The following is a 57671-nucleotide window of genomic DNA, read 5'->3' as shown; positions in this document are numbered from 1 at the left end:
AGCCTGGATTCCCGCTTCTTTCATCAATTTAATATCTTCTGGATACCGATGGTACTGGTCACAAGCCACATCCCCGTTATCGCCTGCAAAAACCTTGCCCGGCATTCTGCAAAACCGGTCCCAAATGCTTTCGCCTCGGCCATCCTCATAGGCAGCCCCTTCCACCTGGAAACTGGCAGTTGCGGTTCCCCATATAAAATCCTCAGGAAAATCAAATTTCGGCATCCCCTGTGCCTCCCTCGTATTTGTTGTCGTTAATACCTTGTGCAAGGCTTTACTTTGATTGTAATTTTTCAACTAATATCTGTCAAGAGGCTGTCAAGAAGCGAAACATCAGGACTGCTTAAACTTATTCAATAACTGGAGAGCTACCCTGCCTGTCAAAAGCATAAGGGAAGGCGGGCAAGTACAGGAGGGGGCTTTCTATCCGCAGGTCCCCATGGAAACGATATTGCACCGATTTTAGTGCAATAACCTGGTCCAGCAAATCCCGTTTCATATTGATGAAATTCATTAGGAGGTAAATATCTTTCTCGAGACTTTCGTTACCCTGGACGGTAAAGAGGTCAGCAAAACTGCCGTCAGCCCAGAAACGACCGTTTCCATAGAGCTCATAGGAAAAACGGGATAGAGTCAGGGGAAAATTATTGTGGTTTTCTATAAGAAGCCGAACCTTAAGCCTCGTATTGATAAGCTCAGCCCGCTTAACTGCGATGCTCAGCACCCTGACCACTGGCCAAAAGATCTGGGGCATGGGTATTGCTGTCTTGGTTTCCAGGTTCAAAACCTTGCCCCGCGGATCGAAGAGCATCGCCATGGCAGAAACATCGAACACTTTAGACGCATTATTAGCTCCATCTGGATGAGAAGAAGCCGAAGCAGGCTCAGTAAAATGGGAAAGTACCTGCTCAAGGGGTACGGAAACAGCAAGGAACCAGGTAAAACTCCCGTGAGGATTAATCGTGGTGCCCTGAACTGGTTCTTGTTCAGCGCTGACAAGCTGGGTTTTTAGTTCTAGGTCCTGATCCGCCAGGTGCAAAATCGCCTGTGCTTCCAGCTTTTGCAGAGTATAGGCATCTTTTCCCGGATTTTCAATCTTAAGGGGAACCTTAAACAGAACTGCAAGCTCCCCACCCGATTCCGGCATGGGAAGCCCCACAGAAAACTGCGGTACAGGTTCCAGAACAGGGGGTGGCGGTACCGGAGCTTCGATCTTTTTTACTGAAACGCAGGACAAGACACTGCCTACCAGAATCATCAGTAAAAGGTTTCTCACCTTTTGCATTAAGCCCCCCGTTCACCACAGATCATTAAGCTTATTGTAATGATATAACCACATTCTGTACAAGAGCATCTGCAGCAGCCTGCAGGTCAGCTGGGAGTTTGCTCCAGATGAGGGATCCCCGCTGGGCAAGTTCCTGCCGCCAGGGGAAGCGGGCAAGGACCGGCATTTGTAGCTTGTCAAATCCTTCCCGTGCCTGGCCCTGGGCAAAGAGGGTAAATTCGGTGCCACAATGGGGGCAAATCATGGACCCCATATTTTCCACCATACCGAGGATCTTAACATCAGTTTTTACGGCCATTTTTACCGACTTGGCTACTATCATGGACACAAAGTCTTGCGGGGTTACCACCACGACAATACCGTCCAAAGGAAGCTGCTGGAAACCGCTTAAGACCACGTCGCTTGTTCCAGGGGGAAAATCTACCACAAGGTAATCGAGTTCACCCCAGGCAACCTCTTCATAAAACTGCTTAAGGGCACCTGAAAGCAGCGGTCCTCGCCAAATAACCGGCTCATCTTCTTCGGGTAAGAACATATTTACCGAAATAACCTTGATGCCCTGATCAGACTCAAGAGGATAGATTTTTTCGCCGTCGCTTTCACCCTTAAGCCCCTCAAGACCAAAAAGCCGGGGTATGCTGGGACCGGTCATATCCGCATCTAAAAGGCCCGTCTTGTAGCCCCGTGCTGCTAAAGCCTGGGCTAGAAGTACGCTGGTGGTCGATTTTCCAACCCCGCCTTTTCCGCTTACCACACCAATAAGGTGCTTAATTCCCATTTTGGAAAATTTCTCTATAGCTGCGCTCATAATGCATTAATTATGAGCATATGACCATTTTTGTCAAGGCAAAGAAAAACCCCCAAACATCAATCATTTGGGGGTTATCGAGAACAAAGAAACTCTTAGCAGGTAAAACACTTTCAAAACTGGGTTAATCTTGAAAGGACCTAACCTTTTAAGCAAATTTTGTAATCATCTGGGCAATAGTTTTTTCCAAATTGCTCAAATCGGTTATATTTTCCAATATCTTGCCATCTTTCATAAAAATAATAGAGGGTGTTTTAGTATAATCGAGACGACAGGCGATACGGTCAGACTTATAGACATCAATACGTCTCAATTGGACCTGATCCTTGTATTCACGCTGAACCTGTTCTACCCGAGCAAGAAATTCCCGATCCAGGGCTTCTACCGCGTTATATACAAATGCCATGATAAGGCCCTTGGCTTCAAAAATTTCTCGCTGAACGTATTCTAATTCCTCAACGTATTTTTCTGCCATAAAGCCCGCAATGGCCCCGTCTCCTACCGCTGTAGCAACCTGGCGCAGGGTCTTGTCACGGCAATCCCCTACAGCGAAAAAGCCTTCTCGGCTGGTTTCCATGTTTTCGTTGGTCTTTATATACCCACGTTGGGTCATATCGATAAAGCCTTCGAATATTTTTGTATTCGGAACATAGCCGATAAACAGGAAACAGGTATCCACATCCACAGGAATAAGTTCGCCGGTCTTAATGTTTTTAAGGACAACCTGTTTAAGCATGTCATCCCCTTCGAACGAATCGACCACCGTATTCCACATGAACTTCATTTTGGGATTTGCAAGGGCCTTTTCTTGGGCGACCTTATTGGCATCCATAATACCTTCGTCATGGATAACCGACACAATAACTTCCCGTGCAAATTTTGTCAGGAACATGCCCTCTTCTATAGCAGCATCGCCTGAACCAATGACCATAATACGTTTTCCCGTATTACGGGCCGCATCACAGGTGGCGCAAAAAGAAATTCCCTTGTCATTCAGGAATTTTTCTTCATTCTTTGCACCAGTCAGACGGGGTTTATTTCCCGTAGAAATAATGACCGCCTTGGCATAATAATCGGTTCTAAAAGTGGATACGATCTTTTGGTTACATTCCACTGACACGGACTTAACGTCGGTTAGTTTTACATCCACACCAAAGCGCCGGAATTGTTTATCAAAAAGCTTCATCAGCTCAATCCCATCAATCGGCTCCGGGAAACCGGGATAATTTTCGATCTCGCTGGTATAGGTAGCCATACCGCCGATAAGGGATTTTTCTATAAGCAAAGTCTTTAGCCTCGCACGGCCTGCGTAGAGAGCGGCAGTCATGCCTGCAGGGCCACCGCCGATCACTACAACATCATAATGTTCTATTTTTTTTTTGTCCATATTTTAAAGTTCTCCGGCTTTTTTCTTGCCATACCAGTCAGCAAATACATACAGTACAAATAAGAGTCCAAACTGAACTATGATTGCCGGGACCCATCCGCCAAGTAATTGAGGCAAATAGATTGGATTATTCTGATAAAGGATTGGGTTAGCCTGGACATAGGGCAAAATGACCATACCAATGACTGAACCAGCAATAAAGAAAATTATGGCTATCCACTGCTGTACAAAGCCTTCGCCCATACGCATAAAAGTACCCGATGCACAACCTCCAGCGATTACAGCGCCGATTCCGAATATAAAGCCACCGATAATGGTATGCACACCGACAGCCCGCACATGTCCGGGCAGTTTGGTAGCGTCCTTCAGAGCATCGGTACCGAGATTCTTAAGATCCACACCGGTTAGCTTCATCTGCAAGGCCATATAACCAACAGAAGCAAGCGCGAGGGCAATAATGACCGCTTTTGTAAGTTCGGTAGATCCGGTCAACACAGGATCACGCATAGAGGCGGTAAAACAGAAACGCGAACGCTGGAGTGTATAACCAAAACCAAGACCGATAAGCCAAATATAGGCACCTTTCGGATTCTGCGTCTGAATATACAAACCTAGCAACACCAAAATAACGACGAGAATGATTCCAGCAGTTAGCTGTATTTTTTGCTTACGGGCTCGCTGTTCGGGAGTTTCTTTGACACGGGTTGTCGTTCGCCGGATAGCGGAAGTATTAGTATCACTCATCATCATCCTCCTACATAAAATATTTTTTAAGCAGCTGACTACCTACCGCTGCGCCGGCAAATATGGAAATCCAGAACACCCATCCATGGAGAGAAAAAGCCGGCAAGGCGGTAAAGAATGCACCGATATTACATCCAAGGGAGAGCCGTGCGCCAATACCCATTAAAAGGCCACCCAACACTGCTGCCCAAACATTTTTCATGCTCTTTATTTTTTTAATCTTAAATTGAGTTGCCAGAAGAACTGAAAGGAGAGCACCTAACACAATCCCCAGGTTGGTCAGTGAGGGTTGATCCATCCAGAAATTATATTTGGCAAGACTACCGTTGTAACCTTTCCATGCATCAGCATTGATACCAATAAGCTGCAGCAACTTTCCACCCCACATACCGAGGGGGCCAGTTACACCCCAGGAAGCTCCAGTTACAATAACCAAAGCCAAGGCTAGTATTGCTAGCAGAACAGAACCGGTAGTATAGCTCCACTCTTTTTTAAAATATTTTTCGTGGAACGGGTATTTCTTTTTTTCGTCCATGGGATACTCCTTATTTTACCTTTTCTATAATGATGTTCCATTCGCCTTCGGCAACTTCTTCAATTTCCACATTATGACCGACTGAACGAGCCCAATCAGGAACGTTTTTCATAGCACAGCTGTGATCAATATTGACGATAAGTACATCCCCAACAGCCATTTTTTCCATAGCCTTTTGAGTCTTAATAAGAGGTACCGGACAAGCTTCTCCGAGACAATCAAGTGTGTGTTCTGCCATACTATGCTCCTTGCTAATAAAAATAGTTTCCGAATCAATTCGGTTATTTATTAATAGCAAAGAGCGTGCCAAAACATATTCAGCAACACCCAAAATAATTAAATAAAATAATTCTTTATAGATAATATAATAGAGATAAAAGCTACGTTCTTATTAATTAATTAACGTTATTAGTTGGGTTATATGCTGTCCGCTTTCAGGCTTAATGCCCGAAAATGGACGACCGAAAACGGACATTTAAAATCGTGCCCTGGAGCCAATGACAACATTCAGTCATTTTGATTAAGGCCGCAGTTGATATTTCTTTAGTCGCCGATCCAGAGCTTGACGGGTAATGCCAAGCAATTGGGCTGCAGTAGATTGTACTCCCTGGGCTTGTTCCATGGCACGCATAATGAGGGCCTTTTCGATCGTTTCCAAATTAAGCACCGGGGGCAGCCCAGATAAGAGGTCTGCAGTTTGAGACTGACTATCCCTGGTACACCCACAGTGTTCCGGATCTAGCCAGGCATTCAGGTCCTTTTCTTGTGGTTCCCTGCCAAGTATAACTATCCGTTCTACGAGGTTTTTTAATTCCCTGATATTGCCAGGGAAATCGTAGCGTAATAACTGATCAATGATATTTGCGCTAAGAGACCGAAATGGACGCCCCGATCGGAGACAGCTTTGTCTATAAAAATAATCAATTAGATCCGGTATGTCTTCTCTGCGTTCTCGAAGAGGAGGTACATGAATATCCATGACTGCAATCCGGTAATATAGATCCTTACGGAAACGGCCTTGCCTCACCTCTTCCAAAAGATCTCGGTTTGTAGCACCGATAATTCGCACATCCGCAGAAAGTTCTTTGTCCATACCTAGGGGCCGGACTTTCTTTTCTTCAAGAGCCCTCAGAAGTTTACTCTGAAGCTCGAAAGGGATTTCTCCTATTTCATCGAGGAATAGGGTCCCTCCATCAGCGGTTCGGAATAACCCATTGCGCTTTACTTGAGCATCAGTGAAAGCCCCTTTCTCATGGCCAAAGAATTCGCTTTCAAACATATCACGAGGTATGGCAGCACAATTTACTGGTACAAAAGATCCGCTGGCACGACTGCTCAGCCTGTGTATTTGCCGGGCCACTAATTCTTTTCCCGTACCGCTTTCTCCGCGTATTAGTACCGCTGTATCCGAGAACTGCGCTGCGCGCTGAATCATTTCCCGTATCTGTTCCATAATCGAAGAATGACCAATAAGTTCGTTTTCCGAAAAAAGTTCGTCCTGTAATTCCATACACCTTTGAGATGAACGACGGTAACTTTGCTGCACTTCGAGGAAACGGCTAATTCGGCTAATGGCAGCCTGCAATTCAAGACTTGAAAAAGGTTTACGCAGATAATCAAAGGCTCCGAGTCTCAGGGCTTCTATCACGCTTTCCATATCTCCATGACCGCTCATAATAATAATTTCAGTATCCGATTGTTCAGCACGGAGCTTTCGCAAGAAAGTTAGCCCATCGTATTCTGGGAGCTTTATATCTACCATGGCAATGTGAATTGGCTTTGAATGTAGAATCTGAAATGCCTTTGAAGGCCTGTCAGCAATAAACACAGAAAAACCCTTAGATTCAAGATATTCACCTATTTCATCAGCTAAACGAGTTTCATCATCCAATACAAGTACTGCTATAGATTCTGAGTTTTTCATACATTATCTCCAACTATATCTTTATGAAACGGAATTTCTACCAAAACCCTGGTCCCCCCCAGGGACAATGTTTCAAAGATTATACTGCCGCCCATCTGACGGATAATACCATAGGAAATAGAAAGTCCCAGTCCTGTTCCCTTGCCAAGAGGTTTTGTTGTAAAGAAGGGATCAAATATACGCTTTTCCAATCCCTGGGGTAAACCGATTCCATTATCTTCAATCTCCAGGATGAGACAGCTTCCGTTCATTTTGGTAGTAATCCTAATCTGTCCAGGTGCCGGATCGAACAAATCGTGGTCCGACTCTCTCAACAGCCGCTCTTCTACCGCATCCCTGGCATTCGATAACAGATTGATAACTACCTGTTCATACTGGAATGGATTTCCTTGAATATCTGGCAAATTAGGCTCAAAATTGAGAGCCACATCTATTCCATGGGTTGCCAGCTGAGTTCCCATTAAAGACAGGGCGTTTTCTACGCAGCGATTCACAGAAAAACTTGTCTGATAATCCGATGGGCCTCCCCGAGAAAAGAGCCTAACATGTTCAATGACCCGACGAACCCGCTCAATATCAGAAACAATGGCAGCGGTTTTTTTATCCAGATAGGTATCATCCAAGGATCCTTGATAGTAACGATTCTTGATATTTTCCACAGAAAAAGCAATCGCATTAAGCGGTTGGGTAATTTCGTGGGCCATACCAGTAGCAAGCTCCCCAATGGCAGCAAGCCGGGACTGCTGTTCCGCAATCCGTTCGCCTTCCTGCCGCCGCTTTATCTCCTCTTCGACCCTATGCTCCAAGGTTTCATTCAGTTCTCTCAATTCTAACTCGGCCTTACGCTTATCCGATATGTCTTGTGAAATCCGAATCACATGCGTAACATGTCCATCCGAATCTGCTACCGGTACAGCCACATGCTCCCAGCATTCCTGACCCGATAAAGCTGAGGGCACAACATAACAAGCATCGATTGTTTCAATAGAGCCAGAATTGAATGCACGAAGTAAGAGTTGACGTTCCTGTTCAAAAAAGCCTGTGGTGTATGTTCTAAGATATTCTTTATGAAGCCCAGGGAAGCGGCTCATCGCAAGCTTATTGGCCCAAATGATACGACAGTTTACATCAACATAGTAGACAATACCCGGAATACCCTCCACGATAGCCTGCAGAAGGCTTTCCCGCTCTCGAAGTGCATCGATGATTGTATTAACCGCCCTAATAATCTCCTGATACTCCGCCGCCCCGTGGCTAATAGAGCCCCGATAACTTACATCACCTGAAATGATTTTTTCCGATATAAGTTGTGTTTTTGCGACCACCTCGCTAAGGGGAATTAAAAAACTATTCAGGGCATATAGACTTGCTGCTATTAGTGATGCTATAAGAACTAAACCAATTATAAACAAACGCCCCTGAATAGACTTAAGGGCATCTGAGAGAGGTATACGCTGTAATTCTGCTTTTATAAAACCAATAACTTTTCCAGAATAATCCCTGAATGGATAAAGCCCCACAGCCCTTGCATGGGAACAATCAAGAGAAAGCTCCGCATTTCCATTCCTGAGACTTTCGAGCAGACGGTCTGCAGTAGAACAGCGGGGATTATCCTGGGTACCTGCCAACATTTTATATGTTTCCGGCCCGTTAAAAAGAAAAATATAATAATCACCGCCGTATTTTTTTTTCATTTTTTGAACATAGGCAGTACCGAAATCCATACCGAATTCAATCGATCCAATGTACTGCTCAGATTTCCACAGCGGCAATAATATACGCAGCCCAATTCCATCCCGTCCAAGTTCTATACCCTGAACCTTTTGCCGTAAATTAATAGCGTCACGGACCATGGGACGTAATTCTAAAAGATTGTCACCATAACTTTCTGGATTGTGCATCCGTAAAAATGAAGTGCCATCGGGTAAATGAAAATGGAATCGTATAACCCGATCTTGAATAGCTGTATACTTGGGCTTAAGGTATTGGTACAGACCCATTCTGTCACGGTCTGCAAAAAGCTCAACAATGGCAGGATCCTGTATCAAATAATTCAAAGTAAGTTCTGCACTGGCAAGCTCATCATCGACTGACCAGTGCAGGGCATCTCCCAAAAGACGGAATGTATCTAATTCGCTAGCCTTAACAGCTTCGGTACTACTTTCTAGTACCAATAGAGAAAAAAGCGAATAAAGCAGCAACTGGGAGCCTACAATGATGAGAATAACCTTGAGAGATAGGGGTACAATCCTTCGGCCTATATGATACATAACGATACACAGTATGCCCTATGATAGCATGGCTTTCTAGACTAAGATTGATGAACTTGCTATAATTTTGCTACCACTGCATATCGTATTCTAATAAGAGAGGAACATTATGATTCGAGGCGGAGATATCGCCAAAGGCACCTGTCTTCTGCAAAAAGGCCAGCCCTTTATTGTGGTTGAACGAGAATTTGTTAATCCCGGCAAGGGAGGAGCATTTGCACGGGTAAAAATGAAGAGTCTCAAGGACGGTTCGGTCCTAACCCAAACCATACCAACCCAGTTGGAGGTTGAAGACGCCCAGGTAGATACCCATTCCTGCCAGTATCAATACGCTGATACGGACTACTATCACTTCATGGATAACAACACCTATGACCAGTTTGAAGTCCCCATATCCGGCATGGAAGACAAAAAATATTACCTTAAAGAAGGCGAAACCTACGACCTGCTCCTCTGGGAAGGCCAGGTGATCGATATTAAGATACCCTACAAGGTTGTCTTTACCGTTGCAGAAAGCGAAAACTACGTTAAAGGAGACACCGTATCTGGGGCAACCAAACCGGTCGTAACTGAAACGGGTCTTACCGTCCGGGTACCCCTCTTCATCAAACAGGGTGAAAAAATTCTTGTAAATACGGAAACCAACGAGTACGTCGAACGGGTGAATGACTAAACACACCTGCCCGGTTATGGAAGCCTATGGGTCAAAAACCACAGCTATGCGGTTTAAGGGAACGGAAATTACCCTTACCCTTTCCCATGGGCTTTTCAGTTCCTACGATGTCGATTCCGGGACCCGGCTTCTTTTACGGGTCATTTCCAATCATATTGATAAACTTAAAAGTGCTTCATTATCTATGCCCCACCGCGTTCTCGATGCCGGTTCCGGCACAGGAGTTATTGGCATAGCCCTGGGATCTTACTTCCAGAAAGAGGGCCATGAGAACTTTGTTATCCGCGCTCAGGATCGGGATGAACTAGCCCGCCAGTTCACCGCCTGCAACGGCCTGGCCAACGGGTTAGGCAGCGGCCTGGTTGACACCATCACAGGCGACCAAACCGTTAGCCAGGCCGGCAGCCTGCGGGAGCCCCGCTTTTCCACCCATACAGAACCCCTCCTCTCTGCCCCAGGCCCCTATGATTGGATTGTGTCAAACATACCCGCTAAAGCGGGGCTCCCGGTGCTTGAATACTTCGTCCGGCGTTCTCTTGCCCTGCTGGAAGAGGCGGGCCGGGTCTTCGTTGTCATAGTAGACCCTCTGGCAGAAACGTTTAAGGGCTGGATACTCAAATATGGAGCGGAACTGGTCGAAGAAACTGCTGGTCCTGAGCATCGAGTCTTTGTTTATGGAAAGCCGCCAGCGCAGCAAGATGCAGAGAAGGTAGCTGCAAAAGAATCCTTTTCCTGGGAAGCCTATAAGCGGATCTTGGGAACCTACCAGATAAAGGATACTGAATACACCCTGCAAAGCCTTCATGGTGTGGAGGACTTTGACCAGCCCCACTATATCCACGAGCTTATGGCTGCCCTGATTCTAAAATTACAGCACCAGATACGGTCTTTTCTTACACGGAGAGAACATCTTCCTATCCTCTTTTTTGAGGTGGGACAGGGTCACTTTCCCCTCTGGTTTGTAATAAGCTTTTTACAAGAGTTGGCACAAATCTCCTTTACACCAGTAATCGGTGGGAGAAATATACTGTCCCTCACTGCAACAAAACAAAATCTCGAAAACCTAAAGGGGTCCTACTCAGTGAATCATACGGATCAAGCCATTCGGGACCTTTCCCCCGCTATTGTTCCTTCGGTAGATCCAGACCTTTCCGCGGAAGAGCTTCTTAAAGCCAGCGGCGGCCCCTTTCCGCTTATGTTTCTATTCCCCGATCCGGTTCCCAAAACCGCTCCTTGGCCCGCTTATTGGACGGGCCTCGAAAAACTTGCCGATCCGGGCAGCCTCATTTTTATCGGCCTCTCGGCCACCGAAGCAGAACGTTTTGACCGACAGAAACGGAAAGGCTTTCAGCGCATCGGTGAACTAAAACGCCAGGGCTGGAAAGTCCTGGCGTATCAGAAAGCAGTCTAAAAGCAGCGGCCTGTTTCTTTGCGGCTGCAGGTTTTCTGAGTACAGCGGTAGCAAATTTCGTTGCTTAAATCGCCTGTATCAAAGTAGTTCTGTATGTTTCCCAATGTGGTAGTGGCAATGGCCGTTAAAGCCTCATGGGTCAAGAACGCCTGGTGGCCCGTAATCAGCACATTCGGGAAGGTAAGAAGCCGAGCCAAAACATCGTCTTTTATGACCGAAGCGGAATGGTCTTCAAAAAAGTACTCATCCTCCTCTTCATACACATCCAAGGCAGCCCCGCCCAGACTGTGTGTTTTAAGCGCATGGATCAGCGCTTTGGTATCAATAAGTGCACCCCGGCCTGTATTGATGATAATGGCATTCTTTTTCATTTTGGCAAGACTTTCGCTGTTCACTAGATGATGATTTTCCGGGGTCAGGGGACAATGGAGGCTAATCACATCGCTCTGTCGGAAAAGAACATCCATAGAGGTATACTGAACCCCCTTTTCAGCAGCCCAGCCTTCATTAGGGAAGGGGTCAGTGGCGAGAACCTTCATGCCAAAGCCCTTAAGAATTTCTGCCGTAATACGGCCAATCTGGCCGGTTCCAATAATACCTGCAGTTTTTCCAAAGAGGTCAAAACCCACCAGGCCCGCAAGGGTAAAATTGCCTTCCCTGGTTCTGATATATGATTTATGAATCTTTCGGTTAAGAGTTAAAAGAAGAGCGATGGCATGTTCTGCCACTGCATGGGGAGAATAGGCAGGTACCCGGACAACATGCAGACGGCCCCACACGGCTTTCAGGTCCACATTGTTGTATCCTGCGCAGCGGAGTGCAACAAGCCGGACACCGCCCTCAACAAGGATATCCGCAGTGGGAGCGTCCAGTTCATCATTCACAAAGGCACAGACCGCATCATAGCCCTGAGCCAAGCTCGCTGTATCCGCAGAAAGTTTTGAGGGGAAATATTTTATTTCCACATTAAAGCTGCTCTTATAGACGTCAAAATATTCCCGATCATAGGGTTTTGTATCAAAAAAAGCTACACGAACCGGGCTTTCTCGTTTCATCACCGTATTCATAGAACCTCCTATCTATGACTAATTAAGTCATCTTTTATACGATAATAAATTATCGAATTATAGTCAAGATACGGCTGCCATAAGAGTCAATTTATTTCAGCAGACAGATATCAGAGGCGCTAGAGTGCCCGTTTATACAGAGGATCCGCTACTGGAGAATCTACAATGCGTTCAAGAATGGCACCGATACTGGCATCGGGCAAACTGATCTGCAGGGACTTGCCGTCCCGGTACCGGAGCTCTGCCTGCCGCGAAGTATGGACCTCGATAGCAGATAATGTACCATCGGCAAAGGTGCAGGAAATTTGGCCGGTTCCATCCTGGTACGAGGGCTCCAGGCGCCCATCAATTTGTATAGATTTTCCCTTGGTTCGGTCCTGTATCCATCCTTTGAGGAGGTGAAGCGTCCAAGGGTCTGATACTTGAATATTTATCGTTCTCAGCAAATCAATATCCTGCGTATGGGGAGCATCAAAAAGGCGGGAAAAGGCATACCGCAGGGGGAGCAGCTGTTCCCAAGAAAGGTCAACCAAAGCTTTGTTCGATTGCAAAGCGCTTGCGACCGCATCTCGGTAAACGGCAAGGCCTCGTTTGTAGTGTTTCAGGTCCCAGCTTCCGTTTATAATGGTTAAATCCACCCGTTCAGCGCAATCATATTCGCAGCTATTTAAAGCCTCAGGTCCAAGGGTCCAGACCAATAATGCAGGGAGTTCTCGCAGTACCAGGGCGCTCCAGATGCGGCCCTGATATGCGCTGTCATCGGGGGTTTCTATATAGACATCTTCAAAACAAATGCCACGCTCCTGACGGTCCAATGCGCAGCGCGCGGAGGACCAGCTGTGCAGCCCATCGGGAGCATAGCCTCTAAGATGGAGCAGCCGGGCGGGACGGCGGCCCATGAGGCTTTCGGTCCATCGGTCCACTTCCTCTGCATGGGCTTTAGAGGACAAGGTTATAATGGTTGCAGACATGGCCCGTGCATTACCCCCCGTATGTTCTTTGAGTCGGGCCATAAGTTCCTGTTCTAAGACTGATATCTTGGGATACATTATAATCGCCTCCAGTGATCGCCAATACGTTCCGCAAGTCCCTGGGCAGCCAGGGGACCGGAACTGCCCGCTTCATACAGGTGCAGTGGCAGAGCCTGGGCATCCCAGGCGCGCCGTATGGGATCGATGAACGCCCAGGAGGCTTCTACCTCATCCCTGCGGGTATAAAGGGTACTATCGCCGATAAGGGCATCCAGGAGGAGCCGCTCGTAGGCTTCGGGCGAAGGTCGGCCAAAACCGGTACCGTACAAAAAGTCCATAGATACAACCCTTGATCTATCGGTAAGACCGGGAATTTTCGTATTAAGATAGAGCGTAAGCCCCTCATCAGGCTGAATACGGAAGACTAATTGGTTGGCTCCGCCAAATGCTTGAGGAAACAGGTTCATAGCAGGCTTTTTAAAATGAACCGCAATTTCTGAAACCCTGCGGCTCAGCCGTTTCCCGGTACGGAGAATAAAGGGAACCCCAAACCAGCGCCAGGAGTCTACATGGGCCATCAGGGCTGCATAGGTTTCTGTCTTCGATTGGGGGTCTACACCGCTTTCTTCCAAATAGCCCGGTACAGCTTGACCGTCTATGAGACCTGCACGATATTGACCGCGAAGGGTATTTGAAAGAATATCCAGCTCAGACAGGGGCCGTAACGCTCTGAGAACCTTTACTTTTTCGTCCCGTACCGTATCAGAAGTAAAAGAGGTCGGCGGTTCCATGGCAACCAGCGCCAGAAGCTGAAGCAAATGGTTCTGAACCATATCCCGCAGAGCTCCCGATTGTTCATAGTACGCAGCCCGTTTCTCTACCCCAACAGTCTCTGCTACGGTTATCTCTACATGATGTATGTAATTGTTGTTCCAAATCGGTTCAAAGATACCGTTTCCAAAACGGAACACCGCGATATTCTGAACCGTTTCCTTGCCGAGATAATGATCTATTCTGAAAATTGAATCCTCTTCGTACCGTTCGGTGATAAAGTCATTGAGCTCCGCTGCTTCTTTACCGCTTCGGCCAAAGGGTTTTTCTACTACTACACGGCTTTCCAAAGGGCTGCGCTTGGAAAGTCCGGCCTTATATAGGTTATCTATGATTGGCTTATACTGTTCTGGTGGGACTGCAAGATAGCTTATCAGATCCCTATCTTTTTCAACGATCGATGCGATCCGGTGGTAGGCTTGAATATCATCAATATCACCCTGCACATACAGACAGCGGGAAAAAAAACACCGGGCCTCATCTTCGGTGATTTTAAAATCACTGAGCGCCTTTTCAATTTCGCTGCGAAAATCACTGTCTGACCAGGGTCGCCTGCCAAAACCGACTAGGTACCAGTCATCCACGGCGCCTTCCCTAAAGAGGGAAAAAAAGGCGGGATATAATTTTCGGTGAGCTAAATCTCCTGATGCACCAAACACTAACAGCGTAAAAGGTCTGGGACGTCTTCGGACCGGTAAACCCGCCGCAAATATGTTTTGTTCCATGACTTGTAATATATAAAAGATTTAATATTGAAACAATGGCATAGCTAAAAAAAAAAGGGGAGTTTTAAGATTATCTTAAAACTCCCCGGTTCTATGGGCGATACAAGAGTCGAACTTGTGACCCCCAGCGTGTCATACTGGTGCTCTAACCAACTGAGCTAACCGCCCGCGCCTATTCTATATACCAAAGAAGCGCGGACTTTGTCAATAGGTTTTGTTTTCTGTTAGGCTCCAGAGGTCTTGCCAAGCACCTGGGCAATCCGTTCCAGGACCTTTTTACGGTCTAAGGGCTTAACAATGTAATTTTTTGCCCCTAAAAGCAAAGATTTTTTAACCAGATCCTGTTTACCCAGGGCACTAATCATGACGACCTTAGCGTTCTTGTCAAAATTCATAATATGTTCAAGGGCGGTAATACCATCCATTTTAGGCATGGTAATATCCATAGTCACCAAGTCTATATTGGGAAACAATTCCTTGTATTTTTCCACACCCTCTTCACCATCTGCGGCGGTGGCAGCGACTTCATAGCCCTCTGAGGTAAGAATCTGACCAATCTGCTTGGCAACAAACATGGAATCATCTACAACCAGAACCCGAAAAGGTGTTCCATCCGGTTTAAGACCGTCTGGTTCCCGCTCGTTTATTGATGGAAAATCCTGTTTCGTCTTCATAGGCATTCCTTGTTAGGCTCGCTCACGGATTGCGACATTTATCTCGATTTTTCCCTGGGGTGTTTCCATTGGAACAATCAGGGCTTCGACCTCATGGTCCGAGACTTCCATATTGTCACCGGTAAAAAGAGCTGGAGGGGTAAGGTCAAACTTGAAACCCAGATCATGCAGCTTAGTAACCGCCTGAGCGGTAATCATATTGGCGAGCTCGGTGATAGTAGCCTTAGCGAGTTCATCAAGGCTGGTTAATTGTTCACCGTTCATGGTAGACGCCACCGCAAGAGCCGTTTGTTTAGACATGTCAAACAAAACACGGCCTTCCACGTCCCCCGCAAGACCAACGAGAGCGGCAACGCCCAATACGGGCATCGTGGTCGATTTTAGGTATAATTCACCCCGTTTAATATCCGTATTCAACACTTCTTTAAGAACATTAAAGGCTGACTCTACAAAGGGATTGATGTATTCGACTCTCATGTGTTTCTCCTTCCGTTAGCTATTATACATATACAAGGATACTGGATCCGTGCCAAGCCGGGTCCATTCTTCCTCAGGCAACTGTTCGTGTTGACCTACCAATACAAGACCGCGGGCTTTTAATTTTTCTGTAAAATCGTTCAAAATCTTGTTCTGTTCGTTTATATCCTGGAAAGAGAGGACATCCCGGGCCATAATAAGATCCAGGTCGGTAAAGGGATTCACATTTTTCATGTCATGGTATTCAAAAAGAATAGCATCCTTTATTTCCTGATTAAATGAATACCCATAACGGCCTTTAACGAGGTATTCCTGATACAAAGCGGGCACCGTTTCCAGCTCGAATACCATATTGGGAGCTGAAGAGACCGCCAATAGATCATTATCACTTGCCCAAATCTTTATACGAGCATCCTTGTATCGTTTTTTAAGCAAACAGGCGAGGGAATAACTTTCATAGCCCTTACCGCAGCCAGGGTTCCAGACCATAATGGTTTTAGAGTTAAGATCCGGCAGTGCAGCAAGAACCTGTTCTGCATAGGTTTCGTCCCACAGACGGCCATTGCAGGGAGAATAAAACGTAGAAAGGAACTCATCCGCATCTTCCACGTTCTTTAACTGTAATTCCTTATTGTTTTTTACTTTTTTCCATTCTTCAAAGCGATTTACGATCCATGTTTCATTGAGCGGTGTAGCAGCAAAATGTTTAAGCGCAAAAAGCGTTTCTTTAATAAACTCGAGCTCTGAACCGGAGTTTTTTGATATAGCTGCGGCACTTTCCTTTTCTAGCACTGCACTCTGGGTTGCAAAATAGGTACCACTGGCAGTTTCCGAAATAAGCCGGGGCTTTTCTTCTTCCTTCTGTTCAAAAATACGGTTTACATCCAAAATAATATAAAGCCGTCCCTGATTCTCCACTACCCCATGAATGTATTTTATATTGATGTCACCAAAAATCGGGTGCGGGGGCTGTATATTGCTCGACTGAATACCTACAACCTTGTCAATGCTGTCTACGATAACTCCATAAACATGGTCTTCTAGTCTTAAAATCAGCAGGTTTTCCATGGCATCATCGCTTTTGCGTTCTGCCGGCAGATGAAAGAAGATTCGGAAATCGATGACAGGAATAATTTCACCCCGCAGGTTGTAAACTCCCCTTAGGAAGGGCGCAGCATTCGGAACATAGGTAAATTTGCTTGCCTTGGCAATCTCCTTGACGTTCATGATATCAACGCCATAGTCCTTGCCAGCCAGCGAAAAGGTAACCATTTTAAAATCTACGGTAATTGCCTTGTCTGTTCTGAGGGTTTCCCCATTGCCGCCTGCGGCACTACTGCCTGCGGCACTATTGCCTACGGCAATGATATCTTCCGCTTTAAGGTTTTGCTCATGTGCTTGCATACTATTCCCCATCTACCGAATTGACGCTTCCCGACGGCGCCGTTCTTCCAATTCCTTTCGCAGTCCCAGTTCCAAGAGCTGGCTCACATCAATAATCAACGAAACCGAGCCATCTCCCAGTATCGAAGCCCCGGCAATCCCCGGTGAATTAGTAAACTGATCCCGCAGGGGCTTTATGACCACGTCCTCCTCGCCGATGAGACTGTCAACCATGAGGCCCATTTTTTTCTCCGCCGTACCGACAATAACCACAAAATTGTATTCCCGTTGTTCATTCGTTTTTATACCGAAAAGCCGGTTAAGCCTGAGAAGGGAAATGACATCGTTACGAATATTGAACACTTCGTAGTTATCGATCATTTTGATTTCGGAGGGCTTTATTCGGTGACTTTCGATAACTGATGTAATCGGGATAGAGTATATTTCGCTTCCAACCCGCACCAGAAGGCCCTGTATGATAGCCAGGGTCAGGGGCAGTTTGATGGTAAATTTGGTTCCCTTGCCCCGTTCTGAACTGACGGTAACCATGCCATTTAGTTTTTCTACCTGCCGGCGAACAACATCAAGCCCCACACCGCGGCCGGATATGTTAGTTATTTCTTTTGCGGTGGAGAAACCGGGCTCAAAAATAAGGTTAAAGGCTTCCACATCAGTCAATTCTTTATTCGGGTGGATGAGCCCCCGTTCGATTGCCTTGTTTCTGACCGCATCTACATCGATACCTTTACCGTCATCGGCGATTTCGATGATAATCATATTACCTTCGTTGCTCGCCTTAAGCAGCACCGTACCGGTTTCGCTTTTTCCTGCGCCAAGCCTGACTTCGGGAGCTTCTATTCCGTGGTCAATACAGTTCCGAACTGAGTGCATAATAGGATCAAGCAGGTCTTCAATGACGGACTTGTCGAGCTCAGTTTCTTCACCTTCAATTACAAGATTCACCTTTTTATTAAGGCTCTTGGAAAGATCCCTGACCAAACGCGGGAACCGATTGAAAATCTGGCTGATGGGCACCATACGAATCCGCATGACCCCTTCCTGAAGTTCTCCAGTAATTCGGCCAAGGTTCTGTGCTGTTGAGCGGTATTTGCCGATGCTGGTCTTAAGGCCCGTTTCTATGGGATCAAAGAGGGTAAAAAGATCGCCATACCGCTCGGATATTTCTTTGCGTATTTCTTTAACCGTTCTGCTCTTCTGTATGCTTTCCAGATACTCAGGAAGTCGGTCAAAGAGATCTTTCATTTTCTCACGATAGAGAGCTTCAGTTCCCTGAAGCTGGGTCATCAGTTCTCCAAACTGGTTGGATATTTGGTTAAAGGTTGCCTTGGTAATGACCGTTTCAGAGACCAGATTCAGAAGATTATCGATCCGTTTTGAATCCACCCGAAGGATCGAGCCCGCATCCTTGCCAGCCCGTTTAGCCTCCGATTCCTGTTCTCCCTTGCCTTCGTCCTGTACAATCTGCTCTTTTACCTCTGCTGCTTTAGGAGCCGCCGCAGGAGCAGGGCTGGTAGCACGGGCTGGCTGCTGAGACGGAGCCTGTGCAGGGACCGGTTTAGAAGCCGCTGCAGGCTGCACCGCGGGGGTCACAGCTTCAGGTTTAGCTTGTGATTTTACGCCTGCGCCTCCACGGCCAAGATCTTCTATTTCTGCCTGCACCGTTACATCCGGAATGGAAACAATCCGGTATAAATCATCAGGGCTATGGTTACTGGAAACGTAATAATCTACAACTGGATGAAACACATCCTCATAGAGCTGCTCAAAGTCTGGTACGGTTCGCAATACGGTGCTGACACCTTTTAAAGCGGCAAAAACCTGTATACCGCCGACCGTGTTCATCACATTATCCTCGTTAAAGGTAACCGAGATGCGATAAATGGTCGTCCCTTCCTGCGCAGCCTGCCGCATTTCGAGAATTTCATATTCGGTGAGAGAACCTTTATCCGACTGCTTTCCAGCAGATGAAGCAGTAGGAGCTGGCTTTACGGCTTCAGTTTGAACAGCTTTGGCTGCTGGCACGGCTTTAGCCCCCTGCTTGCCCCGCCGGCCTCCTTCGGGTAACAGGGCGGAAAGCCGCTTTTCAATGGCTGAGCTGTCACCGCGATAGACAGAACCTTCCATACGGGCATTGAGCATATCCTTAATGATATCTATTGCCAAAAGGAGTACATCAATAACATCTTCATTGACGGGTACCTGATCGGACCGGATAGCATCCAGCACATCTTCCACCAAATGGGTAAAAGACGACAATTCATTCATTTCGACCGTTGCAGCCCCGCCCTTTAAGGTATGGGCAGCACGGAAAATTTCATCCACCGCATCCCGATTATGACCCTCGTTTTCCAGCACCAGAATGTTTTGTTCCAGGGTTTCGACCTGCATCTGGGCTTCGCTAAAAAAGTCTTTCAGGAGTTCTTCGTTGTTTGGATCTAAATAATCACTCATGACATTGATAATGTTTATACACAAATCGTCTTACGTCAAGGCTTATTTGTTGTAAGTTGCCCTATAACATGCTACAATAGAAAAAAAGGAGCATAAAATGAGCCCCAGAAAGAACATTCTTCTGTCCCTTCTCCCGCTTCTATTTGTTTCCTTTTACTCCTTCGCCGCAGAACTCAGTGTTCCCTCTCTTGAGATGGCAAGTACGGGAACCATAACGAATGGGACCTTCGCACTTTCTTCCATAGCCCAGGCGGATATCGCTCTGGCAGGGGGCTACAAATACGGCGGCCTTTTACGGCTTGCCTTTACTTCTCGGGACCTGGAAAAAACCCTTGGTTACGGCAGGACCAGTATTGAGCCAGTTACAGCCTCTCCAACGGCAGCAGACTATAATGCACTTTTAGATCGTTTTAATAATCTTGCGGCCCTGCAATTTAAGCTTGCAAAAGTAAGCGCCCGGCAGCCCTTCGAGCTACCTATCGAAATAAGTTATTTTATTGGGTATTCGGACACCTTCTGTTCCGGGGATGACTTTCCTCTGCTTTTCGGCAGTTCTCCTATAGGAACTGAATTTAAGGGCTTTGCTTATTTTCCGCAGGGTATCGGCGGGAATCCTGCGTATCAATATAACGGAATTCATGAAGCTATCGGAACCGGGTTCCAGCTTTCATTGCTGGCTTTGAAAAACATTATCCCCATGCTGTATCTGTATCAGGACAGCGCTTTTATCAACGAAACGACGGGGATTCCAGAAAGCGGCAGATATTCAGGTGATTTACGGGTCCTCATTAACAGCCAATATGTAAAGTTTGAAGCCTTTGCCGGTGCAACTTTCCCCTACGGAGATTTTGGCATGTACCGGGGAGGCCTTCTCGCTTATTTTTCTACCGGCATGGGAGCCGACTTTCTCGCGCAGGTGGGTATTCCTGGATGGGAAAGCGGTACGGATCTAAAAGTAGATAACCTCTATTTCCTTTTTGAACCCCGGCTTGCCATTGGTCTTTTTGCCCTGCATTTTACCCTTTTTTATCATCCAGTCAGGTATCTGCAGCTTGTGAATTCAGAGGAGCGGGGAGCAACGGATATAAATGCTCAATTACTCATTGGGAATATCTATAAATACCGGGTGCAAGGAGGCCTTGAAAGTACGCTTAACCTCCGTTCAAGTTCAGCTTCAAATTCTTTTGCACTGCGTATTTCTCCTTTTATCAGTGCGGTAACTGAAGGGATCCGCTGGGATCTTAAAATTCGTGTGGATCCATTAAAATACACCCAGCCCTTGGAAATGGCTGATATTTTTATAGGAGTACGGACGGCCTATTGATATGAAATATAAAGCAATAGCATTTATTAGCTTCTTTCTTTTGTTAGGGTTCGGCTCATCAACTTTTGCCCTCGATATCAGTCTGGAAGGTTCCCTGGGAAATATGGTTTTTGATACCAGCCGGGTTACCGCCCTGAGTGATGGCAACCAACCATTTGCCGAACTCTTATATATAAGCGGGACCGCTAAACTTGAACAACCAATAGCAGACAGCGCTCTTTTTGCCGTCATCTTTAACCGGGACCCCATACTCCGAAACAGCCTCTATACAACCGTGTCCTTTGATACGGGATACGCTAAAATTGCAGTGGGACCTTTCTTTGGCCTATTCAACGCAGCATCATCACTTATAACATCCGGTCTTTCTACGACCTTAACTATGACATTGCCGGGGGTATTGTATGGGACCTTCCGGTCCGATACGACCATCGGAGCGGGTATTACTGTTCCTGGGGATTATGTACAGCAGCGGAGCGAAATGGCCTTTGGGGTATGGGGGCCTAATACCCTTACCAGTTTCAGACTATCCACAAAAACCTTTACCCTGAAACAAACTGCAAGTCTTACCACGGTAGACAGCGTTACTAATTATGATATGGTCACCGAGGTGTTCAAGAAAAATGTTCCCTATACGGCAATCATTACCTTAGGATACCAATCGCTCAAACGCTCTTATATAAGCGCCAGCACCAGCATAGATGAACTAGCAGCCCTTATGATTGGCATGAATGCCACCTTTAGATTTTCCGATGCTTTTAAAATTATGGGAGGAGCCCGCTCTCCCCTCTACGCCTGGGGTGTAGGCAGCCTCAAGAGCCCCGCAAGCACTGCGGTCCTTTATGAAGGGATTATCGGTATAGTAATCTCAGCGGACAATATTAAGCTTCCTACGCGCAGAGCCTTATCGATAGGGAAAGACATTAACGCTGCCCCGGATGAAAAATCTGAGACAGCATCAGAGGCAGCTCAATAAGAGGATTATATTGTTTCGAACACACCCTTTTCGTAGTTTTTTCTCACCCGGTCCCAGGGGAAAACCCGGCCGTTCATCGTGATATACACCCCGGCTGGTAATAGCTGGACCGCAGAAAAAGCACAGCCCAGGTTAAACAGAGCATCGCTGCCAGCCACTGAATAGGGAACCATGGCACCGGTAAGTACAATTGTCTTTTGCAGGCCCGCAGGACCGAGTACCTTTGCCGTATCGACCATGCGGTCCGTTCCATGGGTAATGATGATTCTATCCTCAGGAGCCTTTTTGCATGCCGCAAGTATATTTTGCCTGTCCTGGTCACCCATTTCAAGGCTGTCTACCAACTGATTAATTTCGAGTTCCACCGGAACGGTGATACGAACCTGTTTTATAATATCCGGAAGATGGCTATTCTTGAAGGTCAATACACCCTTCAGTTCGTCATAGTGTTTATCAAAGGTGCCGCCGGTTATAAGTATTCTTATACCATTCATTAGAATCTCCCGTTCTGTGTCCAGGGCCATTCAGAACGGGCTTACTATACCAAAGGGGCGCATCGTTTGCCTAGATCAGAGGGTTAAATGAGTAAGTCTCTTGCAAGCCTCTTCGATATCTTCGCGGTGGCCAAAGGCGGAAAAGCGGATAAATGATTCTCCTGCAGGACCGAACCCTGAACCGGGGGTGGTTACAACCCAGCATGTTTCGAGGATTTTTTCAAACACATCCCAGCTCGTCCTGCCGGGGAACTGGGCCCAGATATAAGGCGCGTTGTCTCCTCCGACGCAAGAAATTCCAAGGTTTTGCAAGGTACTCCTAATCAGCCGGGCATTTTCCAGATAGTAATCCGTAAGCTGTTGTATTTCTTTAAGCCCCTCAGGGTCAAGGGCCGCAAGCCCGCCGTACTGTGCAATATTGGAGGCTCCGTTAAAAACCGTAGTACATATACGGTTCCAGTCGGCATTAACGCTTTCACCTCCATCGTAGACCAGGGTTTTAGGAACTATGGTCCAACCAAGACGGACACCGGTAAATCCAATTGGTTTAGAAAAGGAATTAACTTCGATCGCACAGGTTTCGGCACCGGGAATTTGAAAAATACTCTTGGGAAGTTCGGGGGATCGGATATATTCAGCGTAGGCTGCGTCAAAGATCAGAATAGAGCCAGACTCATGGACTGCTTTAACAAGGGCAGTGAGCTGATCCTTCGTCGCTACCGCTCCGGTGGGATTATTGGGAGAGCAGAAATATACAAGGCCGTTTTTCGGCAGCTTTGCCAGATCGGGGAAATAATTGTTCTCCGCATTACAGGGAAGGTAGCGAATACCTTCATAGCCTGTACCATTCCAAGGGCCAGCAGCCCCGATAAGGACTGAACCGTCTACATAGACCGGATATGAAGGGTCCTGGACTGCCACCGGAACAGAGCTGCCAAAAAGCAGCTGAAGCCTTCCGATATCACATTTAGCACCGTCGGAGATAAATACTTCATCGGCACTAATTGTTCTGCATCCTTTAAGAGAATTGTAAAAGACCTGGGCGATTCGTTCCCGGAGGGCAGTCATGCCCTGCTCGTCGCCGTAGCCGGTATAGCCTTCCTTGGTGGCAAGCCGCCGGGCACCTTCCACGAGGCCCGCATCGATATGGGGCGTAATGGGTTCGGTAGTATTCCCGATACCAAGGCTGATAATCTTTGCTTCAGGATGTTTGGCAAGAAAGTCCCGGCGGCGCTTTGCTATTTCCGGGAAAAGGTAGCCAGCCTTTAGATTTCCAAGATTTTTGTTGCGTACAAGCATAACTAGTTCCTTTGTTTAGGTTCTCTCTGGAGAAAACTGGGCGAGGGCTGAAAAGTCCAGGGTGGCAAAATAATCTTCCACCGTTTCACGGCGCCGAATTTGGAGCACCGAACCATCGGTACGGAGCAGCAGTTCCCCTGCCCGAAGTTTTCCGTTGTAGTTAAAGCCCATCGCTCTGCCATGGGCTCCCGCATCATGGATAATGAGCACATCTCCGATGTCGATTTTAGGGAGCTTCCGCTGGACTGCAAATTTATCGTTATTTTCACAGAGGCTCCCTACCACATCATAGGTTTCTGCAGGGACTTCCTGCTCTTTGCCTGCCACCGTTATGTGGTGGTAGGCCCCGTACATGCCTGGCCGCATAAGATCCGCCATGGAAGCATCGAGGCCAATGTAGTTCCGGTAGATATGTTTTTCGTGAATCGCTCTACTCACAAGCCAGCCATAGGGACCGGTAATAATGCGCCCCCACTCAAGGTGTATTCCCAGCGGATCCAGACCTGCGGGCACAATAATCGCATCGTACGCGGCGCGGATACCCCGAGCAAGGGCTTCATAATCGATGGGATTTTGTTCGAGCCTGTAAGGAATGCCCGCGCCGCCCCCCAGGTTTACAAACTCGAGCCGGATGCCGAGCTTGCGGTACAGTTCCGCTGCAAGCTCAAAGAGTATCCGGGCGGTTTCGATATGGTATTCAATATTGAGTTCGTTCGAAGCCACCATGGTATGGAGTGCAAAGCGTGTGGCCCCCTTTGCTTTAAGGAGCCGGTAGCCTTCGAATAGCTGATCCCGGGTAAAACCGTACTTGGCCTCCTCCGGTTTTCCGATGATGGCATTGCCTTCTTTAAGAGGACCCGGGTTGTACCGGCAGGAAACCAAATCCGGTATACCCGCGGCAGATTCAAGGAATTCAATATGGGTAAAGTCATCAAGATTGATGATGGCACCCAGCCTTCGTGCCGCCCGGAACTCCTCAGCGGGGGTATCATTGGAGGTGAACATGATTTCCTCACCCCGAATCCCTGCACGCTCAGCCAAGAGCAGCTCCGGCAGACTCGAACAATCGGCGCCAAAACCTTCGTCATGGAGGATCTTCATGATAAAGGGATTGGGCAGCGCCTTGACCGCGAAATGCTCAAAAAAGCCTGGTAAAATCGAAAAAGCCTTTTTAATAGCCCGGGCATTTTTCCGGATTGCCCCTTCGTCATAAAGATAAAAGGGAGTAGGATACTGCGAAACAAGGTTCCGCAATTGTTCTGCAGAAAGCGGAAAGGTTTTGTTGTTCATAATGTAATCTTACAGATAACCCTTTGCTTTGAGAAGCTCCGCATTAAGGATACCGCCACCCGCAGCACCGCGGACCGTATTGTGGGAAAGTCCGACAAAACGCAGATCAAAGAGCTTGCAGGGCCTGATGCGTCCCACACTGACGGCCATGGCCTTATCAGCATCCCGGTCCTTCCGCGGCTGGGGCCGGTCTGCCTCCTCCCTGACGATAATGGGCTGTTCCGGTGCAAAGGGCAGCTTCAGCTCCTGGGGAAGAGCCCGGAATTTACTCCAGATTGCCTTTACTTCGTCGATGCTTGGTTTTTTATCCCCAAACTCAAGGCTTACACAGGCGGTGTGCCCGTCCACGACCGGGACCCGGTTACAGTGGGCAGAAACAAGGGGCCCTGAAGCGTTTACAATGCTGCCTCCCTGTATGGAACCCAAAATTTTAAGTGGTTCCTGTTCGGACTTTTCTTCTTCTCCGCCAATATAGGGTACAATGTTATCAATCATATCAAGGCTTGGTACGCCCGGATACCCCGCGCCGGAAACGGCCTGCATGGTAGTGACAAACATGCGGCGGATTTCGTAGCCCTCCTGCATGAGGGCCCAAATGGGAGTCATATAGCTTTGAATGGAACAGTTGGGCTTTACCACGATAAAACCCTTATCCCAGCCCCGCTGTTTCCGCTGCTGGGGAATAATATCCGCATGGTGCGGATTGATTTCGGCGATCAGCATGGGAACATCCTGAGTCCACCGGTGGGCTGACGCGTTGGATACTACCGGGATACCCGCCGCGGCGTAGGCTTCTTCCAGAGCTTTTATTTCGTCCTTGGACATTTCCAGGGCTGAAAACACAAAGGCGCAGTCCCCCTTCTTAAAGGCCGCTACCGCAGCCTGAACATCGTTGGCATCGGCAACGATAAGGTTTCCTACCCCTGAGCCATAACTGCGGCTCAGGTGCCAGCGGCCAGCCACGGCTTCTGCGTAGCTTTTTCCCGCGCTGCGGGGAGAGGCTGCCACATAGCGGACCTCGAACCAGGGGTGCTCCGCAAGGAGGGCTATATACTGCTGGCCAACCATTCCGGTAGCACCAAGAACTCCAACAGGTATTTTCTGCATTTTTATTTTCTCCTTATTATTATAGCAGGTTTATTTCACATTGATGCCGGCTGCTTCAAGGGCGGCCTTAAGCTTTGGTACATTCGCTGCTTCCAATTCACAAAGGGGCAGCCTGCAGGGACCAGCAGGAAGTCCGGACCAGCCCATGGCAGTCTTTATGGGGATTGGATTAGTTTCAATAAAGGCTCCCTTAAAGAGGGGAAGCAGGCTGTAATGGAATTCCCGCGCCTTGGCAAAATCCCCGGCGAGACAGGCTTCAGCGAGGCGGCTCACCCTGTCGGGAACTAAATTTGAAACTACGGACACCACCCCATCCCCTCCCAGAGCGCAGAGGGCAAGGGTAAAGGCATCATCTCCCGAGAGTACCGCAAAGGGCTTTCCTTGAGCTCTGCGCGGTTTTGCAACACTCTGGATAATGTCTCCCATTTGCGCCAGATCCCCGGAGGCCTCCTTGACTCCGATCACCGTCGGAATCAGAGAAAGCTTCTCCATGGTTGGCACATCAATATTTTTGCCCGTTCTGGAAGCGATATTGTAAATAAGGATGGGTGCATCCGTAGCGTCTGCTATGGCGGTAAAATGCCGAATGATGCCTTCGTTGGTAGGCTTGTTGTAATAGGGGGTAACCACCAAGACTGCATCCGCCCCGAGAGAACGGGCCCGTTTAGCATTCTGAATCGTGTGGGAAGTTGAATTGGACCCGACACCGACAATGACCGGCACACGGCCAGCGGCTTCCTGTACCGCAATCTCAATAAGCTTATCCTGTTCTTCCCGTTCCAAAGTCGGCGTTTCGCCGGTAGTCCCCAGAGGTACAAGACCGTGAATCCCCTTCTCTATTTGGAAACGAACCAGGGTCCTGAATCCTTCATAGTCGACCGTTCCGTCGGCATGCATGGGAGTAACAAGGGCAGTAAAGGCTCCCCGTAATTCCATCATAAAACACTCCATTAATGTTGATTAAATGCATCAATATGGGCCAGTACATCATCCATGGTAAAAACCCCGTTCCGCCTGAGCGTTCCGGATCCCCCAGGACCTGTACATCCAACCAGCCACTCGGCGGCCCTGACAGCACCGCGGGCAAAGCCTTCGCGGCTCCGGGCGGTATGGGTCAGTTCGATGGTATCGGCTGTTGAATCGAAAAAAAGGCTATGGGTTCCCGGAACGGATCCGACACGGAGGCTCGAAAAATGGAGTTCCTCCGGCCGCGGAGGCCGATCCAAGGTATCATAAACTGGGTTTTTTTTTCGATCCAGCTCTTTGAGTACCCGTTCCACCAGAGTTTTAGCAGTCCCCGATGGACTGTCGGCCTTTTTATTGTGGTGGGCTTCGAATCCGCCCACATCATACTCCTCATACTCATTAAAAAGTTTTGCAGCGTAGCTTGCGATTCTGAAAAACAGCTGTACGCCTATAGAAAAATTACTGGACCACAGAAGGCTCGAACCTTTTTCTTGCACCTTCTGCGCAATTTCCGGCAAGCCTGCATACCATCCGGTGGTTCCAACCACCACAGGAAGCCGAGCATTCACCAGGGCTTTTATGTTGGGTATCGCCGTATCAGGCCGGGTAAATTCGATCGCCACATCAATCTGAATGCCCGAAGCCAGCATTTCCGCCACAGAAGTAAATCCCTTACCTGGGGGGACCACTGGATCCACATAGGCTGCTATCCGATGCTGCCGTTCCAAAGCGGCAGCCTCGATCATATGACCCATTTTGCCGTAACCAATCAGGGCAATATTCATGGCTCCTCCGCACCCTTAGGCTTCGAAAAAGGCACGATGCAAGCCCTGAACTACCCGCGGAGCTTCCGCATCGTCCACAATAAAACTGATGTTCACCTTGCTTGCTCCCTGGGAAACCATCTGAACCTGCACACCCAGGGAAGCACACACGCCGAAGCTTCGCTCAAGAATTTCCGATGAGCGGCGAACGTCTCCGATAATGGTAATAATAGCTTTTTTCTCTTTTATCGTTACACTGGCAATTTTTTCTAAGTCCCTTTTCAGAGCCGCCAGGTCGTGGGCTGCATCAAGGGTGAGCGAAATGGACACTTCGCTCGTGGCTACCATATCAACAGAAATTTTGTGGGACGAAAAGGCACTGAAAACCCCCGCCAGAAAACCATATTGGCCCAGCATTCGGCTCGATACAATATCGACCAGGGTGACATTCTTTTTTGAAGTAATGGCCCGCACAGGACCTGCGTTGCCTTCCAGTTTACCGACAATTTTTGTACCCGTAGCCGAGGGATTATAGGAATTTTTCACCCGTACAGTCGTCCCGGTGGCAATACAGGGCTGCATGGATCGGGGATGGAGTACCTGAGCGCCAAAGTAGGCCAATTCTGCTGCTTCTTCGTAGGTTACCGCCTCCACAGGCCGGGCGGAAGCCACAAGCCGGGGATCCGCCGTGAGTATTCCGTCCACGTCCTTCCAGACCTGGACTTCCTGGGCTTTACACGCCGCGCCGATAATGGTCGCGCTCAGATCCGATCCGCCGCGCCCAAGGGTAGTAATGTTGCCCTGGGCATCTTTAGCAATAAAGCCGGTGACCACCGGCAGCACCCCAGATTCCACCAAGGGAATAAGGGTACCCGCAATACGATTCCAGGCTTCCGGCAATACCTCTGCCTGGCCGTATTGGGCATCGGACTGAAAACCCGCATCCCAGGCGTCAAGCGCTTTGGCCTGAATACCTGCAGCGCGGAAATAAGCGGCGGCGATTCTTATGGAAAGCCGCTCCCCAAATGAGACTAGGTAATCTTTCGTCCGATTCGTCAGCTCTTTTATTAGCGAGATCCCTACGAGGAGGCTTTTAAGCTCCGCAAGAAGCGCATCAACCTCTGCGAGGACCTGAGAATCCAACTGTAAATCCTGGATTGTCTGTTTATGGAGGTTTTCGATTTTTTCTACCGAAACATGGCCTTTTAATGCTTCATCTGCCGCATCCAAAAGATGATCGGTGGTATCACCCATAGCGGAAAGCACCAGCACAGGTTTTTGATTCAAAAGGGACCGTACAATTTCGGTGACATAGCAAATACGCTCCGCATTGGCAACAGAACTGCCGCCAAATTTCATGACAATCATCGATAAACCTCCATTATGGCATGTACTGTATCAAATTATGTATTTTTATGCAATACTAAATCAATTTTTGTATATAAAATGTATATGAGGCCATTTTCAAAACTCCCCCAGTTTTGAAAAAGCATCAGTTGAGAGACAATGAATATACATGCTACACTGATAACATGAGTACACTGGAAAAGGCCCTTGTCATTTATAAATCGAAACCGGCCATTATCACTGAAAATGGAGAAAAACTTACCATTCAGCTCGCCTCGGGAGAAACAATAAAGTTACGCCCAAAAGATATTACCCTGCTCCACCCAGGGCCGCTTGCGTCTCTTAAATTACTGGAAACCCCTCTTTCTGATGGAGACGTTGCGGGGGCCTGGGAGCTGCTTCAGGGAAGCCAGACCAGTGTGCAGGAAACGGCGGAGCTTATTTTCGGTGAATATACGCCCCGGACAGCCTGGGAAATCTACAAACTGCTCTTAGATGGACTTTATTTTATAGAAGCGGATCAAAAAACGGTACAAGTCCAAGCGGCAGAAGCTGCGGCAGCCTCACAGGCCATAGGGGCAGTCCCCAGGATATATGTACAGGTGCGGACTCCAGAGGATGTGGCGCAGATTTTAAGAAAGCGGAACGAAAAAAATCGGGAACAGGAAGAGCGGGAACTTTTCCTTGAGCATCTCAGAAACGGCACCTATGATAAAGTAAACGAGGGAAGATTTCTCCAGGATGCAGAAGCCCTCGCCTTCGGTAAAACTGACAAAAGCCGCACCTTGCGGGACTTAGGAAAGGCCGAAACCCCTATAGAGGCGCACAAACTGCTCCTAAAAATCGGGTACTGGGATCAGTTCATCAACCCATATCCGAGCCGCTTTGGCTGTCCCCAGGGCTCTGCACGGACACCTATTGCTCCGCCGCCTCAGGAGGATCGGCTTGATCTGACCGACAAGCCGGCCTTTGCCATCGATAATCCCTGGAGTACCGACCCTGATGATGCGGTGTACCTAGAAGGGTCCACTCTGTATGTACATGTAGCAGACCCAGCCGCTTCTGTACCAAATGATAGCGAAGCGGACCTGGAAGCCCGGAGCCGCGGTTCTACCCTGTACCTTCCCGAAGGGGCCCAGAGGATGCTTCACGAAGACAGCCTGCGGCACTTTGCCTTAGGTTTAGATGAAATATCGCCGGCATTGACCTTTAAAATTTCCCTCGCGGAAGATGGGAGCCCTGATTCAATCGATATTTTCCGCAGCCTTGTCCGGGTTAAGCGGCTTACCTACGACGAAGCGGATCGCCTGAGCGAAGAACCGATCCTGAAAAGCCTTTTTGATTTTTCTGAGAAAAATATCCTGCGCAGACAAGCCGCCGGTGCGGTAACCATTGAATTCCCTGAGATTCACCTTGGGGTTTCAGAAAAAGAGATTCAGTTCTCCCCCATACCTTCTTACCGGTCAGCTGACATGGTCCGGGAGTGCATGCTCATAGCAGGAGAGGCCACAGCCCGCTGGGCCATGCGGAACCGCATTCCTTTTCCTTTTGTAGCCCAGGAAATCGGAGACCTGCCGAACGAGGTACTGCCGGGCCTTGCAGGGTCCTATCAGCTGCGGCGCTGCATGCGGCCCCGCCGGCTCTCGGCCCAGCCGGGAGACCATGCGGGACTGGGGCTCTCGGTATACACCCAGGTTACAAGCCCCTTGCGGCGATACACGGACCTTCTGGCCCACCAGCAATTGAGACGCTACCTTAAGGGAGAGCAATTGCTTGATATTGATGAAATCCTAGAACGGGTTGCGGCCGGCGAGGCCGCTGCGGCGGCTACTATCCAGGCAGAACGGGCTTCCAAGCTCCATTGGACCGCGGTGTATTTAGAGGATAAAATAGGAAGCCAATGGGAAGCGGTGGTGGTAGACATAAAGGGCAACCGGGCAACAGTTATCATTCCAGCCTTGGCCTTAGAAACCCAAGTGGCCGTAAAAGAATCGGTCAGCTACAACGATACCGTTACGGTAACATTGAAATCGGTAAAATTGCCGGAGCTGGAATTTATGTTTATTCTTCCGTGAAGAAATGGACAGATCCCTCCACCGGTTTTGCCTTGAGCCGTTCTTCGTAGATTTGTTCTTCCTGAGCAACCAGGTTCGTATAAGTTCCCTTAATTCGCTTCAGAAGCACCTTTCCTTCTTTAACAAAAAAGAGGATTTTTCGAGCATCCGAACCGCCTACATCGGAAGCAATGATCGGAATTTTTTCGGTTTCTAAATACTCAAAAACAAAATCAATGTTGCTCTGAGCTACGGTTTTTCTACCATCCTTACCAAAGCCAAGGACAGAAGCACCGCCAAAAACTTTAGCGGCTAAGTGATCCCGCCGGCAGCCAAGCCTGAGCAGTCCGTTAATCAACACTTCCATGGCATACATACCATAACGAGCACTGTCTTCCAAAAAATCCCGCGGATCTGGTTCAATAATCGGGCCAGCGCCCCCTGCTTGAGTAGAGTGCTGATGTATAAATGCGGCGGGCAACATAAAATGGTTTAGCCCTCCAGAACCGGTGCTTGCATCATACATTGCAACCGCTATACAGGAACCTAAAACAGTGGAGATAATAATATCTTCTTGAGAAACAAGGTATTCTCCCGGTCTTATGATGGTAATAGGCTGTTCATAGGCTAATACACGATGAGAATACATAAGCCCACCTTAAAAAAAGGTTATTTCGCCCGCTTCCAGATCCACATCCTTAATACCCTTTGTGGAGCTTACCTCAAAGTTGCCGATTTCTGCCGCCGCTTGCTTATGGGCATAAATCGTGAATTTGCTGATAATATCCTTTAGGTGCTGGTTCCGGATCTCAACATTCTCTGAGCTTTCTGGCATTTTTGCCCGAATCTCTGAGAAATAATCCTTAATCTGTTTACATTGAATAATGAGATTTTTTATTTTACCAATTTCATGTTCCTGGGTTTCGAGCAGGTTGATAAAGGTTTCTGAAAAAAGAGTAAAATTTCTTGTATTTTGTTCAAGGTCTTCCTGAAATGAGGCAAAGAGCCGGAAAGCTTGTACTAATTCCTGTTGGGCAAGCGAGAAAGTAGTGACCTCTTCTCCGAAGGTTTTTCCATAATCAAAAAGAGCGGTATGGGTATCCTCAATAAAGGATTGGCTAGACTTTTTTGCATCCTCCACATCGGAACTTATTCTGTTAATAAGACCGGTCATAGCGGTCACCGTATTTTTAATTGAATGCAGCATGCTTTGTTTTGAAATTTCAATCCGGGCAGCGATATCGATGGTATTGAATCGATTAATGATTTTTTCGAATTTGCCATATTGTTTGGATATGGCTAAAACATATTCAGCAATCCTGCTCCCCTGGGAAGCAACGCTTTGTTTAATTGCCAAATAACTCGAAAGATTTTGTTCTATCATGGTAAGTGTACGGGCAGACTCTTCAAACACTGTCTGCATAGATGAACTTGAGAGGTGAGAGAAGTGCTCTCTTAAAAGGATGGTCCGTTCTTTTTCCCCCCTTCGTATGAGCTTTTGTATGGCCGTAAAGGCGGTATCAAAGGTACGGAGGGCCTCTTCGAAACGGCTTATAACATCTTCCATAATGACTTCGCCCAAAATGAGCAGCTGCCCTTTGAAGGCTTCAAGTTCATCGGCATCTACAGAAGCGGAGTTTTTAATATCTTCATATTCCCGGAGTGCTATGAGGATATGATCCAAAGATTGCCGTACAATATCATGGATCTGAATGGTTTCCATGATGGCACATACCGGTTTTTCCAGAGTTTTGCTTTCTTGTACAAGGGCGTACAGTGATTTGGTGAGATTTTTAACCTTTTCTTCGATAGCTACAAACTGCTGTGTAATAAGTTCATCGAGTCCTTCGAACACGGTATTTTGCAGCTCTTCCAGTTTTTTTAGTTCACCAGTAAAACCGGTAAGCTGTTTCATAAGGGCTAAACTATCGGACTCTAGCTGATCGGTTACAACCTTTGTTTGATCCGAAAGCCTCATGAGTTCTTCGGTAATGACACTGAATCCCCGGCCTGCAGCACCAGATTTTAAAGCTCCGGTGAGTGCGTTTAAGGAAATCAGTGCCATATCTTCGGAATCATTCCGTATTTTTTCTATAATGCCCTCCATAGCCTTAAGCCGATCTAAAGAATCCGAGAGGGAGGTGAGCAGTGATGAGCCCCGATCGTGCATCTTAGAAAATATGAGGCTGCAATTTCCGATTCGATCTTTCGTTTGAGTGAATAACCGATCGAGTTTTGAAATTGCGGTATTTACTCCCGTTTCGGAAGCAAAAGATTGTTCCAAAGATACAAGGTTTTCATGGAGCTCTCGAACAAAGAGGGGGCTGACCTTGCCAAGAGTTAAAAACATCTGTTCCGATTCATTTACAACGGAACCTATTTTTTCAGTAAAAACTGCGGTTGAAATAGAGAGGTCAGTCATACTGTAAGTATATGTGGTAGACCAATTGATTACAAGTAAAAAAGGGGGATGTCCGCCAATACATGTAGGACATCCCCCAAAAAATTTTCGTTAAGAAATGTGAGGCTTATGCCGTTTTAGTTATTTCCCTGGATTGCGTTGTCCAGTTCAGCAAGGATCGAAAGTTCCGTATCCTTGTCAAAGTACCGGGCTTTTTCCATATGGGGCACAAAGTTGACCGTATCGCCCACATGGAACACATGGTGGGGTTCGGTACGGGCAATCATGGGCTGGGTCTTGGTAGACATCCACAGGTTGATGTCAGCGCCCAGGGGTTCAACCACGGTTACCTTAACGGAAATATTGTTGCTTGCAGCAGGGGATTCTACAAAGGTCAGGTCTTCCGGCCGGATACCAAAGTAGATTTCCTTGCCCACATATTTCTTAAGATATTTTACGTGTTCTTCTACGGGTTTAACCTCGAAGGAACCTTCGTCGAGCACTACAGAACCATTCTTCTCTACCACCTTGACGGTGAGGAAGTTCATGGGCGGAGAACCGATAAAGCCCGCGACAAACTTGTTGATCGGATGGTTATACAGGAAGAGGGGTGAACCAATCTGCTGAACCTTGCCGTCCTTCATAACCACGATTTTGCTCGCCATGGTCATAGCTTCTACCTGGTCATGGGTAACATAAATCATGGTAGCATTGAGCCGGAGGTGCAGATCCGAAAGTTCAGCGCGCATCTGTACCCGGAGCTTTGCGTCCAGGTTGGAAAGGGGCTCGTCGAAAAGGAAGACCTTGGGGTTCCGTACAATAGCGCGGCCTACGGCAACACGCTGGCGCTGACCACCGGAGAGGGCCTTGGGCTTGCGATCCAGGAACTTTTCAATATCCAGGATACGGGCTGCTTCATGAACACGCCGGTCAATTTCTGCCTTATCTACCTTTTTAATCCGGAGACCGAATGCCATGTTGTCATATACGGTCATGTGGGGATACAGAGCGTAGTTCTGGAATACCATGGCGATGTTCCGGTCCTTCGGGGGAACATCATTCATCAGTTCGCCGTCGATATAGAGTTCACCTTCGCTAATGTCCTCAAGACCGGCGATCATACGGAGGGTGGTTGACTTACCACAGCCAGAAGGGCCGACGAAAACGACAAATTCCTTGTCGTTTACGGTGATGTTCGCATTGTCCACTGCACGGACATTGCCTTCATACACCTTGCTAATACCTTTGAGTTCTACCTTTGCCATAAGGCCTCCCTTATAGGGTTATTTTATCGATTTCCAGTTTATGACCACTTTTTGGAATTGTCAATAATTAAAGTTTACCATTTTGATTCATCCCCCTTTTAAAACCCCCAGTTCTTGGCTAAGGCAAGCAGCGCAGGATCTAAAAGGGCTAAAAACACGATTAGCACCAGGGCAGGAAGAAAATTAGCGGTTTTGATTGATTTTACAGAGAGCAGATTAAGGCCGATCATGAGCACCATGGCGCCGCCAGCGCCGGTCAGCTCGGAGAGCATGAGGGGACTCACCATGGGTTTTACCCATTGGGCCGCCAATGTTAACAGTCCCTGATAGACAAAGATGGGCAGGGCCGAAAAGGCAACCCCGGGGCCCATGGCGGCGGTCATAAGGATAGCCATAAAGCCGTCCAGAATGGACTTGGTGAGGATGAGCGTGTAATCCCCATCGGTGCCGGCTTTAAATGAACCCAGAAGAGCCATGGCTCCTACACAAAAAAGCACCGAAGCATTCAGAAATCCATGACCGAAATCCCAGCCGGAACGGTGATCCCCAGGGGATCTGGCGGATTCTGCGGTTTCTATGGCAGAGGGCTTTGCGTCTTCTGCAGCATTTTTCTTTTTTTTCAGCGTTACCGACTCAAGAAAAGCGCCAAAGCGCAGTATGGCCCCATCAATATCGATCACCGAACCGATAAGACCGCCGATGATAAGAGCCAAAGCTAGATAGATAATCCGCTGACTCGCCAGGGCCATGGAGACCCCAATAATGACCGTAGTAATACCCGCTCCGTCAAATACAATGGTGCGGTATTTATCGGAAATCTTTCCCCCTAAAAGGAGGCCCAGAAGGGATCCAAATACGACTGCAAGGGCATTTATAATTGTGGCTATCATAATGCATGGAGCCTATGCCTCACACAATAACTTGTCAATTGCTCTGCCGCTTTTCCGAAAGGGCTGCAGCAAAAAAACCGTATATTACGATCCCTATGACACTGAAAATAGTGTAGGACCCAAAGAGCACCTGGTATCCTAGGGCTTCTACAATGTATCCACCTAAGGCGCTCCCGATAAAGGTTGGAAGGCCTACTCCAAGGGAGATATACATGGTAAGACCCACAGCTCGTTTTTGGGGAGGCACATGGGTACTTACAAAGGCCACTGCTGCGGGATGGAAAAGCCCGTAACAGAGCGAATGAAGCAGCTGTCCCATGATTGCTCCAGCTTTGGTCGGGAAAAGAGCATATAGACCAAGCCGAGCTATAACCGCCACCATAGAAAGGGCTAAGAGCGGCGCGGAACCATATCTTTTAATGAGCCTTCCTGAAATGAACATAAATGGTATTTCGGAAACCGCCGAAAGAGCCCACATCAGACCCACCGCATTCCAATGAAGCTCTTCGGAAACATAGAGTGAAAAAAATGAGGCAATCGGCGCCATAGAAAGCCTGCCTAATCCAATAATGACAAGACCGATAATGAAAAGCGAGGACCAGGCAGCGGGACTATGAGCGGGGCTGCCATTCGAAACATATTTCGAGGCAGATTGTGATGGGCCTTGTGCAGGAGTATCATGTTCCGAAAGCAGCGGCAGGGTCAGTATGGTGAGGATTGCGGTAATCCCAAGCCAGACACCAATAGCCAGAGAGCTTGTAGGCTGCAGGATAGGGGTGTACTGAAGGACAAGGGCCATAAATACAAAGCTCAAAGAGCCGACGGCACGAATTTTTCCATAATCTTCTTTATTTTTTAAAAGAAGCGTAGTTGCCGCATCCAGCAAGGGGATAATGGAACGGACACCGACCGCAAGCACGATTAGGGCAGCGGCAGTAATAACAATGTTGCGCCAGAGCAGAAGAGGGATCAGCGCAAGGGGAATGAGAACCAGGGAAAACAGCAAGCCGGGCCGATAGCGGCCTAAGGTGTCGGAATAACGGCCGATGATAAAAGGACCGGTGATACCTGCAATTTCAAAAAGACCCAAAAGAAGCCCCACCGCTGCAGGCCCAAAACCAAGGTTTCGGACCAGCACTGAAAGGTAGGGCGTTGCCACGCCGTATACGGTAAAGGAGAAAAAATAAATGATGCCAAGATTCATGGCATCATAATATCACTAATAACGTTCTGCAGCAAACTGGACCCAGCCGCCTGATTTTACCAGTGCAGACTCAAATTCGGTGAGCTTAAACTGAGCGGTATAGGCAGCTTTCCCGGGAGCAGTAAACTTTAATGTTCCCGCATTTAAGTCCACCGCCAGGTCCGTATCAAGACCCTTAAAAGCCAAGAAAAGTTCATCAATCTGGGCTGCGGGGAGCTCGATGGCCAGCATGCCGCAGTTATACATATTCTGCCTGAAAATACGGGCAAAACTTTCGGCTACTACAATGTTAATACCATTGACCTCCAGAGCCCAGGGCGCATGCTCCCGGGAGCTGCCGCAGCCAAAGTTACCCCTGGTAAGAATAGCGCTTTTACCCGCCAAGTCCCGGCGGGAATCAAAGTCGGGGAGCTTTAAGTCCTCGAGGCAAAAGGGTTTAAGTGCTTCCTTGGAAATTTCGGTCAGGTACTTTGCGGGTATGATTTCGTCCGTATTGATGTCACTGCGATCCAAAAAGAGCAGTTTTCCGCCAAATTGTTTCACCGGTGGCTCCTTATTTAAGCTTATCTGCGCTGGTTATATAGCCTGCAACCGCCGTAGCGGCAGCGCTGGCGGGGCTCATCAGGTGAACCATGCCACCCTTCCCCATTCGCCCATAAAAATTGCGGTTTGTTGTGGAAGCACAAACTTCCCCTTCTGCAAGAACTCCATTGGACATACCAAGACAGGCACCGCAGGTCGGGTTAGTGATGCAGAAGCCCGCATCCATAAATATTTGGATGAGCCCCTCCTTGAGCGCCTGGGCATAGACATCCGGCGTGGCGGGAGAAAGGATACCCCGCACCGAATCGGCAATACGCCTGCCCTTGAGTACCGCAGCGGCTTCCCGCAGGTCTTCAATACGTCCGTTGGTACAGGAACCAATGTATACCTGGTCTACCTTGGTACCCTCCAGCTCGGAGATAGCACGGACCTGGTCAGGCTTGTAGCCAACGGTCGCTACCGGCTCAAGTGCAGAACAATCGAGGTTCACAACAGAATCATAGGAAGCGTCTTCGTCGCTCCACCATACTTTATAGGCCGCGAGGGCTTCTTCTTTAGTTTTAAACTGGCCTTCTCCGTCGGGGCCAACAAAGGGCCAGAGGTAGTTTACGGTGGTCATATCGGGCATACAGACACCGCTCGTGCCGCCCGCTTCTATCGCCATGTTACAGAGGGTCATGCGGCCTTCCATGGAAAGGGAGTCCACCACAGGGCCCCGGAATTCCATGACCTTGTCGGTGGCCCCGGACACGCCGATTTGAGCAATGAGGGCAAGAATAACGTCCTTAGCAGTCACACCGGGCTTTAAGGAGCCCTCTAGGTTTATACGCATGGTCCGGGGGGGCTTAAAGGCGCACACACCCTTAAGAATGCCCACTTCAAGATCCGTGGTGCCCACTCCTGCGGCAAAGGCACCGAAGGCTCCGTGAGTGCAGGTGTGGCTGTCTCCCATAATAACCGTATAGCCGGGCCGGACAAAACCCTTTTCGGGGAAAAGGGCATGGCACACCCCATTGCGGCCGATATCAAAAAAGTCCTTTATCCCATGCCGCCGGGCCCAATCCCGGAGGATTTTGCCCTGGAGGGCTGTTTTAGAGTCCTTAGCGGGAGTCACATGGTCGATGACGGCCTTAATTTTAGCCGGATCAAAGACCCGATCCATACCTTTGGACACCAGGTCATTTATTGCCACCGGAGTTGTTATCTCATGGCAAAATACCGCATCGAGCCTGAGTACCCAGGCTTCTCCAAAAGGCTTGTCTACCAGATGGGTTTCGAAAATCTTTTCCGCCAGGGATTTACCAGCCGCTTTTTTCTCCATACTCGCTATACTCCTGATCCTATTTCTCCCTTGGGGGGAGTAATTATCCAAAACACCTTAAGCTGCCCCTCGCCCGCGTTAGCCAGCACATGGGGCGCATCGGAGCGAAAACTAGCCGAGTCGCCGGGGTTCAGCCGGTACGTTTTGGTACCCACAGTCAATTCTGCAGTTCCTTCTACCACAACGCCCAGCTCCCAGCCCGCGTGTCCATATTCACGGGCGCCGGTCTTTCCGTTTTTCTCGATTGTGATATAATAGGCTTCTATACCGTCCTGTCCCTGGGAAGCTGCATCGAGCTGGGCAAGCCGTTCGTACAGGACACCGCCGGGCCGGGTAAAGGTTGCCCGTTCATCGGCATGGATTACCTGCACAGTCCGTTCGCGCCTGAAATCGGAGAAGAGGTACTCCAAATCGATATCCAGCGCCTCTGCCAGCGAGAGCAGTGTATCGATAGCCGGCGAAACCCTGTTCCGTTCTATCTGGGAGACCAGGCTTTCGCTTACCCCGGCCCGGTCTGCCACTTCCTTCAGGGTAAGGGAACGCCGTTCTCTGACCGCACGAATTTTTTCTCCAAAGCGGTAGTGCATATTTGCCCTCCTTTAATATAAATGTAGCGTATTAAGTATAGTTAAAGTCGCAATGGTTTGTCAACCAGAGAAAAATAAGATATCTCAGGCACTCATATCGCATAAAAAATATCTTTACACAAAATATATATTTCTATATATTGTAAAACATGTATACTCTTTCCAGCTTTAACGAATTTCAACAGCTTGTTTTACAAGAACCGGCGGTGCTTTTATATTGCTCTACCCCCACCTGCGGAGTATGCGCCAGCATTAAACCTAAGATCATTAATTTGATGAATAAACAGTTCCCTAAAATGAAGCTTTTCTATGTCGATACCGAAGCTTTGCCTGAGTTCCGGGGTCAACTTTCGGTCTATTCGGTTCCCGCTATACTCGGATATTTTCAGGGTAAAGAACTAATACGGGAAGCTCGCAATTTCGGTATTATGGAACTGGCCAACAAAATTGACCGTTATTATGGAATGATATTCGAATGAAACAGATCAATCTTTATAAGGGCAAAAAGAAATACCTTTCGGTCCTCTTTGTTCTGCTGGTGGGAGTTGGCGGCTACTTTTATCCCCTAGTTGGGCTTTTAGTAATTGGGTTGATAGTCCTTGCGGTGGCTCTTAATTTCCGGAGCACCCGCTATTTCTGCGGCCACATTTGTCCAAACGGGGCATCCCTGAGCGTCGTTCTGACACCCATATCCCGGAAACGCAAACTGCCTCAATTCTTATACGCCCCTGAAATCAGACGGGCTCTGTGCGGTTTTATGCTCTTTTGCATGGTAAACCTCCTGGTGCGTTTCGGTCGAGCTTGGTCAGAGGTAGGCCGCATTTTCTGGGCTATCTATGTTATCTCCCTAGGCATCAGCTATACGTTGGGGCTTTTTTATAAACCCCGTGCATGGTGCGCTGTTTGTCCCATGGGAACCTTGCAGGACACTATCGCAGTGAAATCAGGAAAGGAGGAGGTCAAAGCCGAATCTTAAAGGTCGCGGTTTCCCGAATGAGTACCGCTAATTCTTCCCGGTTTGCCTTTTCTAGTTGCACCATTTTTTGCATCGATGTACGAATATCCTTGCCATAACTGTCGATATCGTCCATTTTTTCTTTCAGGTTTTCCGACCGCTGGGACAGAAGCTGTGCCTGTTCCAGCACCGATGCATTTTGCTGCCGTAGAGCAGCGGATTGGCTGCGAACCTCCGCAGTTATTTTGTGGAGCTGAGCCAGGGTTTCAAGCACCTGTTCAGAACCCTGTTTTTGTTCTTCCAGAGAAGTTTTTACCTGGGAAGAAAGCGCATCAACCTGGTTCACCTTTTCCAAAATTTCATTAAACGAAGTCTCCACCGCAACCATGCCAGACACCATGGAATCTATGGCAGCCCGTACCGATTTTAAGGCCCGGCCTGATTCCTTGGATTTTACCGCCGAGGATTCGGCCAGGTTGCGAATTTCGTCGGCCACAACGGCAAAGCCTTTACCAGCCTCACCTGCATGGGCAGCCTCGATTGCTGCATTCATGGCCAGCAGGTTAGTCCGGGCAGCGATACCCGCAATGGTGGTGTTAACCTCCAAAAGATTTTCGGACTTTCCGGAAACATCCAGTGCTAAACTTGATACTGCAGAAAGCCGGTCCCGGCCTTTGTCTGAGACCTCTTTTAGGGAAAGAACCGAATTGGAAACCATATCCATGTTTGATGCAATTGAATTTACATTGGCGGTCATTTCTTCCACCGCTGCAGAAGATTCCTGGAGCCTGCGAGCCTGGTTTTCAATGTTGTTGTCCAGATTCAGTATGGTTTCCAAATTTTCCTGCATAAAACCAGTCACCTGTTTTACCATAGAAACCTGATCGTACAGGGCTTGCTGCATGCTGTTAATAGCCTGTGCAATTTGATCGACATCCATCCCCGTTTGTTCTGTCTGCTGATTTGATATGTCTTCGAGGGATGCCAGCGCAGCCGCAGTTCCCTTGATGCGGGAGATAAGGACCGACAATTTTTCCAATAATTCATCGATTGTTTTTCCCAAATCCCCGATTTCGTCGTTACCGAGGCCGTCAAAATGAACGGTAAAATCTCCTTTACCAACCGGGTCCAAGAGGGATTCGAACAGCTTGAGCGGCTTTATGGTCTCAGTGGTAATAATAAAAATGACCAAAATTGTAAAAATAAAGATCACCACCGCCCCCACGATACTGATGGTACGGAACAGATTCAGGGAAGCTAAGAGTTCATTTTTTGGGACCAGAACGGAACAGAGCCAGCTGCCAGTTCCTTCTTTCAATATTATTGGGAAAAAGAGGACATAATACTGCTGTGTTCCGAAGGAGTACCAGCTGTTTAAGATTTTGGTTTCTGCGCTTGGTATTGCATTCATGAGATGTTCATTGATGGCAGAACTTAAACCTGCATCAAAAACATCGCTGTATTTTTTGCCAATATGCTCTTGGTTCCGGTCGGACAATATAGTTCCCGATCTAGAAACAAGCAATGCATAACCAGATTGACCGTACGTAAAGGTTTGGACATAATCGATAATCATTTTAAGGGATGTATCAACCCCGCAGACCCCAAGAAAGGTTTTGTGTTGGTCGTATAGTGGTATTGCAATGCTTGTATTGATAACCGCAGTGCCGTCTACTTCATCCTGATAGGGCTCCATAAGGAGTAATGTGCCTGCTTTTTTAGGCTCCGCAAAATAAGCAGCTTCAAAATAATCAGCGTCTTTTATAATTTTAATGCTATCGTTGGTTCGGCTTGTATATAGGCCAAAGGATCCCTGTGCATCCCAGCCGTCCTTATCTGCAAATTGAGCATCCTTCCCATCCCATTGATTTCTGTCAAAAACTGTCCAAACGGTAAAAAGATCAGGATGTCGTGTGTGTATCGCAGCAAACAGGGGACCTATAAGAGTTCTGTCCCGGACACCCTCAGATCGGAGAGTATCCAGAGTGGCTGCCATGGTTTTTACAATCCGAGCCTTTTCCTCTAGACTTTCTTGAATTGTATCGGCCATGCTTTTTCCCGCCAGATACACATTACGGGCCGTTCCTTCCTGCAATGTTCTATTTGCAAACCATGAAAGCACCAAAACGACAGTGCCAAGGGACAACAAAAGGACCGGAACCGTCCATAAGATGAAACGGTCCCGGATTGAATGTATTTGAAATTTTCGCATATCACATAACTGTTATACAGCTTTTGTGCGTTGTCAACCTATTTTTCGATATGTAGTATGAAGCAGTTCATGGGATAGGTGCCCCAGAGGCTTTTCCAGAAATTCCCGATACAGGGCCTGTACTTCAGGATTTTCATGGGACTTGCGAACCGGAAACTGCCTGTCTTTCATATAAATAGAAGCCTGCCGATGGGTAATTTTCTCCTGGTTCTGCCCTAAGGGTTGGCCTCCTCCGCCGACACAGCCTCCGGGACAGGTCATGATTTCCACAAAGGCGTAGGGGCTCGTTCCCGCAGCAATTTCATCAAGAATAATACGGGCATTTTTAAGGGTATGAGCCACCGCTACGGTGAGCTTCGTGCCATCGAGGTCGAGTGTTGCGGTCCTGATATTCTGGTTACCCCGGAGGGCTTCCAATTCGAGGTTTTGCAAGGCCTTTCCGGTCACCAGTTCATAGGCGGTGCGGACCGCCGCTTCCATAACACCCCCGGTATTGGCAAAAATAGTAGCCGCACCGGTACTCCGGCCCAGGGGATCATCGAATAGTTCCTGGGGTAATTTGGTAAAATCAAGGCCTATACGGCGAACCATCCGGGCTAATTCCCGGGTCGTCAAAGCCGCATCCACATCATAGAAAGGTTCATAGGTCCTCCCCTGTTCCTCCCACCATTGCCAGGCTGAACGCATTTCGTTCCGTTTGGCTTCGAATTTTTTAGCTGTACAGGGCATAATGGAAACCACCGCAATTTGGGATGGGTCTAGGCCCATCTTTTTCGCCCAGTATGTCTTTGCTATCGCCCCGAACATCTGCTGGGGCGACTTGCAGGTAGAAAGATGACCTGTAAGTCTTGGATAGAAAGTTTCAATAAAGTTAATCCAGCCGGGAGAACAGGAGGTAATCATGGGGAGAAGCGGTTTCTCGCCCCGCTGGGCAGCGGACAGGCGCTGGATGAGTTCAGAGCCTTCTTCCATAATGGTAAGGTCTGCGGTAAATTGGGTATCGAACACATAGGAAAAACCAAGGCGGTGCAGGGTGGCGACCATCTGGCCTGTCACAAGGGCCCCGCTTTCCATACCCAGGGCTTCTCCCAGGGAGGCTCTGATTGCCGGGGCGGTTTGGACCACCACCACCTTATCCGGGTTATGAAGCAGTGCAAACACCTCTTCGGTTTGGTCCCGTTCAGTGAGAGCCCCGGTGGGACACACCAGGGTACACTGGCCGCAGGAGACACAGACCGATTCCGAAAGGGCCCTGTTCATAAAGGTCCCCACATGGGTTTTAATGCCCCGCCCGACAAAGTCTATGGCGGAGACGGTCTGCAGTTCCCGGCATACGGATACGCAGCGGCCGCAGAGTATACATTTATCATTGTCCCGCTGTACGCCCCAGCCTTGGAAATCTGGGGGGAAAGCCGGTCTTGTGCGTGGGAAGCGGCGGGAGCGGATACCGAGCAGCTGTGCCATATCCTGCAATTCGCAGGAACCGTTCCTGAGACAGGTTTGGCAATCTTCCGGGTGATTGGCAAGGAGTAATTCTACCGCGGTTTTCCGGGCCGACATGACCCGCTGGCTGTGGGTTTTTATATTCATACCAGGGGTTACTGCCTGCACACAGGAACGGAGGAGGCTTTTTGCACCCTCTACCTCCACCACACAGACCCCGCAGGAGGCACTTGCACAGACTCCTTCCAAGTGGCAAAGGGTGGGGATTTGTATACCCCCAATTTTCGCGGCCTGCAGGATGCTCGTCCCTGGGGGAACCGAACGGGATCTTCCATCTATGGTGATCTGAACTTGAGATTCTGTCATGCTATCCATATGTTACCTCCGAGAACCTACCGCCAGGGACTCATGGCATTTGAACGGACATCGCAGCGCAGACAGCGCCGTGCTTCCCGCAGAGCATCTTCCCCGTTAAAACCGAATGATATTTCCTGGAAATTACCCTTTCGGTCTTCGGGGGGCACCAATTTGGGCCGGCCCATGGGGCTCGGCTCGACTTCCGCTGGCACCGTCATAGGATACGAGTACTGTTTGTACAATTCGGAGAAAACATCCCGGTTCATCAGGGCCTGGTCGATAGATCGGGCAACGGACTTGCCGAGCCCCATGGCCTCCGCTGCGGTTGCGGGTCCGGTAACTGCGTCTCCGATGGCATAGACGTTTCCTTGTACGTTCCCCGTGATATGGTTCACCCGAATACGGCCGTCCCGTTCTATCGGGAATCCCTGTGGAACAATCGATTCGGAAAGCACCCGCTCGCCAACCGCGATGAACACATCATCGCAGGGAATGTCCACAGTCCGGTCCGTCGGAACCGGTTTTGGCCGGCCCGATTCGTCGATACCACCGGGCTTCATCACCCGGAACCGCACCGCCTGAACATGGCCCGCCGATCCGGTAATTTCCTCCGGCTGGAGCATATATTCAAAACGGATACCCTCTTCTTCCGCACCAGCCAGTTCTACCGCATTGGCAGGCATCTCGGTCCTGCTGCGCCGGTATACTACGGTAACTTCTTTGCCAAGCCGGAAAAGGGTCCTGGCAGTGTCGATAGCCACATTGCCACCGCCTATAACGAGACAACGATTTCCTATCTTTTTGGCTTGGCCCGGAGCAGAAGCCGATGACGCGCTCCGGGCCTGGAATCGTGTATCGCCCCGCGTATCGCTTCGAGATAGGCTCGGCGACGTGCCAAGGGCGAAGGCCTCGAGCCATGCATACCCAGGATGCACCCCCGCCAAGTCCTCTCCGGGAATGCCCAGGGGCCGGTCGCCCTGGGCTCCGATAGCCACAATGACCGTGTCGTAGCGGGATTTAAGTTCATCAATCTGGCCATCCCGACCGAGTTTCCAATTAAAGGTAAAACGGACCCCCAATTTTTTCCACAACTCTAATTCACGGTCTAAGATGTCCTTGGGGAGCCGGTAGGCGGGGATGCCGTAACGAAGTATGCCCCCAGCCTTAGGATGGGACTCGTAAACCATGACCCGATGGCCCAGCCGGATAAGGTAAAAAGCCGCCGCAAGTCCCGCAGGCCCAGCACCGACGATGGCGATTTCTTTACCCGTATCGGGCTTCTTTTCCCGAACCAGTTTTTGCCAGATTTCCTTATCCTTTCCCAATTTGTACATGGTGTCCGCCAAATACCGGTGGATTTCTCCCTGGGCGACGCTCTCGTCCAAGGTCTCACGGCGGCAGCGCATCTGACAATGGAAGTGGCAAATACGGCCCATGGAAGCGGGAAGCGGATTATCCCGGAGTGTGAGTTCGTAGGCATCTTCGATGCGGCCTTCGGAAAGCAGGGCCAGGTAGCCCGGAATATTCATATGAAGGGGACAGGAATTTTCGCAGAGGGCTTCATAAAGGCTTTCGCAGACCCCGGCGGTACAGCGTTTTTCTACTATATGTTTTTCATACTCTTGCCGGAAATAGTGGAGGGTTGTCAGCACTGGATTCGCTGCGGTTTGGCCTAAGGCACAAAGAGACGCATCTTTAAGGGTGTGGGCAAGCTCTTCAAGTTCCTCCAGATCCTTAAGGCTCCCCTTACCGGAGCTAATATCAGTAAGGATTCTGAGCATCTGGGCGGTGCCTTCCCGGCAGGGGGTACACTTACCGCAGGATTCGGAGGCGGTAAAGCCCGTAAAATACCGGGCCACATCCACCATACAGTTGTCCTGGTCCATGACCACCATGCCCCCTGACCCCATAATGGCCCCCAGGGCGGTGAGAGATTCATAATCCACAGGGATGGGAAATTTATCCGCCGGAATACAGCCACCGGAGGGCCCGCCCGTTTGGACGGCCCGGATATGCTTTCTGCTGCCCGCACCTTCTCCCATTCCGTAAATGATCGTATTAAGCGGCGTCCCCAGGGGCAGTTCCACAAGACCCGTATTTTTGACCTTTCCTACGAGGCTAAAGACCTTGGTTCCCGGACTTTTTTCCGTACCAATGGTTCTGAAATAGGAAGCGCCCCTCGCCACAATGACCGGAATGTTGCACCAGGTTTCTACATTGTTGATATCCGTGGGATACCCTTGGTAGCCCTTCTGAGCTGGGAAGGGAGGCCGAGGCAGGGGTCTGCCAGCCTTGCCCTCCGCGCTGGCAATAAGGGCTGTTTCTTCGCCGCAGACAAAGGCACCGGCGCCGCAGACCAGTTCAAGGTCAAAGGAAAAATCTGTCCCCAGAACATGGGGCCCCAGAATTCCGTAAGAATGGGCATCCTTGATGGCTTTCTGCAGCCGCTCCACCGCCAGAGGGTATTCGGCCCGGACGTAGACAAAGCCATGACGGGCCCCGGTCGCGTAGGCCCCGATGAGCATCCCTTCCAGCAGCATATGGGGGTCACTTTCTATTTCATTCCGGTTCATGTAAGCACCCGGGTCGCCCTCGTCGGCATTGCAGATAAGGTATTTCTCGTCTCCCTTATTCGCCTTAAGAAGCTGCCATTTGTTGCCCGTTGAGAAACCAGCTCCGCCCCGGCCCCGTAAACCCGACTGGACTACCGCTTCAATAACCTCGTCAGAGTTCATGCTGGTCAACGCTTTATACAAGGCCCGGTAACCTTCCACGGCAAGGTATTCATCAATATTTTCTGGATCGATAAGCCCCGCATCCCGGAGTACCAGTTTTTCCTGGCCTGAAAAAAAGGACAGATCCTTCCATTCCGGTACCTCAGGGAAGGCGTCTCCAAAATTTAGCTCGCTGGTTCTGAAGTCCCAGCGTGATATTTTAGCCCGAGCCCGTCTTGCAAAACGGGTGAGCGCTTCAGGGCTTTCCAGGGCAGTAAGGAGTTTCTTTGCATCCTTTGCGGTCGCTTGGGCATAGAGCAGGACCGGTTTACCCGGATAATAGAGCATGGCCAGCGGTTCCTCCGCGCAGAATCCAAAGCAGCCTGCCCGTTTTATAAGCACTCCAGTTCCCTGAGACGCTTTTTGTAATGCTTCGTAGAGGTCCAAGGCTCCGTTGCCGATACCGCAGGTTCCCAGCCCTACCGAAATGGCCGGGCCAGAGGGTTTTACCAAGGCTAAGCCCCCATGGGCCTGTTTTTCCAAGGGAAAGCTCTTCATTTCTTTGTCTCCTTCCGGATTTTTTCCAGGAGCCCCGCAAGGAGCCGGACATTCATCCGTGAATAAATCCGGCCATCGACTGCGATAACCGGAGCCAGGGCACACTGGCCAAAACAGGCAACTGTTTTTACGGTGAACAATCTATCCGCAGTGGTAAAGGATGGCTCATCGGCTTCGCGGAAGGCTTCGTGCCCAAGCCGGTACATGGCTTCCTGGAGCAGCGCCAAAGAGCCGCGGGTATGACAAGCGGTTCCCCGGCACACCACTATGGTATGCTTACCCTGGGGCACAAGGTTAAAATAGGAATAAAAGGTAGCAACCGAATAGACCTGAGATTGAGGAATATGAAGCCCCGAAGCGACCTGGGCCAAGGTGGCCTCTTCGAGGTACCTGTAGGGATGAAGATTCTGCAATTCTTCCAGGATTGAAAGCAGGGCTCCCGGCTTACCCCGATAGGTATTGATCGTGGACTCCACAAGGACAGGAGCAAGTTCCGGTTCAGATTGATGAATTGCGGGGGATTTTTTCATACAAGCCTCCTACAGATTCGATACAGCCGATGTACCAGCAGGAAGCAGCACTGAAGCACAGATTGATGCGGGCGATATGGATTTTGCAGACCTCTCCAGCCATCGCCGGGCTGGAACTCTGTGTTATTACTGTTATTGTAAACCCCTTTGGAAATATTTCAAGTTTTTTTTATCTATATATTGACACCCTTACACCGGTGTGCGAAAGTTTTTATCAATCTCACTATAAGGAGCTTTCATATGAAGAAAGTGGTAATCAGCGTTTTCCTCTTCGGATGTCTGGCATTTGCTGCCTTTGCGCAGAAAGCAGACTATTTTACCTTTACCGTCGGTTCCGGCGCTGGATATAACATAAACACCCAAACCGTATCCAGCGAAACATAGTTTGGAATTGATTATGTATTTAACGATAGCTTTACTGGAGGCTTTAAATACCGCAACATTTCCGGCACCAATGTGAACGTTATGAATATTACTGTCATTCCTCTTGATAAACTGGGCATTACCCTCTATACCGGCACGATCCCGGGTAATTCTCCTGCTTTTGGCCTCGGTGTTAACTATGACATTTTCGCAAAGAAATCGGCTTTATTTGCAAAAATGGCCATTTACCTCGACTGGCTTGCTACTTCCAATGCAGGAAGCGCTTTTGATGTGGCGAACGGCGGTGTTGTTCTTTTTGGCATAAAGACCCAGGTAGGTCTGTAAAATAAAAGGGATGTCCTATAAGTTAAGGACATCCCCTTTTTTTTAACTAATAGATTACTTTTTTTATAATCTATTTTGCTTTTATAAGATCATGTGCTATACTTTATGTAACGGATATTATCCGAATCTGCATATAATGCAGGTTATTTCTATAAGTATTGATCTGTCCTTATACGTGCACCGGCCTGTGCATCCCCTGTAACACATCAGCTTCCTCTCTGGATAGTATCAAAAAGGGGAGGATTATATGAAAAAATGGGGACTACTTGTCATCGCTGTGGCGCTTTCTATTGCATCCTGTTCTTTGCCCGCCGGACCAGCGGGGCCTGCTGGCCCGACCTGAGCCGCTGGTATTGATGCGACTGTTCCTGTGGTGATTCTGCCGGACTCACTTTTTGCTAATGATCTCGCATTTAGCAGCACCACACTCGTAACCGTCGGTTATAATGATACTATTTTTGTTAGCACCGATGGACGAGACTGGATAAATCCTGAAACAAATCCAGGAACCAACGTGGAATTTAACGGCGTTTCTTACGGTAACAGCTACTTTGTTGCAGCAGGGAACTCTGGAACCATTATTAGAAGTAACAATCCTGGTAATAGCTGGGAAGATGTGAGTCCTCTTACCGAGGGCAGTCATACCTATACTCATAGTTTAACAGACATAGCTTATGGCAATGGCGTTTTTGTTGCTGTCGGTTTATGGGGGCAAGCGAGCATCGGGCTTGTACTCAGTAGCAGTGACTCGGGGGCAACCTGGACCGATACAACACCAGTAGAGGCTCCTAATTTTTCAAGTATTAGTTTTGCAAACGGCCGTTTCTTTGCGGGTACTATAAACTGGACCCTCTATACCAGCACCAACGGCAGCAACTGGGAAGGGCCAATTACAGCGAGTGATTCTATATCTAATAATATAGTCGCCGTAACCTACGGCAACGGCCTCTATATGATTGCGGACCAGTATGGCAACGTGGCCACAAGCACAGATGGTTCCACCTGGGAAGACCTCTATGGGGTCGCAAACCAGCTTGATACCACCTTTAGAGGCTTCTGTTTCGGCAAAGACCGCTTTGCCCTTTTAAGTTCCTATGGATCGCTGCTCTGGCCCTATAACGAGTATGCCTGGCTCTTTCCTGGGGCGGTACTGCCTACACCGGCAGGAGATGGGTACACCTCCATCACCTGGGTCCCCTGGCTCGGGAACGGCGCCTTCGTGGTAACCCAGATGGCAGCGTTGTAACGTTACGACCCGAGGCGTTCCCGCATTTGGGAATAATGGAAGAGCCGGTTAAATTCCATATAGCCCGCAAGGGCGTTGTAGCTTACAGGAATACCCGACTCTTCAAAGACCGCCACAGGATTGAGGCCGCCGATAACAATGAGGCCGCAGCAGCCTTCATGGACCGGGACATTGAGGAGGTCCCGGGAAGGGCGGCCGATTTTAAGAAAGGCCCCGAGACCTATGTCCTGGAGCTGCCGAGCCAGGTCCGCTGCAAGCTGGTAGCTTTCGCCGGGGATTTCCCGGAAGCCCGCTCCGATCCTGCCGTTGCCGTTTTTAATGGCCCCTAAATAATCGGTCATTTTACCTCGGATAAAAAGCTGCAAGGGATCGATACTGGTGCCGTCATAACTGATAAGCTCCACAAAACGCACAGCCTGCCCCTGCTCCAGCTGCAAAAGACCACTAAAAAGAGACCTTGTGGGAATGCCGTATTTTAAAAACACACCGTTCAAGGTTACCGAACAGACTGTGCAAAAGCCAATGTGGCCATCCGGTATTACATAGGCACCAATGCGTTCACCGGGACCCACGAGGCTTACCAGGGTTCCCATAGCGTAACCTTTCTCAAATACCTGCTCTACCATGGGGAGGTAGGCAAGAAAATCATCCTTTTTAATGATAGCCAGATTGATGACCACCGTTCCCTTTCGCCTGGGGAGGTCAAAGTCCATGGTATAGGTCATTTGGTCAATACGGGCAGACATATAACCCACCCGGTGCATCAAGCGCTGTTCGTCGAGCCGCATGCGGCCCTTATCGGTAATTTTTCGTCCCTGCTTGCCTAATGACTCAGTGAGCCCCTCCGCGTCAAAACGCTGCAAATACAGCCGTATGGTCCGTTCGCTCAGCTCATAGCCCTTGTCCCTGAGCAGGGCTTCGAGATCAGCGCCGCTTAAGGGCCGCTCATTTTCGTCGAGAATGCCAAGTATGGCCAGTTCCTTTGCCTTCTGAGATTCGGCTTCCATAGGATATGTATACTAACGGAGAAACTGCATGTAGACAATATCATTCTCTCTGTTATGTGTAAATCTGAAAAAAACACTTGACGGCAAGGGAATATCGGCTTTACCATGGCTTAACAAACTTTATTGCCATTTATACGGCAATACTTTGCCGATTTTACGGCATATACAGGAGATAACCATGAGCAGTAGTTTTGTCGATACCATTATGGCGACCGTCAGTACCCGAAACCCCGCGGAACCGGAGTTTCTCCAGGCTGTTAAAGAGGTGGTTGAGTCCATAGAACCGGTCATCCAAAAAAGGCCTGAAATGGCCAAACTTAAAATCGTAGAGCGAATCGTGGAACCGGAGCGGCAGATTATGTTTCGGGTCCCCTGGGTAGATGATCAGGGGAACGTACAGGTAAATCGAGGTTTCCGCGTCCAGTTTAATAGCGCAATCGGACCTTACAAGGGTGGCATCCGGTTCCACCCATCGGTCAATTTAGGCATCATCAAATTTTTAGGATTTGAACAAATCTTTAAAAACGCCCTAACCACTACCCCTATCGGTGGAGGAAAGGGAGGCAGCGACTTTGATCCCAAGGGTAAAAGCGATATGGAGGTTATGCGCTTCTGCCAGTCCTTTATGTCAGAACTGTTCCGCCACATCGGTCCCGATACGGACGTTCCCGCCGGTGATATTGGAGTGGGAGGCCGTGAAATAGGTTATATGTACGGACAATACAAGAAGCTCACAAACAGCTTTACCGGGGTCCTCACGGGCAAGGGCATTCCCTACGGCGGCTCCCTGGCAAGAAAAGAAGCCACCGGCTACGGACTTGTGTACTTTACCACCAAAATGCTCGAAGCGCGGAACACAGACTGGAAGGGCAAACGGGTCGTCATTTCCGGTTCGGGAAATGTGGCAATTTATGCGGCTGAAAAGGCCATGAGTCTTGGTGCGACCGTGGTCGCCATGTCTGACTCTAACGGGTACATTGTTGATGAAGCCGGTGTGGATTTAAATGCTATTAAGCGCATCAAGGAAATAGAACGGGGCCGCATCAAGGAATACCTTGATATACGACCCAAAGCACGTTATACCGAGGGTTGTGCAGGTATTTGGACCGTGCCCTGTGCCATCGCCCTCCCCTGCGCCACCCAAAACGAACTGGACGGCCAGGCCGCTGCTGCCCTGGTCAAAAACGGCTGCATCGCCGTGGCAGAGGGAGCCAACATGCCCAGTACTCCAGAAGCGGTAAAAATATTCCTGGACGCAGGGGTTTCTTTTGGCCCCGCCAAGGCTGCTAATGCCGGCGGGGTCGCAACCAGCGCGCTCGAAATGTCCCAGAACTCTATGCGTATGGCCTGGTCTTTCGAGGAAGTGGATGCAAAGCTCCACACCATTATGAACAACATCTATTTCCAGTGCCGAGACGCTTCCGAGGCATATGGACAGAAGGGGAATCTGGTGGCGGGCGCCAATATCGCGGGCTTCCTTAAAGTTGCTGAGGCAATGCTGGCCCAGGGGATTGTGTAACCAAATAGCATACCGCATGCTGGGCTGTGGCATCTGCAAAGAGCCGCAGTTCGGCCTGTTCGGTAGATTCCAAAACAGTCAGAGCCCGGGCCCATAGCTCGTTTTCCGGCGGAACCATACGGAGGAAACGGGAAGCATGGGTAATAAAGGCCTCGTTAAAAAGACAATTTTTCCGTTCCGGAAAGACCGCAACATAGAGCATATCCATTTCCACCAGGTCATTAAAGAAATGGGTGCCTAATGACACGTCAGGGACGAGGCCCTCATGCATGAGGGCTAGCTCCACCAGCACCTGTACATCCTTGATATCATTAAATGCGACGGGCACCCCCATGGAAGGGGTGCTAGTTCCCCAGCGGCCGGGGCCGACTAAAAGAACAATGCCTTCTTTCTTGCTTTCCGGACCGCAGGACGAACAAGGCTCGGGCCGGCGGGCAACTAGCCCAATAAGCCGGGCCAGGGCGTACTTATCCTGGGTACTTAAGGCCGTGTAGGCCTGACTAGAAACATACACGAGGCGCCCCACCGGGGCGGCTATGCTGCGGCCCACAATAGGACCATCGCTTTTCAGAAAAAGGTTCTTTTCCTCTATTTGACGGGGGAGGATACCAATAGAACCGGTGCCCATCAACTTAACCTGGAAAGGCCGGCATTGGACCAGGTTAATCCGGTAATCTGCCAGGTCTCCATCATCCGAAAGAATACAGTTCACCGTAAATTCCACATCCACCGGATGTTCGTATGCAGCTTCGAGGACACTCAGCAGTTCCCGCATCCGCTGGGGGAAATCGGTCTTTTCAAAAAGGGCTGTAAAATCGGGCTGCCAGGCGCTTTTCGCAGGGAGGCCCAAATCCCGAGCCCGTTCGGCCGCTTCCCGGTCCTCGTGGCAAAAATACTGCCTGAGCTTTTCTGGAAGTAGTGAAAGGGCATCTCGAATCGGTACGGTTTCGAAGCGGTTTTCTTTGAGATTGATGAGGTCTGCCCTCCGCTGGGTATGCTTTTTTGCTTCTTCCGGGTCCTTTTCCGGCCGGGCCAGGGGAGCGTTCAGAGCCACAATACGGACATAGTCATCATCCAGACGATCCACCGCGCGGGTGCCAAGACCGAAGGCAAGCCGGAGTACCCCCGCATGGGGATCTATGGCCGGGTCCCACACGAAGGGATTATAGGAAAAGCCTACTCCAGCGGCGGGAGGGAAAAAAGAGGAGCCCCAGACATCCCCCGACACCCGCTGGACAATGAGAGCCATCTGTTCATCCTCATGAAGGAGCCCATGATGCAGCCGGTACATAAGGGCATCTTCGCTTAAGGAACTGGCATACACCTGCCTAACCGCGTCTAAGAATGCCGCAAGCCGTTCATCAAGACTACCCTGATTTGCACAAAACACACTTTCGTATTTGCCTGAGAAGGCATTGCCGTAGCTGTCTTCCTGGATGGAACTGGAGCGCACAATGATGGGCGCCTGGCCAAAATACTCTAGCATTTCGCGGAACTGGAGTACGATGTACTCAAGGAACTTGCCCTTAAGAATCCGTTCCCGGGCAATCCGCGCATTGGCAAGGATTTCTTCCATCGATCCTTTTTTTCTGCGGAGCCACCAGCAGTCATTTTGAATAACAAAGGTATAAAATACATCGGAGCCAATAAAAAAGGAGTCGTGGTTTTCCAGTATAGCGGACCAGTGAGGATGACTTCCCTTGAGTATCAACTGGGCCAGCAAAATGCCCCGGGCTTTTCCGCCTATAAGGCCCGACCCGATGAGACGTTTTAATACATCGAGCAGAAACGGGAGGGTAAAGTATTTCCGGGCCAGGGGCAAAAAGCTGGTTTGACGGGTAATGACCATGTGGAGCAGCCGTTCAAAAAGCTCCTGAGCCTCCGCATCCTTTGGTTCGCCCCGGTTCAGGGCCTCGATAATTGCCTCTGCTTCGTGGTAGCTTGCGGTCCAGGGACCGAAGCGCTGGATGGTAAAATTAAGGAGCGGCTGTTTTGCCAGGGTGACTACATCAGCGGTGAGGGCACTATTGGTGACTGGTTCTAGATGACCATCCGGTCTTAATTGATGGAGCATATAGAGGGTTGGAGAAAATCTGTTATCTACCCGATGGGGCTGGAGATATCTGGTTCCCTTGTAATTCCACACCTCGATAATAATTTGAGCGGTTGCATAGAGAGTATCTGTTGCATGATTGGAATGTTGGTGTTTATAAAGGGAAAAATACGCAAGGGCTCTGAGTTTGAGGACCAAGGGACATACAATAAGGAATAAATTAGCCATCATTCGGTCCGAGTACCAGACTTTGGCAAGGGGGGTGAGGCAGTCAAAGACATACCAGGCCCTATCGGCATGGGTTTCTATGATATCAACAATATCAGATACAAAGTGCTCAAAGCCCTTGAAGGGCTGCAGGGTTATAATCCGTATGCCATCTGATTCACGAAGGAGGGGATCTTCGCCAGAAAAATAAAAATATACCAGTGTTTTTCCCAGTTTTTTTGCTTGCTTTGCGAAGGGTTCAAGAAAAAAGTGGTAGTCTAAAACTGATTCAATCTCCCAGACCAAGTTATCCCCAGGAAATAGTCCCTGAAGAGTCTGGTCCAGGTAGGGAAGCCCAGTGGAATGGGATAGGCTAAAAATGGTTTCTTCCATACTGTAGAAGTGTACCATGGGAGTACAATGAGGGAAAGGAAGTTTTATAAAAGCGATATCATGGATACCGCTTCTATTTTAAAACTTCAGAAATGCTATAAGTTACCGAAAAGATTTCATCAATCTGAAGAAAAAACACGTCCACTAAGCGGGGATCGAACATGTGCCCCCGCTGAGTTTTAAGATATGCTAAGATTTTATCCATGTCCCACGCTTTTTTGTAGGGCCGTTCTACCGAGAGAGCATCGAACACATCACAGAGACAGACGATTCTACCTGCGAGGGAGATATCTTCGCCTTTTTTTCCTAATGGATAGCCTTGACCATCCCAATGTTCATGGTGTTCCAGTGCGATAATGGCAGCTAATTGAAGGAGTGGCTGTTCGGAATTTTTAAGGAGGTTGTAGCCAATAAGGGTGTGGCTCTGCATGAGCTTGTGCTCTTCTGCAGTCAGGGGCTCCTTTTTATTTAAAAGCTCATCGCTCATGGCGACCTTACCCAGATCATGCATAGGGGCTGCATCTGCAAGGCGATTAATAAATTCCTCCTTACATCCAATACTTTGCGCAATGATTTTGCTGTAAGCTGAAACCCGAGCCACGTGGAGAGCGGTCTCCTTAGAACGATATTCGACCACTTCCGCGAGGGTCCGCATGATTTCTTTTTGGGTCGATGCTAGTTCTCTATTGGAAAACTGTAGTTCCCGCTCTATCGACGCCCGGTGAACGATTTCTTCTTCCAAAGATCGGTTGGTTTCGTTAAGCCTGATCGCAGTGTCCATAAGAAGGAGTTCCAATTTTCCGTGAACGAGAAGCATCTCACCGACTGCAACACCACCTAACAGGATAATAACCATCGTTAATATCATGCTTTCCACCGGATCCTTTGACTGTAACCAATTATTACCATTATGCCAATAAAAAGATCGGATGGTGCGCACAAGATAGATAGCCCCATAAAGGGCATAAAAGCTTGTTGCTACAATGGTATGGCTCCGCAATTTACGCGATGCTTTGGAGAGAAGCAGCCAGGATCCTAAGACACTAAAACTGACATTATAGAGACTAATACTGATCATTCGGAACTTAAGCCCCTCAGGCAAGGATAATGACCAGACAAGCAGCGCTATATGGATCAGGTTATAGGCAATAAGACAAAGAAGCATTTTGCGTGAATACCATTCTAGATACTTTAAGAGACCGATTATTTTAAAAGAAAGACCTATAAAGATTGCAGTATTGCCAAAAACTATAGAAATCCATTCGGGAATACGATTCCGTATTATTATCAGCATCATACCGAACAGAAAAAAGCCATAACCCTGAAACCAGTATTCCAAACCAGCAATCCGTCGGCGGCCTTTGAGCCAGGTAAACACCGAAAGGCATAGAAAAACGAGACTCATGCCCGTACCGGTAATGAGGACACTGTGAATATCAAACTGCATACTAGTAATGAGTATTACTATTTTATTTAAAAAAAACAAGGGCAGTTTCTTGATGGGCTGGTCTTATAGGTTATTTTATAAGCGCTGCTTCCCTTAATCGTTTTTCTACGATTTCTATGGCTTCATAGTATTTTTTACTGTCCTGGGGGACAATCTCAAAGTATGGGTGGGTCGTGAACTCGCTTTGCTGCTTTAAGTATATGGCGGTGATGCAGGTGTCATCATACTTGGTTCCCTTGTACATATCTTTTATCGTAAAGCGTACCTTGCGGGTTTTCTCGGGAAACTTGATTTCACTATAAGAACCATCATATGGTCCGCAGGCAGCGTAAACTCAATATCTAAGGTCTCTCCGATACCGGACCCGGGCACTCCCTCTGCCCAAGCCCGTTTGTAGGTATTCATGTTGAGTGTTGAATCGTGAACACCATAAAATGTTTTTCGTAATTGGTTTTCGTCATAGGTGATTTCTTCCCCTGTTTTAGTTTTCTCTCTGAGTACCGAACTCGCTTTGATGTCTTCTATTCTGTCTTCCCAAAAGTAGAACACATTCGAAAAGGGAAACTCCTAGGCTTCCGGTTTTTTTGGCGGAAAACCAATTTCTTCCCACCTATCACTAAAGGGTAAAAAGTTTTGCATAATCAGATCTCCACCCCAAATTAAGATTGAAGTATTGGTTTCACCATTTAAAGTCTCTGTTAATACTATGCTGAGCCTCAAAATTAAAACACAAAAGACAGTATAAATAAGGTGTAGAATCCGTTACACTTAAAGCGGAGACACCATGAAAAAGAGACAAAGTTTTGACAAAGCGTTTAAAGCGAAAGTCGCATTGGAAGCACTCCGGGAGGGAATG

At 48.7% G+C, this 57671-nt stretch carries 51 protein-coding genes and 1 tRNA gene (1 of these 52 running past the window's edge); 11 read left to right on the top strand and 41 right to left on the bottom strand.

Features of this window, described 5'->3' with window-relative positions:
• From Q7P68_RS06625 to Q7P68_RS06585, 9 genes are all read right to left on the bottom strand, one after another.
• Nucleotides 1-225: the 5' end (the start) of a GH1 family beta-glucosidase gene (locus tag Q7P68_RS06625; protein WP_304224300.1), read on the bottom strand. 1116 nt of this gene lie to the left of the window's left edge; only the first 225 of its 1341 coding nucleotides appear in the window; its start codon is at nucleotides 223-225; the stop codon falls past the left edge of the window.
• 124 nt (nucleotides 226-349) lie between these two features.
• The gene (locus Q7P68_RS06620) at nucleotides 350-1285 is read right to left on the bottom strand and encodes an LEA/WHy family protein (RefSeq protein WP_304224298.1); all 936 of its coding nucleotides are present in this window, start codon (nucleotides 1283-1285) and stop codon (nucleotides 350-352) included.
• 31 nt (nucleotides 1286-1316) lie between these two features.
• Nucleotides 1317-2093, bottom strand: a complete 777-nt coding sequence (locus tag Q7P68_RS06615) for an Mrp/NBP35 family ATP-binding protein (protein WP_304224296.1) — start codon at nucleotides 2091-2093, stop codon at nucleotides 1317-1319.
• A gap of 148 nt (nucleotides 2094-2241) precedes the next feature.
• On the bottom strand, nucleotides 2242-3480 hold the full coding sequence (locus tag Q7P68_RS06610) for an NAD(P)/FAD-dependent oxidoreductase (protein ID WP_304224294.1): 1239 nt from the start codon (nucleotides 3478-3480) through the stop codon (nucleotides 2242-2244).
• Nucleotides 3481-3483: 3 nt separating this feature from the next.
• The gene (locus Q7P68_RS06605) at nucleotides 3484-4224 is read right to left on the bottom strand and encodes a YeeE/YedE thiosulfate transporter family protein (protein WP_304224292.1); all 741 of its coding nucleotides are present in this window, start codon (nucleotides 4222-4224) and stop codon (nucleotides 3484-3486) included.
• A gap of 10 nt (nucleotides 4225-4234) precedes the next feature.
• A complete protein-coding gene (locus Q7P68_RS06600) occupies nucleotides 4235-4759 on the bottom strand; it encodes a YeeE/YedE thiosulfate transporter family protein (RefSeq protein WP_304224290.1) in 525 nt (174 codons plus the stop codon).
• 10 nt (nucleotides 4760-4769) lie between these two features.
• Complete coding sequence (locus Q7P68_RS06595) at nucleotides 4770-4997, bottom strand: sulfurtransferase TusA family protein (RefSeq protein WP_304224288.1); 228 nt, start codon at nucleotides 4995-4997, stop codon at nucleotides 4770-4772.
• A 282-nt stretch (nucleotides 4998-5279) separates the two neighbouring features.
• Complete coding sequence (locus tag Q7P68_RS06590) at nucleotides 5280-6683, bottom strand: sigma-54-dependent transcriptional regulator (RefSeq protein WP_304224286.1); 1404 nt, start codon at nucleotides 6681-6683, stop codon at nucleotides 5280-5282.
• On the bottom strand, nucleotides 6680-8953 hold the full coding sequence (locus Q7P68_RS06585) for an ATP-binding protein (RefSeq protein WP_304224284.1): 2274 nt from the start codon (nucleotides 8951-8953) through the stop codon (nucleotides 6680-6682). Before Q7P68_RS06585 ends, Q7P68_RS06590 begins: the two co-directional genes overlap by 4 nt.
• Nucleotides 8954-9062: 109 nt before the next feature.
• Here Q7P68_RS06585 and efp point away from each other — a divergent pair, with 109 nt between their 5' ends.
• Both efp and Q7P68_RS06575 read left to right on the top strand, forming a co-directional pair.
• Nucleotides 9063-9626 (top strand): elongation factor P, encoded by a 564-nt coding sequence (gene efp, locus Q7P68_RS06580; protein ID WP_304224282.1) that lies wholly within the window; start codon nucleotides 9063-9065, stop codon nucleotides 9624-9626.
• Nucleotides 9619-11037, top strand: coding sequence for a methyltransferase (locus Q7P68_RS06575; RefSeq protein ID WP_304224280.1), 1419 nt, complete (start codon nucleotides 9619-9621; stop codon nucleotides 11035-11037). Before efp ends, Q7P68_RS06575 begins: the two co-directional genes overlap by 8 nt.
• Here Q7P68_RS06575 and Q7P68_RS06570 read toward each other — a convergent pair.
• The 8 genes from Q7P68_RS06570 to Q7P68_RS06535 all read right to left on the bottom strand — a co-directional run bounded on the left by Q7P68_RS06570 (nucleotide 11034) and on the right by Q7P68_RS06535 (nucleotide 19637).
• The gene (locus Q7P68_RS06570; RefSeq protein ID WP_304224278.1) at nucleotides 11034-12104 is read right to left on the bottom strand and encodes a 2-hydroxyacid dehydrogenase; all 1071 of its coding nucleotides are present in this window, start codon (nucleotides 12102-12104) and stop codon (nucleotides 11034-11036) included. The genes Q7P68_RS06575 and Q7P68_RS06570 overlap by 4 nt on opposite strands.
• A 119-nt stretch (nucleotides 12105-12223) precedes the next feature.
• Nucleotides 12224-13153 (bottom strand): glucose-6-phosphate dehydrogenase assembly protein OpcA, encoded by a 930-nt coding sequence (locus Q7P68_RS06565; RefSeq protein WP_304224276.1) that lies wholly within the window; start codon nucleotides 13151-13153, stop codon nucleotides 12224-12226.
• Nucleotides 13153-14631, bottom strand: a complete 1479-nt coding sequence (gene zwf, locus Q7P68_RS06560) for a glucose-6-phosphate dehydrogenase (RefSeq protein ID WP_304224274.1) — start codon at nucleotides 14629-14631, stop codon at nucleotides 13153-13155. Before zwf ends, Q7P68_RS06565 begins: the two co-directional genes overlap by 1 nt.
• Before the next feature lie 94 nt (nucleotides 14632-14725).
• Nucleotides 14726-14799 (bottom strand) — tRNA-Val (locus Q7P68_RS06555).
• Nucleotides 14800-14855: 56 nt separating this feature from the next.
• Nucleotides 14856-15305, bottom strand: a complete 450-nt coding sequence (locus tag Q7P68_RS06550; RefSeq protein WP_304224273.1) for a response regulator — start codon at nucleotides 15303-15305, stop codon at nucleotides 14856-14858.
• A 12-nt stretch (nucleotides 15306-15317) separates the two neighbouring features.
• Nucleotides 15318-15782: a chemotaxis protein CheX gene (locus Q7P68_RS06545; protein ID WP_304224272.1), complete on the bottom strand. Its 465-nt coding sequence runs from the start codon at nucleotides 15780-15782 to the stop codon at nucleotides 15318-15320.
• 15 nt (nucleotides 15783-15797) lie between these two features.
• Nucleotides 15798-17186, bottom strand: a complete 1389-nt coding sequence (locus Q7P68_RS06540; protein WP_304224271.1) for a CheR family methyltransferase — start codon at nucleotides 17184-17186, stop codon at nucleotides 15798-15800.
• 12 nt (nucleotides 17187-17198) lie between these two features.
• The gene (locus tag Q7P68_RS06535; RefSeq protein WP_304224270.1) at nucleotides 17199-19637 is read right to left on the bottom strand and encodes a chemotaxis protein CheA; all 2439 of its coding nucleotides are present in this window, start codon (nucleotides 19635-19637) and stop codon (nucleotides 17199-17201) included.
• 97 nt (nucleotides 19638-19734) lie between these two features.
• On the opposite strand from Q7P68_RS06535, the gene Q7P68_RS06530 reads away from it, so the two are divergent.
• Together Q7P68_RS06530 and Q7P68_RS06525 are read left to right on the top strand one after the other, a co-directional pair.
• On the top strand, nucleotides 19735-20961 hold the full coding sequence (locus Q7P68_RS06530; RefSeq protein ID WP_304224268.1) for a hypothetical protein: 1227 nt from the start codon (nucleotides 19735-19737) through the stop codon (nucleotides 20959-20961).
• Between the two features lies 1 nt (nucleotide 20962).
• Nucleotides 20963-21934, top strand: a complete 972-nt coding sequence (locus Q7P68_RS06525) for a hypothetical protein (protein ID WP_304224266.1) — start codon at nucleotides 20963-20965, stop codon at nucleotides 21932-21934.
• 5 nt (nucleotides 21935-21939) lie between these two features.
• Here the strand turns inward: Q7P68_RS06525 and Q7P68_RS06520 are convergent, their stop codons facing one another.
• Genes Q7P68_RS06520 through Q7P68_RS06490 form a run of 7 tightly spaced genes read right to left on the bottom strand, consistent with a single transcriptional unit; the run spans nucleotide 21940 to nucleotide 29222 of the window.
• Nucleotides 21940-22458 carry an asparaginase domain-containing protein gene (locus tag Q7P68_RS06520; protein WP_304224265.1) on the bottom strand — a complete coding sequence of 173 codons (519 nt, stop codon included), beginning with the start codon at nucleotides 22456-22458 and terminating at the stop codon, nucleotides 21940-21942.
• A 45-nt stretch (nucleotides 22459-22503) separates the two neighbouring features.
• Nucleotides 22504-23727, bottom strand: coding sequence for an LL-diaminopimelate aminotransferase (locus Q7P68_RS06515; RefSeq protein WP_304224264.1), 1224 nt, complete (start codon nucleotides 23725-23727; stop codon nucleotides 22504-22506).
• A 15-nt stretch (nucleotides 23728-23742) separates the two neighbouring features.
• Nucleotides 23743-25017 carry a diaminopimelate decarboxylase gene (locus tag Q7P68_RS06510; protein WP_304224263.1) on the bottom strand — a complete coding sequence of 425 codons (1275 nt, stop codon included), beginning with the start codon at nucleotides 25015-25017 and terminating at the stop codon, nucleotides 23743-23745.
• Nucleotides 25018-25026: 9 nt separating this feature from the next.
• Entirely contained in the window at nucleotides 25027-26124 is a 1098-nt protein-coding gene (asd, locus tag Q7P68_RS06505) for an aspartate-semialdehyde dehydrogenase (RefSeq protein ID WP_304224261.1), read from the bottom strand.
• Nucleotides 26125-26154: 30 nt separating this feature from the next.
• The gene (gene dapA / locus Q7P68_RS06500) at nucleotides 26155-27063 is read right to left on the bottom strand and encodes a 4-hydroxy-tetrahydrodipicolinate synthase (RefSeq protein WP_304224259.1); all 909 of its coding nucleotides are present in this window, start codon (nucleotides 27061-27063) and stop codon (nucleotides 26155-26157) included.
• Nucleotides 27064-27074: 11 nt separating this feature from the next.
• Nucleotides 27075-27875, bottom strand: coding sequence for a 4-hydroxy-tetrahydrodipicolinate reductase (dapB, locus tag Q7P68_RS06495; protein WP_304224258.1), 801 nt, complete (start codon nucleotides 27873-27875; stop codon nucleotides 27075-27077).
• A gap of 15 nt (nucleotides 27876-27890) precedes the next feature.
• The gene (locus Q7P68_RS06490; protein ID WP_304224257.1) at nucleotides 27891-29222 is read right to left on the bottom strand and encodes an aspartate kinase; all 1332 of its coding nucleotides are present in this window, start codon (nucleotides 29220-29222) and stop codon (nucleotides 27891-27893) included.
• Nucleotides 29223-29386: 164 nt separating this feature from the next.
• Here Q7P68_RS06490 and Q7P68_RS06485 point away from each other — a divergent pair, with 164 nt between their 5' ends.
• The gene (locus Q7P68_RS06485; protein ID WP_304224255.1) at nucleotides 29387-31276 is read left to right on the top strand and encodes an RNB domain-containing ribonuclease; all 1890 of its coding nucleotides are present in this window, start codon (nucleotides 29387-29389) and stop codon (nucleotides 31274-31276) included.
• Here the strand turns inward: Q7P68_RS06485 and Q7P68_RS06480 are convergent.
• The 8 genes from Q7P68_RS06480 to Q7P68_RS06445 form a co-directional block, all read right to left on the bottom strand.
• On the bottom strand, nucleotides 31263-31904 hold the full coding sequence (locus tag Q7P68_RS06480) for a chemotaxis protein CheD (protein WP_304224253.1): 642 nt from the start codon (nucleotides 31902-31904) through the stop codon (nucleotides 31263-31265). The genes Q7P68_RS06485 and Q7P68_RS06480 overlap by 14 nt on opposite strands.
• Nucleotides 31905-31913: 9 nt before the next feature.
• Entirely contained in the window at nucleotides 31914-33677 is a 1764-nt protein-coding gene (locus Q7P68_RS06475) for a hypothetical protein (protein WP_304224252.1), read from the bottom strand.
• A gap of 116 nt (nucleotides 33678-33793) precedes the next feature.
• Entirely contained in the window at nucleotides 33794-34921 is a 1128-nt protein-coding gene (locus Q7P68_RS06470; RefSeq protein ID WP_304224251.1) for an ABC transporter ATP-binding protein, read from the bottom strand.
• 98 nt (nucleotides 34922-35019) lie between these two features.
• Nucleotides 35020-35811 (bottom strand): DUF554 domain-containing protein, encoded by a 792-nt coding sequence (locus Q7P68_RS06465; RefSeq protein WP_304224249.1) that lies wholly within the window; start codon nucleotides 35809-35811, stop codon nucleotides 35020-35022.
• Nucleotides 35812-35845: 34 nt separating this feature from the next.
• Nucleotides 35846-37015: an MFS transporter gene (locus Q7P68_RS06460; RefSeq protein WP_304224248.1), complete on the bottom strand. Its 1170-nt coding sequence runs from the start codon at nucleotides 37013-37015 to the stop codon at nucleotides 35846-35848.
• Between the two features lie 15 nt (nucleotides 37016-37030).
• Nucleotides 37031-37558, bottom strand: coding sequence for a 3-isopropylmalate dehydratase small subunit (locus Q7P68_RS06455; RefSeq protein WP_304224247.1), 528 nt, complete (start codon nucleotides 37556-37558; stop codon nucleotides 37031-37033).
• A gap of 10 nt (nucleotides 37559-37568) precedes the next feature.
• Nucleotides 37569-38879 (bottom strand): 3-isopropylmalate dehydratase large subunit, encoded by a 1311-nt coding sequence (locus Q7P68_RS06450; protein ID WP_304224246.1) that lies wholly within the window; start codon nucleotides 38877-38879, stop codon nucleotides 37569-37571.
• Nucleotides 38880-38884: 5 nt separating this feature from the next.
• On the bottom strand, nucleotides 38885-39466 hold the full coding sequence (locus tag Q7P68_RS06445) for a helix-turn-helix domain-containing protein (protein WP_304224244.1): 582 nt from the start codon (nucleotides 39464-39466) through the stop codon (nucleotides 38885-38887).
• 149 nt (nucleotides 39467-39615) lie between these two features.
• Between Q7P68_RS06445 and Q7P68_RS06440 the strand changes: the two genes are divergently transcribed.
• Both Q7P68_RS06440 and Q7P68_RS06435 read left to right on the top strand, forming a co-directional pair.
• Nucleotides 39616-39945, top strand: a complete 330-nt coding sequence (locus Q7P68_RS06440; protein ID WP_304224242.1) for a thioredoxin family protein — start codon at nucleotides 39616-39618, stop codon at nucleotides 39943-39945.
• A complete protein-coding gene (locus Q7P68_RS06435; protein ID WP_304224240.1) occupies nucleotides 39942-40442 on the top strand; it encodes a 4Fe-4S binding protein in 501 nt (166 codons plus the stop codon). Before Q7P68_RS06440 ends, Q7P68_RS06435 begins: the two co-directional genes overlap by 4 nt.
• Here the strand turns inward: Q7P68_RS06435 and Q7P68_RS06430 are convergent.
• From Q7P68_RS06430 to Q7P68_RS06415, 4 genes are read right to left on the bottom strand one after another with little or no spacing between them, the layout of a single operon-like run.
• Nucleotides 40426-42633 carry a methyl-accepting chemotaxis protein gene (locus tag Q7P68_RS06430; RefSeq protein ID WP_304224239.1) on the bottom strand — a complete coding sequence of 736 codons (2208 nt, stop codon included), beginning with the start codon at nucleotides 42631-42633 and terminating at the stop codon, nucleotides 40426-40428. The two genes, Q7P68_RS06435 and Q7P68_RS06430, sit on opposite strands and share 17 nt — an antisense overlap.
• Before the next feature lie 33 nt (nucleotides 42634-42666).
• Nucleotides 42667-44451, bottom strand: a complete 1785-nt coding sequence (locus Q7P68_RS06425; protein WP_304224238.1) for an NADH-dependent [FeFe] hydrogenase, group A6 — start codon at nucleotides 44449-44451, stop codon at nucleotides 42667-42669.
• A 17-nt stretch (nucleotides 44452-44468) separates the two neighbouring features.
• Nucleotides 44469-47705, bottom strand: coding sequence for an FAD-dependent oxidoreductase (locus Q7P68_RS06420; protein WP_304224237.1), 3237 nt, complete (start codon nucleotides 47703-47705; stop codon nucleotides 44469-44471).
• The gene (locus Q7P68_RS06415; RefSeq protein WP_304224235.1) at nucleotides 47702-48235 is read right to left on the bottom strand and encodes an NADH-quinone oxidoreductase subunit NuoE family protein; all 534 of its coding nucleotides are present in this window, start codon (nucleotides 48233-48235) and stop codon (nucleotides 47702-47704) included. Before Q7P68_RS06415 ends, Q7P68_RS06420 begins: the two co-directional genes overlap by 4 nt.
• A 240-nt stretch (nucleotides 48236-48475) precedes the next feature.
• Here Q7P68_RS06415 and Q7P68_RS06410 point away from each other — a divergent pair, with 240 nt between their 5' ends.
• The 3 genes from Q7P68_RS06410 (at nucleotide 48476) to Q7P68_RS06400 (ending at nucleotide 50189) form a co-directional block, all read left to right on the top strand.
• Entirely contained in the window at nucleotides 48476-48619 is a 144-nt protein-coding gene (locus tag Q7P68_RS06410; RefSeq protein WP_304224232.1) for a hypothetical protein, read from the top strand.
• A gap of 81 nt (nucleotides 48620-48700) precedes the next feature.
• Nucleotides 48701-48943 carry a hypothetical protein gene (locus tag Q7P68_RS06405; RefSeq protein WP_304224229.1) on the top strand — a complete coding sequence of 81 codons (243 nt, stop codon included), beginning with the start codon at nucleotides 48701-48703 and terminating at the stop codon, nucleotides 48941-48943.
• A gap of 370 nt (nucleotides 48944-49313) precedes the next feature.
• On the top strand, nucleotides 49314-50189 hold the full coding sequence (locus tag Q7P68_RS06400) for a WD40/YVTN/BNR-like repeat-containing protein (protein ID WP_304224226.1): 876 nt from the start codon (nucleotides 49314-49316) through the stop codon (nucleotides 50187-50189).
• Nucleotides 50190-50191: 2 nt separating this feature from the next.
• On the opposite strand, the gene Q7P68_RS06395 is transcribed toward Q7P68_RS06400, so the two are convergent.
• On the bottom strand, nucleotides 50192-51196 hold the full coding sequence (locus Q7P68_RS06395; RefSeq protein WP_304224223.1) for a DUF128 domain-containing protein: 1005 nt from the start codon (nucleotides 51194-51196) through the stop codon (nucleotides 50192-50194).
• A 178-nt stretch (nucleotides 51197-51374) separates the two neighbouring features.
• Between Q7P68_RS06395 and gdhA the strand changes: the two genes are divergently transcribed.
• Complete coding sequence (gene gdhA, locus Q7P68_RS06390; RefSeq protein ID WP_304224220.1) at nucleotides 51375-52715, top strand: NADP-specific glutamate dehydrogenase; 1341 nt, start codon at nucleotides 51375-51377, stop codon at nucleotides 52713-52715.
• On the opposite strand, the gene Q7P68_RS06385 is transcribed toward gdhA, so the two are convergent.
• The 4 genes from Q7P68_RS06385 to Q7P68_RS06370 all read right to left on the bottom strand — a co-directional run bounded on the left by Q7P68_RS06385 (nucleotide 52675) and on the right by Q7P68_RS06370 (nucleotide 57364).
• Nucleotides 52675-55368, bottom strand: coding sequence for a PEP/pyruvate-binding domain-containing protein (locus Q7P68_RS06385; RefSeq protein WP_304224218.1), 2694 nt, complete (start codon nucleotides 55366-55368; stop codon nucleotides 52675-52677). The genes gdhA and Q7P68_RS06385 overlap by 41 nt on opposite strands.
• Nucleotides 55369-55441: 73 nt before the next feature.
• A complete protein-coding gene (locus Q7P68_RS06380; protein WP_304224215.1) occupies nucleotides 55442-56815 on the bottom strand; it encodes an HD domain-containing phosphohydrolase in 1374 nt (457 codons plus the stop codon).
• A 70-nt stretch (nucleotides 56816-56885) separates the two neighbouring features.
• Complete coding sequence (locus Q7P68_RS06375) at nucleotides 56886-57059, bottom strand: hypothetical protein (protein WP_304224213.1); 174 nt, start codon at nucleotides 57057-57059, stop codon at nucleotides 56886-56888.
• Between the two features lie 5 nt (nucleotides 57060-57064).
• A complete protein-coding gene (locus tag Q7P68_RS06370; protein ID WP_304224211.1) occupies nucleotides 57065-57364 on the bottom strand; it encodes a hypothetical protein in 300 nt (99 codons plus the stop codon).
• Nucleotides 57365-57671 lie beyond the last annotated feature (307 nt).

It is taken from the genome of Gracilinema caldarium (genome assembly GCF_029265695.1).
Lineage (GTDB): Bacteria > Spirochaetota > Spirochaetia > Treponematales > Breznakiellaceae > Gracilinema > Gracilinema caldarium_A.
Note: the sequence above shows the minus strand (reverse complement) of the source record. Positions and strands in the feature narration are given on the sequence as shown.

Coding starts and splice junctions, on each gene's coding strand:
- Q7P68_RS06620 (WP_304224298.1), bottom strand. CDS start 1,285: ATGCAAAAGGTGAGAAACCTTTTACTGATGATTCTGGTAGGCAGTGTC.
- Q7P68_RS06615 (WP_304224296.1), bottom strand. CDS start 2,093: ATGAGCGCAGCTATAGAGAAATTTTCCAAAATGGGAATTAAGCACCTT.
- Q7P68_RS06610 (WP_304224294.1), bottom strand. CDS start 3,480: ATGGACAAAAAAAAAATAGAACATTATGATGTTGTAGTGATCGGCGGT.
- Q7P68_RS06605 (WP_304224292.1), bottom strand. CDS start 4,224: ATGAGTGATACTAATACTTCCGCTATCCGGCGAACGACAACCCGTGTC.
- Q7P68_RS06600 (WP_304224290.1), bottom strand. CDS start 4,759: ATGGACGAAAAAAAGAAATACCCGTTCCACGAAAAATATTTTAAAAAA.
- Q7P68_RS06595 (WP_304224288.1), bottom strand. CDS start 4,997: ATGGCAGAACACACACTTGATTGTCTCGGAGAAGCTTGTCCGGTACCT.
- Q7P68_RS06590 (WP_304224286.1), bottom strand. CDS start 6,683: ATGAAAAACTCAGAATCTATAGCAGTACTTGTATTGGATGATGAAACT.
- Q7P68_RS06585 (WP_304224284.1), bottom strand. CDS start 8,953: ATGTATCATATAGGCCGAAGGATTGTACCCCTATCTCTCAAGGTTATT.
- efp (WP_304224282.1), top strand. CDS start 9,063: ATGATTCGAGGCGGAGATATCGCCAAAGGCACCTGTCTTCTGCAAAAA.
- Q7P68_RS06575 (WP_304224280.1), top strand. CDS start 9,619: ATGACTAAACACACCTGCCCGGTTATGGAAGCCTATGGGTCAAAAACC.
- Q7P68_RS06570 (WP_304224278.1), bottom strand. CDS start 12,104: ATGAATACGGTGATGAAACGAGAAAGCCCGGTTCGTGTAGCTTTTTTT.
- Q7P68_RS06565 (WP_304224276.1), bottom strand. CDS start 13,153: ATGTATCCCAAGATATCAGTCTTAGAACAGGAACTTATGGCCCGACTC.
- zwf (WP_304224274.1), bottom strand. CDS start 14,631: ATGGAACAAAACATATTTGCGGCGGGTTTACCGGTCCGAAGACGTCCC.
- Q7P68_RS06550 (WP_304224273.1), bottom strand. CDS start 15,305: ATGAAGACGAAACAGGATTTTCCATCAATAAACGAGCGGGAACCAGAC.
- Q7P68_RS06545 (WP_304224272.1), bottom strand. CDS start 15,782: ATGAGAGTCGAATACATCAATCCCTTTGTAGAGTCAGCCTTTAATGTT.
- Q7P68_RS06540 (WP_304224271.1), bottom strand. CDS start 17,186: ATGCAAGCACATGAGCAAAACCTTAAAGCGGAAGATATCATTGCCGTA.
- Q7P68_RS06535 (WP_304224270.1), bottom strand. CDS start 19,637: ATGAGTGATTATTTAGATCCAAACAACGAAGAACTCCTGAAAGACTTT.
- Q7P68_RS06530 (WP_304224268.1), top strand. CDS start 19,735: ATGAGCCCCAGAAAGAACATTCTTCTGTCCCTTCTCCCGCTTCTATTT.
- Q7P68_RS06525 (WP_304224266.1), top strand. CDS start 20,963: ATGAAATATAAAGCAATAGCATTTATTAGCTTCTTTCTTTTGTTAGGG.
- Q7P68_RS06520 (WP_304224265.1), bottom strand. CDS start 22,458: ATGGCCCTGGACACAGAACGGGAGATTCTAATGAATGGTATAAGAATA.
- Q7P68_RS06515 (WP_304224264.1), bottom strand. CDS start 23,727: ATGCTTGTACGCAACAAAAATCTTGGAAATCTAAAGGCTGGCTACCTT.
- Q7P68_RS06510 (WP_304224263.1), bottom strand. CDS start 25,017: ATGAACAACAAAACCTTTCCGCTTTCTGCAGAACAATTGCGGAACCTT.
- asd (WP_304224261.1), bottom strand. CDS start 26,124: ATGCAGAAAATACCTGTTGGAGTTCTTGGTGCTACCGGAATGGTTGGC.
- dapA (WP_304224259.1), bottom strand. CDS start 27,063: ATGATGGAATTACGGGGAGCCTTTACTGCCCTTGTTACTCCCATGCAT.
- dapB (WP_304224258.1), bottom strand. CDS start 27,875: ATGAATATTGCCCTGATTGGTTACGGCAAAATGGGTCATATGATCGAG.
- Q7P68_RS06490 (WP_304224257.1), bottom strand. CDS start 29,222: ATGATTGTCATGAAATTTGGCGGCAGTTCTGTTGCCAATGCGGAGCGT.
- Q7P68_RS06485 (WP_304224255.1), top strand. CDS start 29,387: ATGAGTACACTGGAAAAGGCCCTTGTCATTTATAAATCGAAACCGGCC.
- Q7P68_RS06480 (WP_304224253.1), bottom strand. CDS start 31,904: ATGTATTCTCATCGTGTATTAGCCTATGAACAGCCTATTACCATCATA.
- Q7P68_RS06475 (WP_304224252.1), bottom strand. CDS start 33,677: ATGACTGACCTCTCTATTTCAACCGCAGTTTTTACTGAAAAAATAGGT.
- Q7P68_RS06470 (WP_304224251.1), bottom strand. CDS start 34,921: ATGGCAAAGGTAGAACTCAAAGGTATTAGCAAGGTGTATGAAGGCAAT.
- Q7P68_RS06465 (WP_304224249.1), bottom strand. CDS start 35,811: ATGATAGCCACAATTATAAATGCCCTTGCAGTCGTATTTGGATCCCTT.
- Q7P68_RS06460 (WP_304224248.1), bottom strand. CDS start 37,015: ATGAATCTTGGCATCATTTATTTTTTCTCCTTTACCGTATACGGCGTG.
- Q7P68_RS06450 (WP_304224246.1), bottom strand. CDS start 38,879: ATGGAGAAAAAAGCGGCTGGTAAATCCCTGGCGGAAAAGATTTTCGAA.
- Q7P68_RS06445 (WP_304224244.1), bottom strand. CDS start 39,466: ATGCACTACCGCTTTGGAGAAAAAATTCGTGCGGTCAGAGAACGGCGT.
- Q7P68_RS06440 (WP_304224242.1), top strand. CDS start 39,616: ATGTATACTCTTTCCAGCTTTAACGAATTTCAACAGCTTGTTTTACAA.
- Q7P68_RS06435 (WP_304224240.1), top strand. CDS start 39,942: ATGAAACAGATCAATCTTTATAAGGGCAAAAAGAAATACCTTTCGGTC.
- Q7P68_RS06430 (WP_304224239.1), bottom strand. CDS start 42,633: ATGCGAAAATTTCAAATACATTCAATCCGGGACCGTTTCATCTTATGG.
- Q7P68_RS06425 (WP_304224238.1), bottom strand. CDS start 44,451: ATGGATAGCATGACAGAATCTCAAGTTCAGATCACCATAGATGGAAGA.
- Q7P68_RS06420 (WP_304224237.1), bottom strand. CDS start 47,705: ATGAAGAGCTTTCCCTTGGAAAAACAGGCCCATGGGGGCTTAGCCTTG.
- Q7P68_RS06415 (WP_304224235.1), bottom strand. CDS start 48,235: ATGAAAAAATCCCCCGCAATTCATCAATCTGAACCGGAACTTGCTCCT.
- Q7P68_RS06410 (WP_304224232.1), top strand. CDS start 48,476: ATGAAGAAAGTGGTAATCAGCGTTTTCCTCTTCGGATGTCTGGCATTT.
- Q7P68_RS06405 (WP_304224229.1), top strand. CDS start 48,701: ATGAATATTACTGTCATTCCTCTTGATAAACTGGGCATTACCCTCTAT.
- Q7P68_RS06395 (WP_304224223.1), bottom strand. CDS start 51,196: ATGGAAGCCGAATCTCAGAAGGCAAAGGAACTGGCCATACTTGGCATT.
- gdhA (WP_304224220.1), top strand. CDS start 51,375: ATGAGCAGTAGTTTTGTCGATACCATTATGGCGACCGTCAGTACCCGA.
- Q7P68_RS06385 (WP_304224218.1), bottom strand. CDS start 55,368: ATGGAAGAAACCATTTTTAGCCTATCCCATTCCACTGGGCTTCCCTAC.
- Q7P68_RS06380 (WP_304224215.1), bottom strand. CDS start 56,815: ATGCAGTTTGATATTCACAGTGTCCTCATTACCGGTACGGGCATGAGT.
- Q7P68_RS06375 (WP_304224213.1), bottom strand. CDS start 57,059: ATGTACAAGGGAACCAAGTATGATGACACCTGCATCACCGCCATATAC.